We start from the raw sequence: 57,671 nt of genomic DNA on the forward strand, positions 1-57,671 counted from the left end.
GCCATGCGGTGGAGGCACGGCTCTATGCCGAGGACCCGGCCCATGACTTCCTGCCGTCCATCGGCACCATCCTGCACGTGCAGGAACCAACGGGCGAGCACGTGCGTGTGGATAGCTCGCTGCGCAACGGCCTGGAAATTTCCGCCCACTACGATCCGATGCTCGCCAAGGTCATCACCTGGGGCGCCGACCGCGCCGAGGCCCTCACCCGACTGGACCGGGCCCTGTCCCAAACCGTGGTGCTGGGCGTGCTGACCAACATCGAATACCTGCGGCTGCTCATCAATGACCAGGACGTTGCGGCGGGCAAGCTGGACACCAACCTGATCGGGCGCAAGATGGCGCAGATGCACTTCCGTTCCGTGGACGACAGCGATCTGGCGCTGGCAGCGCACCTGGCGCTGGGCACCAGGGAACACACTGGTGGCACCTGGCACCGGGGAGACGGGTGGCGCCTGGGCACGCCTGTCGACTCCGCCCTATATATGGAGATCGACGGTCACGTCGTTTCCTTGCGGGCCCGCTCCACCGGTGCCGAAACCACCGTCCTGGTTGACGGCAACGAATTCACGGTGCTGCCCAGCACCTCCGGTGCCATATCCGTCAACGGGGTGATCCGGCCAGTGGGCATCTCGATTGCCCCCGACGGCACCATCTGGCTCTCCCGCGACGGCTGGGCCACCGCCATCCACCCCTTGAGCCGCCGGGAACATCTGGCCCGCGAGCTCGCTGCCATGGACCGCGACGCAGGAACTCTGTCCCCCGAGGTGCGCTCCCCCATGCCCGGAACGGTCATTGCCGTCCAGATAAGCGACGGACAGAAAGTTGTGGCCGGACAGGTCCTGGCATCGATTGAGGCCATGAAGATGGAACACCAAATGCTCTCGCCCAGCGACGGAATCGTCCACATGAGCCACCTCAAGGTCGGCGATCTGGTCAAGGCCAACCAGATCATTGCCACGGTGAAAATCGTGGAAGCCGAAGCCAACGACACCGAAATCCCCCAAATCGAATTGGAGCACAGCGCATGAGCACCCAGACCCCCGAGCGCGTGGAGCAACGTGGGTTCTACCTGGACGAGTTGCGCGAGGGTGTGGTGTACGCGCACCGTCCCGGGCGCACCCTGACCGAGACCGACAACGTGCTCTTCACCTCGCTGACCATGAACAACCAGGGCCTGCACCTGGACGCTGCCTGGAGTGCCACCCAGCCCTTCGGGCAGCGGCTCATGAATTCCCTCTTCACCCTGGGAACCATGATCGGGCAGTCGGTTCCGCAAATGACGGAGGGGACCATCATCGGCCAGCTCGGGATCGACGCGGTGAAATTCCCGCATCCGATGTTCCACGGCGACACGCTCTACACCGAAACAGAAGTCACCGGCATCCGGCTCTCCAAGTCCCGTCCGGGACAGGGAATTGTCACGATGAAACACACCGGCAGGAACCAGGACGGCGTGGTCGTGGCCACCGCCACTCGCACCTGCATGATGTGGACCAGGGACGCCCACACGACATCCATGAACACCGCGGGAATGGACTAGGCATGAAAAACTTCACCATGGGACCGGCAATCCTGTTTTGCCCCGCGGACCGGTCGGACCGATATGCCAAGGCACTGGAACGCGCAGATGCGGTGATCCTGGACCTCGAGGACGCCGTCGCGGCGGAAAACCGCGCCGGGGCGCGTCGCATGCTCATCGATAACCCCCTGGATCCGGAACGCACCATCGTGCGGATCAATCCGGTCGGCACCCTGGACTTCGCCGCGGACGTGGCCGCGGTCCAGCGGACCGCCTACCGCACCATCATGCTCGCCAAAACCGAAACCCTTGGCGACTTGGCCACCGTCGCCGATTTCAACGTCGTGGCCCTGTGCGAGACCGCGCTGGGGATCATCAATGCCCCGCAAATTGCTGCCGCCCGCCACGTCGTGGGCTTGATGTGGGGCGCGGAGGACCTGGTTGCGTCCCTCGGCGGATCTTCCTCCCGCCAGGAATCCGGCACGTACCGGGACGTGGCACGGCACGCCCGGTCCCAGGTGCTGCTGGCCGCCGGCGCTTTCGGCAAGGTAGCCATCGACTCGGTCTACATCAACATTCCCGACCATCAGGGCTTGCTGGCCGAATCCATTGACGCCCAGGCCTCGGGATTCGGGGCCAAGGCCTCCATCCATCCCGGGCAAATGGCCGTCATTCGCAAGGCCTTCATGCCGACACCGGAACAGGTCGACCGGGCCGCGCGCCTACTCGCCGCTGCCGAAGACGCTAACGGCGTCTTTACCTTTGAGGGGCAGATGGTCGACGAGCCGATCCTGCGCCACGCGCGGGCCATCCTGGACAGGAGGGCAATTCCCGACGACGGCCAGGACCAAGATTCAGACCGAACATCTGAAGACAGGCCCAAGGGTTCCCCTGTCCACCTCAACTGATAGCAGCATCAATACGCCCCCTGGGGCCGGTCGGGACAAGAAAACGGCGCAATCCATATCATGGGTCCCGAAAAAAGATCCATGTCAGCGAAAGTAGTAGTTGACGCTGCCCAGTCTCTGACCTTGAAAATGCGAGACGGGGTGATCATCACTGTCTGAGGTTTCGGGCTCAGCGGGATCCCCAGCCGTTTTATCGGCGCCCTGCGCGATTCGGACGCCATCGGATGACCATTGTCTCGAACAACATGGTCGTGAAGGGTAAGGGCTTGGCGTCCTCTAGAAAAACAACCCAAGTACAGGCCTCCTGCGTGGAAGAGAATAAACTCTTGGCCCAGCAGTTTTGAACAATGGACTCGAATTCGAGTTCCTACGTGGAGGCCCAGTCAAACTATCCTCAAGCTCAATTAGGGCTGCGGAGGTTCGCTCTGTCTTCCGGTGAATTAAGAGCGGACCAGACAATTTTGTGCCAAGACGAGGACTACAAGAAAGCCACCGCACGAATCGTTTCAGGCTTCCTAGCTAACATGCGCGAAACCCCCATCCAACGCTTCCCACCTGACAGCTAGCTAGAGGTTTCTTTCCTCTGGTTGTGTGATTCCACAGTGTGAAGCGCGGCAGTCTTCTAAGTCCTCCAGTGACCGGCGCCTTACGAACAGGAGAAGATAGTGAGGTAGATCACCGAGGCGTTGCCTCAGACGACACGAAGGACTTCCGGAGATGGCCACAGCAACAGGAATTTTTCCCGACGATGCCGGGATCCCGCCTCTGCAGGGGATCCGGGTGCTTGATCTGACCCGTTACCTTTCCGGCCCGTATTGCACGATGCTTTTGGCGGACGGCGGAGCTGAGGTCATTAAGGTCGAACCGGCCCGGGGGGAGGTCAATCGTGAACTTCCACAGATGATGGACTTGCAGGACGGCGAATCAATCAGCACGTACTTTCTGCGCCATAACCGCGGAAAGAAGTCTGTGACGTTGGATATTCGTTCCCCGGAACAGCGGCCTCTCTTTGAAGCCCTCATCCGATCCGCCGACGTTTTGGTGGAGAATTTCAGGCCCGGTGCCATGGATGCCTGGGGCTTGGGATGGAATGAGCTGCAACGCATCAATCCTCGGTTAATCTACGCTTCGATCAGTGGATTCGGCCACACCGAAAGCGAGTATCGTTCCTGGCCGGCCTTCAACCTGGTGGCAGAATCCATGGCTGGTGTAGTCAGCCAATTGCCGATGGAAGGCTCCCGTCCCCGTGCCGTGGGCTTGCCGTTCGGCGATAGCATCACTTCCGTCTACGCGGCAGCGGGAATAGCTATGGCCCTGGTCCGTCGGGCTACCACCGGGGCCGGGTCACGGGTGGACACGGCCATGTACGATGCCATGCTTTCGATGAACGAGTGGAGTATTGCCCTCAAGTCGGGAGCCGATATGAACCTTGACCTCGGCGCCGACCACCATGGCTGGTTCGCGCCCTACGGGTTCTTCGAAGCCTCCGACGGCTGGCTTTGCATTTGCGTCATCAGCGATGACCAGTGGCACGCCCTGTGCAAAGTCGCAGGATTGGACGACCTCGCCGCTGACCCCCGCCTGGAGCACGGCACCGGACGCACAAAACATTTGAAAGACGTGATCGAGCCCAGATTGACCCAGTGGCTCGCAACAAGGACACGGGTGGAAACATCTAAGATGCTTGCCGAGACCGGGGTTCCTTCCTCGCCGCTGCAACGCGCAGAGGAACTGCTCGACTCGGAACAGGCAAACCTGCGGGAAATGATTGTCGACATGAAAATCAGCGGGTCCTCCTCCATCAAACTGGCCGGAAACCCGATCCGCATCGAACCGCGAAACATGTCCCACGCCGAAGGCTTCGCCAGCGTTGGCCAACATAACGAAGAAATCCTGTCTCCACTATTAGCAAGCAAGGAGTAAACAGATGGATATTGCCGCAACGCCGGGGCAAACCACCGCCGCCCCCGAGTCTGAGCCGGGCGTCACCAAACAACAGAAACGTCTTCTGCGGGGGGCGGCAGTAGGACAGTTCGTCGAATGGTACGACTTCCTCGTCTATGCCTCATTGGCTCCGGTCCTGGCCGCAAATTTCTTCCCGGCCACCAATTCCACCGCAGCTGTATTGAGCATTTTTGCTGTGTACGGAGCCGGGTTCCTCATGCGCCCAGTGGGAGGCATCGTGTGCGGAGTATTGGGTGACCGCTTGGGGCGCCGAAACATTCTTTCGGGAACCATCCTCCTTATGGGTGGGGCAACATTGATTTGCGGCCTACTGCCGACATATGCCTCCATTGGCCTTGCGGCTCCCGCCCTGTTGCTTCTCTGCCGATTGACTCAGGGATTTGCAGCTGGAGGCGAAGCGTCCAGCATGGGTCCCCTTGTCATTGAGTCCGCACCTCCGTCTAAACGAGGTATGTGGATCGGCGTCGCGTTTGCAGCAAGCTTCCTGCCGTCAGCCTTCGCAGGCTTCTTTATCCTTGGCCTTAATGGGGTTTTCGGCGTCGAAGCTTACAACGCCGGAATATGGCGAGTTCCGTTCCTTCTCGGCGGTGTCTTGGCTGTCATCGGACTTATAATCCGTCTAAAGGTGGAGGAGTCGGATGAGTTCCGGATCCTCGCTGAAGAGGGAGCGCTCTCTGAAAAACCCATCAGGGAGGCAACAACCACCCATAGGAAAGCCATAGTGTACGTCTGCCTTGTCATCAGCGTTCTGGCGGTAAGTGCCTACACCGTACACAGCTATATGTTCACGTTCCTCGTCACTACAATCAAAATGGCGACCATTCCAGCCATGTTGAGCACATCCATATCAGTGCTCGGTGTTGTTTTCCTCCTTCCGCTATGCGGCAAACTGGCCGACAAATACGGGCGCCGCCCGCTCATGGGCATCGGGACAATATACTTGGCTGTTGCGGCCTTGCCCGCTTATCTCCTGTGTACTACGGGGACATTCCTAGGGGCCCTGGCAGCGCAACTCTTCCTGGCCGTCGGGATCTCTATCTTCGGCGGAGGCGGTTATGTCGCCCTATACGAGCTTTTCCCCACCAGTGTGCGGTCGACCGGCATCGGACTCTCCTACAATCTCGGATACGCGATCTTTGGTGGCACCATGCCGTTCATCAGTCAGCTACTAGTAGAAAGTACGGGCTCGCCATTGTCCCCAGCTTTTTATCTCATCGCCGTCTGCCTGGCAGCCATAGTCGTTGTCAAGAAAATCCCGGAAACGGCAGGTAATGACTTGAACAACTCAGCATTTTCAATCCCGCAGGAGCGGACCAATGGACACTGAACTTCTGGACAACGTAACCATCTCTATCGACGCAGGTATTATTCGACTCCGCCTGAATCGGCCTGACAAACTGAATGCATTGAATATAGAGGTCGGGCGCGAGGTTTCTTATGCCGTGAAAAAGTATGCCTACCGGAACGATGCGAAGGTCATGATCCTTAGCGGCGAGGGATCGTCATTTTGCGCCGGGCATGATCTGAACGCACCCTGGAAGGCAGAATCGGCGCGGGATCGGCTGTTGGAATATTCGGACTTTCAGCAGATGTTCGTGGATATTGAAAGAGCCCCCGTAGTCAAGATCGCCCAAGTCCAGGGGCATGCTGTGGGCGGGGGGCTGGTTCTTCCAACCTTATGTGAACTCAGATATGCCTCCACTGATGCCTCACTCCGCGTATCGGAGCTGGACTTGGGGGTGCCACTTTCAATGGGCGGTTTCCCGCGCCTTGCCCGCCTGATCGGCTTAACGCGTACCGCCGACTTAGTTCTCACCGGGCGCAAGATGCTCGCAGCTGAGGGGCACGAGTGCGGATATTTCACCGATGTTTTCGAGCCGGCTGATCTCGAGAGTCGTGTCTCCAAAGTAGCGTCGGCTCTGACTAACCGTTCGTCTTTCGTTCTGATGGAAACGGCGAAACGGGTTCGGGAAGCGGCCGAAGAGATGTTGTCCGGTCACCGCGACGATTTGCCTTCCCTCATGGCAGCCAACCGCGATCCAGAGTCCCGAACAAGCGGCGAGGAATATGCCGCCAGGTTCAAGCGGCCCGCAGCAATTATTTAGGGAACCGGACGAAATGCAGAATGCGAGTGGGCGGTTCCAATCGGAACCGCCCACTCTGCGCCCGATCATTCATGCTCCTTTTCAACGCCACAGCCGTGATCCTCTCCACTGAGTGGTGAATATTGGCCCTGGTGGGCTCCACTTGTGGTGCGGGTGAGCTCCACCGCCCGGTAGCGCGATTGGCGTGTTTGAGCACCACCGCTGGTGTGTTTGAGCACCACCTGCAAGGCTCCTTCCACCATGTGATGGCCACATGGTGGAAGGAGTACCGGCAATGGTACGGAAGATCAAAGCGAAGCTGGTATTGCAGCTGCGTAACCAGAGCCTGTCGCGGCGAGCGATCGAGTCTGCCCATAAGATATCCCGGCACAGCATCCAGGCGGTCCTCGATGCGGCGGAGCTGGCGGGACTTGGTTGGGATGACGTCGCCGAGATGTCCGAGGCCGAGGTGTATGCGGCGTTGTTTCCCGGCCGCGGGGTCCGGGAGAGCGTATTCGCGCAACCGGACTGGGCCCGGGTGCACACCGAGCTGGCGCGGGTCGGGGTGACGTTGAAGCTTTTGCACCAGGAATATGTCGACACGACCTCCCGCGCAGGGCAGCCGGTCATGAGCTACGACCGGTTCTGCCGCCTCTATGGCGAGCACGCCGCCGTGACCGGGGCATCGTCCCGGGTCGGGCACAAGGCCGGCCGCAGCATCGAGGTGGACTGGTCCGGTCCCACGATGCAGCTGCTGGATCCGACCATGGGTGAGATCTCGAAGGTGTATTTGTTCGTCGCCTGCCTGCCGTTCAGCCGTTATGCGTTCGTGGAAGCCACCTTGGACATGAAGCAGGACAGCTGGTTGCGTGCCCACGCGGCGATGTTCGCCTTCTTCGGCGGCAGCGTTCCACGCCTGGTGCCCGACAACCTGAAGACCGGGGTGATCTCCCACCCACGCGAGGGAGAGGTCGTTCTCAACGACGCCTACCGGGAAATGGCGGCGCACTATTCGGCCGCGGTGTTGCCGGGCAGGGTTCGGGCTCCAAAGGATAAAGCGAGCGTTGAAAACACCGTCTCACATGTGGCGACATGGGTCATCGCGGGGCTCAGGCATGAGCAGTTCACCTCGTTGGCGCAGTTGCGCACCCGGACCCGGGAACAGATCGATGCCTATAACCGGCAACCGTTCCAGAAACGCGCCGGCTCCCGGCTGAGCGTGTTCACCACCGAGGAGCTGCCGCTGATGCAACCGCTGCCGGCAGCCGCGTTCGAGATCAGCACGTGGGCCTACAGGCGCAAAGTGAACAAGAACGCCCACGTGGTCTGGGCTCGGAACTTCTACTCCGTGCCCTTTGGCCACATCGGCGCCCACGTTGACCTTCGGGTGACGGATACGATGCTGGAGGTCTATCGGGGTGATGAGCGACTGACCAGCCACCTGCTGCTGCCGGCAAGCACGGTGAACCAGTATCAGACCAACGACGCGGACATGCCAGAGGGGCGCAGTTGGCAGGCTTGGGACCGGGGCCGGATCGAGGACTGGGCAGCCCGGATGGGCCCGGCCACGACGAGCGTGATCGGCAAGATCTTCGAGGCAGCCTCCATCGAGGAGGCCGGCTTCGATCCGGCCTTGGCGGTGCTGCGCCTCTCCCGCCGGTTCTCCCCGGCGCGGGTCGAGGCGGCCTGCGAGCTGGCGCTGCGCGGACCGATCCGTTCTCCCCGATATGCGCACCTGCGCCCGATCCTCGACACCGGGCAAGACAAGACGGGGCGCGTCCCCGACGAGCCCGAGGCGGAAGAGGGCGGATACGTCCGCGGCAGCGCCTACTACGCCGGTGGCACCCGATGAGCCGGTTGGACGGGGAGACCAAACGCAAGCTCCGCGAAATGAATGCCGGAGAACTCCTGGATGCGATCGACAGCCAGGATGAGACGCTCAGCCTCGGCATGCCCTTCGAAGAGCGGGTGCGGCTGGTCGTCGATGACGCCTATTCCACCTTTGCGCATTCCAAGGTCGAGGGCCTGATCCGGCGGGCCGGGCTTCGTTACCCGAGCGCCGACCTGCGCCGCATCGACCTTCTCGAGGAGCGCAGCCTCAACCGGGAGCTGCTGGCCCAGCTCGGCACCTGCTCCTTCGTCACCCGGCAGCAGAACGTTGTCTTCCAGGGATTCACCGGCTCGGGGAAATCATACCTGGGGTGCGCCATCGCCAAGCGTGCCTGCGAACACCGCATCAGGGCCCACTACGTCCGCATGCCCGACCTCGAGGAAGCCTGGGTCGCCGCGCAAGACAGCCCGGGAGGGTCCGCGAAGTTCCTGCGCAAGTACGCCGCGTTCACGCTGCTCGTTATTGACGAGTGGCTATTGGACCGACCGACGGAATCGATGCGCGGCATGTTGCTGGAGCTGATGGAGCGCCGCTACGGCGAAACGTCAACGGTGTTCTGCACCCAGTATTCGCAGAAGGACTGGCATCAGCGGCTCGGCTCCGGTGTCCACGCGGACGCGATCATGGACCGTATCATCCACAACACGATCTGGGTCGAGACCGGCACCTACAACATGAGGGAGCATGCCGCGCTGGCCAGCGCATAATCCATGGCGGAGGGCACCAGTGGTTCCCAGCCACACCACCACTGGTGCTCTCTCGCACGAACGGTGGTGCTGAACCGCACGATTGGGTGGTGCCCAACGCGTCAAATACTCAGTGGAGCGTGGAGCCTCGGGCCATAACGACCTATACGTGGTCTGGAGCTAACGGTTATCGACGAGTCAGCGCTGCTCTCGTTCCTATTACGTGAATACTGTCCTGAGGCGTTCAGCGGCAGAGCCTTCTCAATACAGATGGACGGTGGTTATGCAGTCATTGCCGGCAGTATTGTCCTGATTCCTTTCCTTGCATGCGCCACCATATCGACCAGGCAGTACTTGCCCTAATGGCATGCCTCTGTACCAAGCATCGTCTTCCTACAGTTGCTTAGAAGTCGCGCAACCACGCGGAAGCACGCCGCAAATATAAATGCGAACAACCGCCTCCTTGCTCTATCAGCAACAAAAACACCAATTGCCTTTCGAAGAAGACTCGACGTTCTGCCACCACCCACCACCCACACTCCCAGTACAGCCGCGCATCTGAACCTTGGGAATGCAGTTAGACATCGAAAACGAGCCGCTCCTCACTCTGGCATTTAGTGATAGGTTCCGAAATCCTTGCAGGCCAGCAGGAACTGGATATCAGCCAACAGGTTCAGGCTGCGAAGATCCAAGTCGCAAAATTCCCGGACGGCGGCGATTCGATAGTAAATGGTGTTTGTATGCACATGAAGTTTCTGCGCTGCCTGGGCCACATTCCCCTGCGACTTCGTCAACGCCCGTGCAGTTTCAACCCATTCATGGTTCATTTTGACGTCTTGGGCTAAAAAAGCTTCAATCTTCGGTGGGACGTCGCCCGGCTGCAGATCCGCTTGCAGTGCAGCAATCTGCACTAGGGACAATGAATCGAAATCCACTACCCGCTCAGCACCCCCGGCTCCGAGGAGCGCCAGCGTAGCCTGGCGTAGGGGGGTATCAAGACTAAAGGTTGCTGGCGATGGCCTGCTGATGCCAACGTTCATGGCTTGACTAAGGCGGTCCGGCAGCTGTTTGAGGCTCTCGCGACTGTGCATGTCATCCGGCAGACAGACAATCAGCATTCCTCGAAAGACTGTCCAAGGCAGCCGCCTGCGGTGCGCCTGCAGGTCGCGCAGGACCGGCTCCAGGACAAACGGTGATTCTGCCAGATTCGCCGGGTTCTGTCCGGTAAACGAGCAGGCAGCAAGAAAAATCCTGTCCGAACGGATACCGAGCGCATGAAGCGTTTTGGAAGTTTGATCCGGTGAACGACCCTCCAGAAGTGCGTCCATAGCGGAACGCCGGGATACAAGTTCTCCGGCCTTCAGCTCGCTCTGTGCTTCGAAGAAGGCATCCGTAACCGCACCGACATAGCGTTCGGAAAGATCCAGGAAATCGTTCCACAAGACGAGACCATCGCCCCGCGCATCGAAGTCCACCGGGCACTGCGTCGTCAACCAGTTCCACATCCCGCGATTGACCACCCGCCATGATTGAGTCATGGCTCCACCGTCAAAGCCTTGATGTGCACGTCGCCGGGCATTAGCGATGAGCTCAGGATTCAGGTCCTTGCGGGTTCCTTGGGCATGCTGCAGGAAAGTGTCAATAACAATTGATATCGTCCCTTGCAGCTCGCCTTCAAAACCTGCATAGGCAGGAATGGTCCCGACAGTAGTTTTAGTGATCTCTCGCGATATCTCAGTGACATTATCGGCGATTGCCCCCAAAAGTTGGTGACGGGAGACCATGTTCATTTGGGTATCTCCCCATAGCTTGGTTCCAACAGCCATTCCTTCTTTTCTTTTAAATGCTGGATTCGACAAGGCTGTATTCCATCGACTAATCGTATGGCATACCTCACCGCTCGGACCTAATAAGGGGGCATTGTGGAATTTCACAGCCTTGCTCCCTCAGATTGGGAACGATCGCCAAAGACAATCATGATCGTAACCAACAGACTTGGTAGTAATTCAAGGCCAACCCATCAGACGGCCTATACGCGATAAACCGACTCGAACCGACGCGTCTTCTCATCAGCAAATGAACATGGACGTGTTACCCACCCAACTGCCGATTTGGGTCCTTCACGTGAATCCCGATTCGGCTGTATATAGATGCGAGGAACCCAGTGACCATTACTAATGACATCGACCCTACCGCTCTCGAACAAACAATTGATGCCGTCAGGAGCAACCCTCGTTTGGGCCAAGTGACTTTCTCCGTATCCGGCGAATGGACAGGGGGATTCCGCCTCCAATCAAGCACCGGTCCCCTGCGCCAAGGAGACACACTTGACGAGTCACGAACCGGTCGGTTCTCAATGTCCAGCGACGAACCGACAGCATTGTTGGGCACAGACAGCGCGGTGTCACCGGGCGAATACATCGCTCAGGCACTCGCTGGGTGTTACGCCGTTACTCTGGCCGCCAGCGCCACCGCATTAGGTATCAATCTCCGGGCCATGGCCATGGACATCGAAATCGACTTCGATCTCCGAGCCTTCCTTGGCATAGAAACCACAACACCCGCGGGCGCACGAACAATTCGGGCTCAGGTCAAGCTCGACGCCCCGGACAGCAGTCCCGAACAATTGAAGAAGCTGATGGGCCTCCTGGAACAGCGTTCACCAATCCGGGACACCCTCACGCGGGCCGTCGAAGTGATCACGACGCTGGAAAGCCTCTAAATGAATGATTTCTAGTCCGACGTGAGCACAGAACAGGCCTTCGGCCATCGTTCCCGGAGATCTGCGTGGCTTCAACTCCGACTGTTCCCTGGGCGTCTCTGCATCTCGAAGTTGTTCGAAAGTCATGCTCGCACATGCGGCACACCCGGAAACTCATCGCATAAGCCGATCCCCCACCGCGACACCCGATGTCCAAAAATTTGACAGTTAAATACGTTGAAAATTCAAGGAAGTCATATTCGCGTATACCCAGCCCGCATTAATGCCCGGTGAAGGTAACCTAAACGCTACACTTGAGGCATGTCGCCGCATCTGGTCGGGTACGCCCGCGTCTCCACCAACCAACAAGACCTCGCCTCCCAGCAGGCAGGATTGAAATCCCTCGGCGTGCCCGAGGATTTGGTCTACGTCGACCACGGGCTCACCGGCCGGAACCGCGAACGCCCCGGACTGAACCAGGCTCTGGCCGCCTGCCGGGCCGGGGACACCCTGGTGGTCACCAAGCTCGACCGTCTCGCCCGCTCCCTGCCCGACGCCCGCGACATCGTCGAGGACCTCACCAAGCGCAACATCAAGCTGAGCCTCGGCGGCAACGTTCACGACCCCACCGACCCGGTCGGCCGGCTGCTGTTCAACGTACTGGCCATGGTGGCGGAGTTCGAGTCCGACCTCATCCGCGCCCGCACCCGCGAAGGCATGCAGATCGCCAAAGCCAAGGGCCGGCTCCGCGGCAAGCAACCCAAGCTCTCCCCCGCCCAGGAAAAACACCTCGTGGCCCTCCACCACGGCGGCAAGCACACCAGCGCCGAAATCGCCGAACTCTTCGGGGTCGCCCGCAGCACGGTGTACCGAATTGTTAATCGCACTTTGTAAAGTGCTACCTCTATGATCGACGCGGAAGTCTAAACCTTGCAGGAACTTCGAGGGTAATCGATAATTCGCGTTTAGTTTTTGTCGCAGACTGGAGCGTAGAGAAAATAACACGGTTTGCTGTCGCAATCGGGTTAAGTCTCCCGACCTCAAATTTGCGCAGGCAGCCTGGGAGTGTTCCTCACCTCTATGGTTGGAAAATGACGGCGTCACATCACCGCCGAAATTTCCGGCTTCTCAGCATCACGCGCGACTCGGTGAACAGAATCAATTATCAGGCCCCGGCCGCAATACGAGCCTTGGACCTCTTGCAATAAATATGTATTCATTCGGATAGGAAGCAACGACAATAATGCCGCGGAAGACTGATCGCATCCAGCTCTCTCTTATCAGATGCACAAGATGCGGGACTATGCGGGTCCTGACGCAACCGTGCGCAGACTGTGGCGCCAAACCCCGTCCGAATGAGGTAAATCCAGCGTTGGCCGCTCGGCGACAGGTTCGCCTCCAAATAGATGCCTCCGTTGCATCCATTGAGGGGGCGGCACCAACGCTGTTAAGGCACTCTGAGCTCCTGCAGCAAGGCCCTGCGTTGGTTCTTAACCAGCTCAGTGAGGCACTGGAATCATGGGATCACAGTATCCAACAAGTTATAGTTCCCCGACCGAAAACAAAGGAGATCGATCAGCTAGCCCGAGTGATAATCCGGTTACGAGCACTCAAGAAGCAATTAAACGAACTGTCCCCCCTGCGCCCCTACGTTTCTCAACTAAGGTTATGGAGAAAAATAGCTGCGGATCTAAACGCGATATCAGACTCAACGTTAGAAGCGCTGACCAGCCCGGACATCGCCCATATCCAGGAAACGCTTAAAACAAATCAACAACGGCTGGATCGTCTAACCGAGCAACTGGGCACAGCCACCTTGTATCAACAGGCAGCAGAGCTACTCGAGCGAGGCGACAACTGGGAGAACGGCTTCGATAATCTGCTTGCGGCGCTCCAACTCCGATATCCCTCAAAAGGACTCGTCGAGCTCGACGAGATCGGTGCTCTCGCAGCAAGCCAGGTGACAAAAGCACATATCGCCCCCGGACAGGGGATTCAATACCTGTCACTCACCGTCCTAGCAGACGTCCACCTTGATCCGGAGAACTTCCGCCGAACTATCAAGGGCACGACCCAACTGTTCGGCCAGAACGCTCACCGTCTCTCTCTGCTGATGACAAACGGTCAAGCGGTAGCGGATCTGGCTCGTGCTAAGGAGAACATCCTAGATGTCCACCTAAATCTTGAGGCCGTGCTCGGACGTCCACTAACCGATGAACAGGCCCTCCGACAGCTCATGAAGCTGTATCACACGCTGTACGAAGAGGGAGGGCTTCCGATTTTTGCCTGGCTTCTGTTGGTGTCAGGACAAAAGACAGCAGCCTATTCTTCCCTGCTCCTCAAAGGGGCAACAACACTCGGTGATTCGATCGTCAAACACGAAGAGTTGTCAAAGCTCTTCAGCGGGGTCAATAAGGACCTGCGAACGGCAGCAAGCCACGGGCTCAGCTATATATTGACAGAAGAAGGCATTGCATTTAGGAACCTAAAGACGGCGAACGGCATCCTTCCATTAGCAGACTTTGCAGACACTCTCTTTGCGTTCATCGAAAGCCTGTTGGCCGTCATGTGGGCCCTTGACAACCAACTCGAACTCAGCGGCGCAACTGACCACAGGCAGGATGCATTCGTCATGGGACTTAATCCAACAAAATTGGCCCAAGTCGCGCTGAGCCCACTTGGTGTAGAGATACTTGATACGGAGATCTCCGAAAACACATGGATCCTAGATGTCGGAACAACACCGCAGCCATTAACTATTCTGGCTTGTTCCGTGGCCCTAAATGCTCTGCCCGGTGTTGAGAACATACTGGTGAGGAGGTATCTCCAGAATGCACAACCCAGAGAAGTGCTTGTCCCTGCACTGGCAGCGACCGAGAGAATTACTAGACATGGGCAGGGCTCGGCGGAAGACAAATATCTAGATGTCCTACGTTTCCTCAACGAGATCAGAATCGACGGCAAATCAGCGCTAACGATGAGCCACTTGAAGTTCGTCGCCGGGCGCATCGGACTTGGGCTTGATGGAGACCGTTCGATCGGAAGGATCTCCGATCTCAGATGGCTGCTATCTCTATCGGCCTCTAAGGTTGATCAAGAATTCGAACCAATAATCCGTAAGCTCATGCGAGTAATGCGCATTCCAGCTGAGCAACTCAATCCTAAATTGAAGACAATTCTGGGACTTTGGGCCGATCTACCGCCCGTCCAATACGACCTGGTTTAGGGGTGACGGCGCGGCCGGAATTCGAAACGGAGAGGTCACCGATAAGTTTGCACGTCTTTTCGAGTGTTGCAGCCGGGAAGGGTGGGTGTTTTACTACTGACACGGCCTAGCCATTCGCGGCAACTGGGTCATGCGTGACTCGCTCATGAATTTGCGAGGGGAGGACACCCCGAGCGTTGAATGTTTCGGCAACGTGCTGGCGTAGTTCCTGCAAGGTTCGATTCGTACTCCTGGCGAGCAGTTCCTCCCATGCCGAGCTGACATCGGACGCGACCTCGACCATGGTCGATGGCGTGATCAGGTGGACATGAGACTCCGCGCCTTTGATTCCGTCATCGTGAATGCTCGGCTTGGGGGAGATGACAATCGTTGCGCTGTCGGCAGGTGCGGCATCCACACCTCTGTCGGCCGCAAGCAGTCTCAGCTGATCGTTGGCTTGTCGGATATCCTTATGCGGGACGACTCCTGTCGGCTCGTGGTCGCTCTTCGCTTCCAGAGCAAGCCAAAGTTCGTTCCCCCAGCACCAAGTCGAATCGCATCGCCCCGTGCCCGGCGGCTTAGATGCTGTCGCACCGACAAGTTTCCCAAGTTCTGTCAACGCCGGCTCGTATTTGGCGGGATCTCGTTGGTCGAGCCCGGAGCGCATCTCAGCAATACGCCGGTGGATTGTTCCTTGATTGACTCCAGCGTCCAACATGGTGGCTACCGTGCTGACGGCGTGTGCATCTACGGCACATAGGGCGGAACGCTGCATTGCGGGGAACGGCGCCATCTGTCGAACCCACGATCCGAGACCCATGACCTGCTCTGCAAGTCGGATCAGCCGCTGCGCCGCGGCGCGACCAGCATCATCACCCGCTTGCTCTGCGGCTATGTCTGCCCATGCCGCTTCGAGATAGATCCAGAATGCGCGGTAACCGGCGGTGTCTGCGCCTCCCGTGCCCGCGAGGCGTGCAACCTCATGAGCATGTCGCGACGCGTCAGCCCAGTTTCCGATAGTGGCCGCAGCCCATGCCTGAATCTCTTCATCGACGCATGAAGACAAAGCGGTTGTGCCCTCCGGCATTCGCTGCGGCATCTCTCGGCGATAATCGGTGAGAGCTGGTTCTGCTTGAGTGCGCCAGCTCTCGTCTGTGTGCTGGTGGAGGAAGGCCCGAACGTTGCCGAGTACGTTGATGTCCGAGGTGCTCTGGGAGTTCTCCCGTCCGAATCGGATTTCTGCTTGTAGCTCTGAATCGAGAGCAGCTACTACCTCGGGACGGGTGAGGTACCTGGAAAGGTCTGAGCTGAGAACAAGCACGACTGCCGTATCTCCCGGGCCTCGCGTGCACCGTCCTGCCCCCTGGATGACCCGGGTTCGTACGCGCGCCGCCAAAGCGGCGCCGGCTCGTGCGCGTGACTGCAGGAACCGTTCTTGAAGGTTGTCTTGATCTGGGACTCCATCCAGCGCGACAAGACGGCACGCATCTCCCGGAAGGTCGAGCCCATCATATCGTGCAGCTAAGCCACACACTCCGTGCTCAAGCATTGCGAAAGCGTCAATGCCGGAGGCAACCTGATCGACGCCCCAAACCGGCCACCCCGGTTGAGCCAGGGCGGTGGCACCGGCCATCGCGGTCTCCGTGCGGGGTGACAGAACGAGCGCTTTTCCTGCCTCGGCAACGATCGAACGGCTCAGCTCAGCCGCGTCCCCTCCCTCTACGAACTCCGGGAAGACGAAGAACCGTCGGCCGTAACGCGGTGCTGTGCTCTCGTCAGGCTGCTCTAGACGGAGAATCCCTGCACGACCGAAGGCCCGTTCGAGTTCCCCTCCCTCTCCCAATGTGGCCGACAGGTAGACCCGTTGTCGGGCCCCCGTGAAGAGGCGGTTCTGATGGGTCGGAGGAAGATAGGGGCGAACCAAAATCCCCGAGTATGCGACATACACCAAGCACGATGCCAGGCCAGTCCGAATCATCGAGTATCTGTAGCTATGAGGGGACGAGAAGGAGCTCAGTTTGGTATCGAGTTCGCTGACCATCCCTGGTTGCCGAAGGGGTACAACCATCCGTACATCGGCGCCGATCCCGGGATCCGGTTGGTCACTTCGGAGACGGTCAAGAAAGACGCCGTCGAGTGCCGGAGCGATAGCGTCAAGGGCGGTGATGTACTCAGTGGGAGACTTCCAACGGCCCAGATCCACACTGTATGCCTCGCCGACGTATTGCTCTCCTGCATGTGCGTCATCGAACAGTATCAAATCGGCTTCGGCTAGGTGAGGATTGCTATTGAAAATGCTGCTGTAGGTTGTGACAGCAATCGCATCGGCGGCTTCATACGCTGCATGCGCGGAAGCCGGCCAGTCAGTGTGCCGGCCAATCAAAACAGCCACCTCGATACCCTCGCGGAAGGCAGCAGCGGCGACCTGACGTGCCAGCTGTTGTGTGGGGCACGCATAGATCACACGCGAGCGACGACTACGTCGTGTCCACTCCGCAATGAGTAGACCAGTCAGGGTCTTGCCGGTCCCCGTCGGTAGCTCTAGAGCAACATCAGCCTTGTTCGAATGAGAGGTGAAGGTCTTAAGCATCTCCGACTGGTGGGCCCACAGGCCGGGAACTGCACCTGGACGCCGCGGCAAGTCCCTGTACAGTTCGCCAGGAGATATGTAACTCGCCCCATCTGACTTCGTGCGAATGAACGCCATGTTTCCTCCTCATGATGCCGGTAGCACGCTTCCTACACTGGTACCGCAAGTGTCTCCCATCAGAGAAGGATCACGTCAATATATGAACGTAGCTGGCGTGCCGAGCGGGAAGATGAGGTTGGTAATGAGCTTGAGTGGTGGAGCTACGTGAAATGGTCCACACAACCCATACCAGCATGTATGGAAGATCGATGAGATTGACCGGGAGACACGGACCCTTCCGACGCCAACTCGCGCCCGACATGCCTCACCGCACAGCCTCGATGTCGGGCATCCCGGGCGTCCATGGCGGCAGCACGAAGAAGACCAAGCCACCTAATGGCACCAAAGAGGAAACCCCACCTTGCTTTTTCACAAGCCACCCCGGCTAGGAACGAACGCGCCCGACCCAGGCCCGGTGCTTTGGGGCGACGTGGAGGCCGAGTCGGGTTCGCCCCCGCAGGACCCCGACGCGAGTTCGCCCCTCCACCACTTGCAGACCTTCAAGCTGGGGGTTGACCAGGGCTTGGTCGATGAGGATCGGCCAACTCTTCCAGGTCCCGTGCAAGTCCCACATCTCACGGACACCAACGTGGCAACCCTGACTGCGGATGTTGACCCAATGCTCGGGTTCCTTGGCGTAGTAGTCGATGAGGTCGCTCTCCGAGGCACCCGTGGGCATCGTGATTAGCGCTTCCAAGGGGACGATCTCGACGCGCCAGGCAATGGTCGTCAGGTCAATATGTCCGTAGTCGTCGAGGAACGCGTGGTGATCAGCATGGTCATAGAGCCACTGCCCAGCGACGTCATCGGGCCAGTGGTGCAAACCTACGGTGTCCCTGTAGCCGAGGAAGGTGGCTAGACCTGCAGAACTGTCTCGGGCGGTCCGAGCGGCCTCAATGAGGTCGGGGAGATAGATCGGACGATGCCTCTTCTCAGGCATGGCTTTGCTCGACAGTCACGGTGTCCCACAGGCCGATCTGCTCGTGCTGGTGACGGCGTTCGCGCTCCTCGTCGGTGAGGGCGTAGTCGAGACTGGAGGACTCGAAGCGCTTGAACTGGTAGATGGCGTGGTTCATGTGCTGGGCATTGAACAGGCCGAGGTTGTTGAGCGTCTTGAAATCGGACACTGACAGGCCGGTGACGCGTTCGAACAGCTCCGAGTCGAGCGACTCGATAACGTGTTTAAGGGATTCCTCGCGGTAGTCGGTGGTGTACATAAACACTGGGATCTTGGCCAGGAACTTCTGGAGCTTCTCGCGGATCTCGGCTCGTCTCTTGGCGGTCTCGGACTGCTGGTTCTTCTGGTCGGGGGTAAGTTTGCCGCCCTGGTCGCGTTTGGCTTTCTTGAGGTCCTTGGTGTTGGTGATGACCTGCTGGGCGTTGTCGACCAGCGCGCGGAAGTCCTCGACGTTCTCCAGAGCCTCCATCAGGGCCGGCTGGGCCAGGACTGCGGAGAGGGTGTGCTCGTTGACATCGACGAGCAAAGGGGAGTTCCAGCGACGAGCCAGCGCAGCAGCCCCGACTCCAGCGCTGGCCCAGTCCAGCACCGCGGTAACGTCGAGCTGGGTCATCGCTCCCCCAGTGAAACCGAATATCGGGAGGTAATTGATCAGCTCGCCGATAGCCTGCGACGGGGTGGTGTCGCCGGTGGTGGCGAGCTTGGAGCCGTACTCGGCGACCAACGACAGGGCGCGGTTGGGGTCGAACTCGAAGACGAAGCAGACCGGCTTACGCAAGTCGAAGTTGCCCTCGGCGTCGCGGTAGGCCCACGGGGACTGGACGCGGAACGCGGCCTGGAAGTAAGACTCAGGGCTCTTCAGCGACCGGAGCATGAAGATCGCACCCCATTCGCGGACGGTGACGCCGGTCATCAGCTTGCCGACCGACAAGGTAATCGAGCCGACCGCGTCGCCCTTCTTGACGTCCTCGATGGCGCGCTCGACGGGCGGCAGGGCGGCTATGCCTTGGCCGGCCTTGTTGCCGGCGGCGACCACAATCTCGAACTGGGAGAAGAACGGGTGCTGCTCCAGCATCTCGGCCATCGCGAAGCAGGCGGCGACGTTGTTCATGTACCAAACCGAGTGCTTGACGGCAGATTTGAACCGGACGGCCTCGTAGGGGAACGGCGGCTTGTCCTGGGTGAGCACCTGGAGCTTCATCTGGTCCGAGAGCTTGCCGCGGAACATCTCCAGGAACTCGGCCACCTCGTCGGGGCGCTCGAACTCGAAGCCGTCGTTGGTCTTGGTGGCCTTGAAGAACTCGTTGAGGCTGAAGCCGTTGAACTCACCGTCCTCGGCGTAGCTCTCGGCGTTCTTGCCCATGTCGTAGGAGTACATCTGCATCTGGGGCAGCGCGATGTATGGGTTGGGACCCTTGGCGTTGTCCCATTCGAACTTCTCGCGCTGCTCGTCGACGTAGGTCCAGTTGAAGATCGCGTCCTCGGTGAACTCGCCGTCGGTGATCGCGCGGAACGGGGTGCCCGACAAGTACAGGTAGTGGCTAGCCTTGACCGCCAGTTCCTCGGCAAGTCCCTCGACTGTCACCTGCTCGTCGGGCTCCTCCAGTTCGGCCTCGGTCTTGTCAGCGGGGTCGTAGAGGGCCCGTGCTGAGTCACGCCAGGCTCCGAAGTGGTACTCGTCAAGGACGATGGCGTCCCAGTCGATCAGGTGGATGGACTCGTTCTTGGCCTTGATGTTGCCGTCGGCATCGCGGCCCCCGAGGTCCTGCAAGGAAGCAAACCAAACCACCGGGCCGTTGTAGTCGGCTGCGTCGTCGCGTTCTACTTCGCTGGCCTCCTTGTCGATGTAGCGCCAGCCGTCGAAGTCGACGTGGGAGACCAGGTCGTCGTGCCAGGCGGTGGCCACCGCGGGCTTGAAAGTCAGCACGAGTATTCGCTGCCAGTCCATCTCCTTGGCGAGCTGGTAGGTGGAGAAGGTCTTGCCGAAACGCATCTTTGCGTTCCACAGGAATTTCGGCGCCTTGTTGCCTGCGTGACTGCGGAAGTAGGCCGCAGTGGTCTCGACGGCGGCGCGTTGCTCAGGGCGCATATCGAAGGACTGGGTCCGCTTGGGCTGGTAGGCGATGCCGGAGCGCACTGTCTGGATTGCGGCCTTGACCTCGTCAAGGGTCGCCTCGAACCACTCACCGCCGGTGCGGTTGATACCGGCCGCGACCAGGGCGGCGTGCACGTCGTGGTCAGAGAAGGCCTCGCCGTTGACATTGGTCGCGGGTTCGTCCAGGAGGATGGTCACGCCTTTGAGGCCGGGGTAGGCGGTGTTGAGCTGCTGCTTGATGCGAGCCCGGGCCGTGGCTTTGGTTGTCTGCCCTACCTTCAGCAGACCGGCGCCGATTACCAGTCTGGAGCCTTCGGTGCGTTCCCAGGGCTCGGTATCCTTGCCGACGACGGTGTAGACGTAAATACGCTTGGTCACTTGTCGGTCTCCGGGGCTTCGGCTCCTGCACCAGGTCGGTACTTCGAACCGCCGGACAGGTGACTGGCCGGGATGGGCGAGTCGAGAGAGAGGTTCACCGAACGCGGCTTGATGGTCAAGTTGATGTAGTCGCGCTCTTCCGGGGTGAGCTGGAAGTGGTCATACAGCTCCTCGTCTGTCCAGCTACGAGTCATATCGAGCATGGGAGCAAACCGGAACCGATCCGGCGTGATGTCCTGCGTGACCTTTCGTTGCAGCACTAGGAAGCGGACGAACTTGGTGGCGAGGTAGTTGGCGTAGTTCTCCGTCTCGGCGGCGGAGTGGAAGACGCCTGCGACGAAGTATGTCTGGGTACACGCAGAACCGGGGGCGAGTGCGATCGGCGCACCGGTGACCACGTCAATGATATTGCCCTCGCCGTCGAGCGGGGTGTCACCGCTGCTTGCCTTCGGGAGCAATACTTTCCACCGGTCTACCCAGGCATGGTTTCGTTCAAGCTGGTCGTCCCGGACGTAACCGACGCGCGTCCCGTAGATGAGGGGGATGGAGTTGGGGAAGGGTGATTCCAAGGATCCGGCGAAGTTGGTCCTCAACCCGAATGGGACCTGGGGGCCGAAGGTTTCTTCGACCGATGGGTAGCCGAGCTGTGCGACCCGCTCGATGATCACTGCGGCGCGGTTATCACGGACAAGGACGCCTTCACCCTTGCGCAAGTCCCTTCGCACGGTTGATCGGATAGTTCCGTCGATCCTCGTGGAGAACTCGGTATCGTCATGGTGCTCCCGGTCCCAGAGGAAATAGCTCACACCCCCGCGGATCTTCACTCCGGGAAAACAGTCAAAGATCTTGGGGTTGTCGACAAGCTTGGCCAGGCGGCGGTCTGCGATCATCCGCGTGCGGAAGTCGTCTAGGCCTAGACCGCCAGCGAACCAGCGCGACGGTGTGATCATCAGGACGTAACGGGGGTCGAGGGCGATGGCCTGGTCCACGAACTTCTGGTAGATCGGCATGGTTCGGGTGTTGCCGTCAGAGTCAATCTGGTAGGGCGGGTTACCGACAATGACGTCGAACTTCATGTTGGCCATCTCCTGCGTGGGGTAGGTGCCGTGGATAAACGAATAGGCGTAGTTTTCGCGACCCTCGCCGCGTTCGAGTTCCTCGGGAGCGTTGCACAGACTGCAACGGCCGTTGGCCTGGAAGTCGTGCGCTGCGGGGATGAACGGGAGATTGCCCTGCGGCTCGGCGAACCGGACGATGCTGTGCGGCCCGGAGGCGTTCGCGGAGCAATAGAGGCTGCGACGCGAGATGATCCCTGTCATCTCGGTAATCGAGGCACCGTGGAGCATGCTGCGCAGGATATGCTCGCGACGTACAGCGAAGTCTGGCTCCCAGTCGGCCAGGCCTTCGAACAACCTGGTGGCGATCTCGCGGAGAAATACACCGGACTTGCTGAACGGATCGAGCCACACGAAGTCGGGCCTACGCCACACATCGTCGGGGAGCAGGTCAAGCATCGCTCGAGCGAGCTTGGGCGGGGTGGGCACCTCGTCGTTGGAGAGCTGTGCAAGGCAGTCGAGAATATCGGGAACATGCTGCCCAAAACGCGTCGTGGTCATGATCGGGCCTTCTTGGTGGCCATCACGGGCTCGGGGTTGTCGGCCAGCAGGGAATAGTGGATCGGCACGTCGTCGGCCTTCGGCACCGAGAACAGGTCAAGCTGATCGGCCTCGCCTGCCATCGACCACTCACGCTGGAAGGTTCCGTTACGGCTGGCGCGGTAGTCGACCCACTCAATGGAGTGCAGGTCGGTCAGCGTGTTGGCTAGGACAATATTTGTTTCCAAGATAGCTTCGACTGCGCTGGCGAAGCCGGGGGTCGGCACCTTGGTGTTGAGGTCGTTGTCCAGGTGGGACTGCATCACGTGTTTCATCCGCTCCTTTGACTCGTCGACGTTCTCGGAGTCGATGTCTACGGCATAGATCGAGGCAAGCCCACGCAGCAGCCTGTGCTCGTACAAAACGGTGGAGCGGTAATGGTCAGCAGTCACGAAGGCGAGCTTCCGGCGGAGGATCTCCTCGAGGAAGTTGCCCGAGCCTGCTGCCGGCTCGAAGAACTTGCGGTCGGTGTTGCTGGGGTCCTCCACGGTGGGAAACATGTCGGGAACCAAATCAAGCATGGCCGTCACCTCGCGGGTGTGAGTGTAGACCTCAGCGAGGTCACGCACCCGCTGGCGCGTCTTAATCTGCATGTTTCTCCTCAGGTCACAGGGGGTTCACTAGTCCATTGTGTCAGCCAAGTACGATGCACCGGATCACCGACGCAGAGCCACCAGGCCTGTGCGTAAGCCGACCGGCATACGGGTTCCGGTCAGCCTGGTTCAAGCAGGTTTTGGCGCCTATGGAATCCATCTGACAAAGTGCTCATATGAAACATCAACTGATCCGCCTGGCAAGGACTGTCGCCCAGCACTGGAGCGCTGAGTGCAAGAACGAAAAACGATTCCACGTCCACTACAACTACTGGAGGGGCAAGGGATGGGAATGTGCCGGCGAGTGGAACACCGCCACAGAGGCGGATCGCCTGAAGAAATTCTGGGAAAAACGTACCGATACGATATTGCTGGACGCGAACAAAGCGCTCGGGTAGCTGGCCGTGCGAGCATAAGTCCTGAGCTTTACTCCAGGAGTAATCATCCTCATGCGATACCCATACAGACATCTTGATGGGATGGTTGTCCCTGCTGTCCAGCCGTCGTTTGCGCAAGAAATATCCCTTGGCCCGCATTGAGTCTGGATCTCATATAAAGGGCACTCCCTCCATATTCATTCCTTCTCAGACTTCTTCGTTAGCTTCCCGGACTTGAGTCCCCTATAGATTTGGTCGGCGGTGCGATACTTGGAAGCCACAAAATCACCCTCTACGAGATCACGCATGTAATTGAATTTGGTCCTCTCCCAGAGCGTGACTACCTTCTCATAGCCGAATGAAGGTAACGAAAATTCTTCGTCGGTGTCAGCAAGTGGACTAGCAGTACCACCCAGCGTTTTAAGTAAGCCGGTCAAGTTGCGGACTTCATGCTCGGCCTGTTTGAGTCGTCGTACGGCCCGCTCAGCGTCCTTATGCTTCGCGGGATCCGCGGTTTTGACTTTTTCCAAGAATGCATCCATTTGCCGTAGTGCAGCTGACTCGGGAATAGTACGTACTGCCTCCATGATGCCCAGGTGCTCATCAAGCCCTGGTTCCCACCCAAAGGTTCCGAAACGAACATCTAGGGCAAACTCACTCGTCAATTCCGCGTGATGCTCCGTCGCGCTCCTGAGCTGGCGCCCAACAGTCAATAGCCTGATTGCATCCCATCCGCTTTCACCATAGGTGGCCTCAACAACCAGCCCCATGGGTGGCATAACGGCCGGACCATTTTTGGCAAGGTCTTCCTCCATCAAGCCTCTGCTCTCACTCCACTGGGCGGGGCCGTCAAGGCCAGCCACCCAATCGACAATGTCGATAGTCCGCGGGCGCAGGATTTCATCGTCCACGTTTTCGTTGGGTGAAGATGTTGGCGCCATTGGCCTGGTCACGTCGAATAATATGGCCACGGGCGGTACTCGCAACACCCTGGAAATGGAGAGTAACTCGGAAACGGTAATGTCATCCCGACGCCCATTTTCTATGTTTGCGATCACGGATCGTGACATGCCCGCATCAAGAGCCAGCTCCTGTGCCGATAGGCCTTCCCGCTTCCGAAAATCTGCGATTCTTCTGCCGAGTCCCAGAGTATTTTGTGTCATGAAGACACAGTATATCAATGGGTGTCGCTTTCAAACACAAGATGCTAGAATTCTTGAAGATAAGAACAGCGGAGCGAACAGTGAACTTCTCCACGCCTTGCAGAGAGGGGACCATGGACTTCAAAGGGGCCGACCTCTGTCATCCAGTGGATATCGGTAAATTACCGATAGGCTCCCGGAGCACAGGCCAATCATGCGCACCGCGAAGCAAGGCCCATCGTCTCTTTTCACTAGCATGATGGGCTATTTGAGCTGAGGGAATTGCCTTTCTTCCCAGCCACGCGGCCAAATCACCCAGATTGGTGAAGCAAGAGTCGATTCCGTCCGAAGGATCGAGTCGCGGGTTAAAGAAATAACCCCGGTCGCTTCATGGCTCTAGGCCAGAGAGGCGAATCCGGGGACTTCCTCACCAGTATATCCGAGAAAGCAGGAAAAGCCACGATGAGCGCTGTCTCCCACGTGTGGTCAAACGGGGCTCATAGCCGCGCACTAGACAAGGCGATTACCCCGATGCGGATGTCGACGTATCTGGTCAACGCCAGCCATGACCCGGTCTATGCCCGTAGCCTCTATGTTTGGGACCGCGATGTCTCATCGGCGCTGCTTGCCGATATCGCGATCCTGGAAGTGGCACTGCGCAATGCGCTGAACGACCAGCTCACCACCGCCTATGGCCCGCAATGGTTCCACCTGGACATCGGGTTGGACGGACGGTCGCGCGATGACCTGGCCCGAGCCTGGAAGGACCTGCCCCAAGGCAAAAAGACGCCCGGGCATCTGGTCTCGCGGCTCATGTTCGGATTCTGGCGCGACCTGCTCAGCGCCGGCGGATACGTGGGACGCGAACCCCAGCGTTTCCCCACCAACTACGAGACCCTGTGGCGCACGGTGCTGCACAAGGCATTTCCAGGAGGCAAGGCACTGGCCGCGACCCAGGGCGCCCAATTCACCAGGACGTGGACCCTGGAGACCGTGACGATTGTCCACGCGGTACGCAACCGCGCCGCCCACCATGAACCATTCATCTCTGGTTTCCCACTGCCGGGGCAACGCACCCGGCTGACCGCTCAGCAGGCCCATGAGGCTTCGCAGAAGCTGGCGGGACTTTTAGATCGCGACCTGGCCTCTTGGATAGGTACGAATTCTTCGGTACCCGCCCTGCTCGCGGCCAAACCGCCTAACAGCTAACCACCGACCCCAATAACAACATTAGGAGCAGCTTGTTATGGCAAGCGGACCAAAGAACTACACGGTAGGCACAGAAAAAGCTCTTTTCCGCCTTGCCAAAGGGACTTGCTACTTTCCAGACTGTCTAAAGCCGATCATAGAAACGGTTGATGGTGAACCTGTAGTAGCTGTGGAAACCGCTCATGTCAGTGGAGCCAAACCAGGATCTGCGCGATATGTAGAGTCAATGACAGATAAGCAGCGGGCCGCATTCGACAACCTCATTTTGCTCTGCGTTCCGCATCACAAGATTGTTGATCGTTTACGACCGAATGACTACCCCATCGAGACTCTAATGAACTGGAAGCGGGCCAATGAGCCGGATGAAGGAATCGAGATTTTAAGAGCTCTCACAGAGTCAAACCTGGAAGAATCGCTAGCGAAGGTAATGAAGGACGCCGGTCCTTATCGTGAGGTCAATTTGAACGTTACCGCAGGCGTCCTGCTCGCAGGTAATGAACTACTCACCATCCCATTCGAGTCCCTATCAACTTTTCTTGCTCATAACCCTCATTTCAGGCAGTATCCTCTGGTCGTTTGCGTGGACATTCGGAACACCGGCACTGCAGCGGTGTCACTTGCTGGGGTCACTATCCACTATGCGATTGGCCCATTGGATGCACAAGGATCCCCGGCAAAATTCACATACATGGGTAGGAACGACTTTTACCAGATCAACCCCAAACTTCCACACCGTTTACTGGATGGAGCATCCGTGCAGTGGCTAATGAAATATGAATCACTACAAGAAGTTGGTGAGGACATGGCGAAAAGTACCGTAAACATCACCATTTCCGCTATTTACGCAACCGTGCGTTTGGGTTCAGGCGAGAGTATGGATTCACCCCAAATTCCTTGGTCCCAAACAAAACTAGAGAACTCATCTATCTAGACTCGGTGGGTCCCTTTGGACCGCGCGGAAACCGTTCTACACGCAGCCACCGCCGCGGTGACGACCTTCGCGCTGGTCTTCGAATTCTGCCCCGCAGAGGGTGCACCGGTACCGCCATTCCCCGGACACCAGCGTGTATTGGGGGTTGGTGCGGATGGCTTCTTTCTCGGCTTCCCGTGTTGCCTGGGCGGCCCGACGCTGGAGGATCTCCTTCGGGGGTGTCGTCTCGTCCTATAAAGGCAGCACGGATGTTGCTGGGGTGGCCGGCGGCCGAGGCGGGGCCGGGCGTTTCGCCGCGGCCGGCTGGACGGCAGTTCTTGGAGCGCGTGGACGGTCGGGCAGGTCGGCGGGTGTCCCCTGCCGTGGAGGCACAACGCCCAGGACGCTTGCGCGGGACCATCGGGGTTCGGGGATGCTTGCAATGAGATCCTGCGGGATCCGGTGGTGGCATTCCGGGCAGAGAAAGCGTAGCTGCCGGTGCCGAGCGCTGTGCACCAGACGGGCTTCGGTGTGCGCGGTTCCCGTCAGCCACCGCCCGATGGCGTCTTTCGCCCACGGGGTCCGCTCCGCCCGGTACATGGTGAGCTCCTCGGACACGTGGAAGGCCCCGTCCTTCCCGCACGTCCATACAACGGATCGTTCATTGCACCTCGGACAGGCGACGCTGGCACCCCAGATGTTTCCGGCCGCGGGAACCGGGGGTGCCTCGATGGAGACGACCGTATCGACGAATCGGCGGAACCTTGCCTCATGCGCGGCTCGCGCGGCGACTTTCTGTGCTTCGAGCGCGGCCCGTTGACGCTCGTGCTCCCGGCGTACTGCTTCTTCCTGCTGGGCGCGGGCCCGATCTTCCGCAGCATGGCGCGCCCGTTGCTCCGCAGGGGAGCCGTCCGTCCATACCTGCCTGGCCAGGAGAAGATCCTGGAGACGGTACCCGAGGGACCGCTCCCGACGCTCGAACGGATGCCACACCCTTTCTCGAAGCAGGTCTGTCGGGTCGGCGGGGAGGGCCGACTCCTTGGTGATGCCGGTATGGACCATGGGCAGCCTGATGCGCTCGTACCGATCGGTATGCGGGGTCACCCAGACCGGAAGGATTCCGTCGTCGAAATACGCTTGCGTGCGTTCCTCCCATGCCTGCGTCGACTGTGTGGAGAGCTGGATCTCGAAGGCGATGCGCTGGCCGGCAGGTCCGATCGCCAGGACGTCGGCGACCCACCTCCGGTCCGGCCCGGGATGTTCAAGGACCGCCCGCCACCCGGGGGTTTCCCCCACGAGGAAGTACACGGCGGCCTTCAGGGCGCGGTGCTGCCTCGACTCCGGCTTGTGGATGGTCGTGCACCCGGAGGTGGAGTGGTGGGCGAAGAACCGGGTCCCGAGCGACGAGCTCTTGGCGATGGCGCGCACGCCGCAGCCCGGCATGGTCAGTTCCTTCCCGCGCAAGGCTGCCCACCGGATCTCGTCGAGGTCCAACGAGACGATTCTTTCGGCACCTAGCATCGCGACAAACGGCATGACGCTCATCCCCCCTTTTTGGCAGGGTAGCGCGTCAATCCGACGGTTTGGCATTCGCAGCACCCGCAGATCGAGGGGAGCTTGCCCGCCGCAGACTGCGATTCCTTGTGGCCGGTGAAACCCACGTTCGCGCGCTTCGACACACCATGACGTGGTAGCCGACAGGTTTGGTTGACTGTGGGCCTGCCAGTGGCGAGGTTGCATCGATTGGCACTGTTGACGGTGGTTGGTGCAGGATTCCTCAGGATTCCCGCAGCGGGTAATCCCTGGTGAGATCCCTGAACCAGCGCATCTGTGCGGCGTCGCTGTCCCGGTCCAGGGCCTCGAGCTGCTGCACCAGCGCGCGGTGCCGGGGTGTACCTGGAGGCGTGGAGGCGATCTGCCGTTTGAGTTCAAGGCGCAGCCCGTGGATCTCTTGCTCCCGGGCGCGCGAGAGTTCTTCCATACCCATGGGCCCATCCTCCACGGCAAGGCCGCCTTCCACAACGGCAAGTGCTCCTGCCGACAGCGCGTCCCTCCCCCGCGGCATTCCAATGAGCCGGTGATCGCTGTGTCCACCCCGAGGTGATCTGACATCACCATGCAAACCTCCCACACCACCCCGAAGACACAACGGTGCACGTTTCCGCGGAAGCACTCTCCTGCTTCCCCTCCAGCGGGCGCCGCCGACGGCACGCAGGCCCTGGTCGTGGGCTGCCCGGCCGGGGGCAGCCCCGCAGGCTAGGCCTTGCCTTCTTCTCGCGGCGTGACGCCGGGGCGTTCCCGGGCCGGTTCCTCCCGGGCCTGGGCCAGTTCCTCGCGGAGCTGGTCGACCTGCCGGCCGAAGGTCTCGCGCAGGTCCTTGACGCGTTGTTCCCCGTGCTCACGCTCCCGGTCGACATCGGTCCTGGCGGCGTCCCGCTCGGCAGTCAGGGCCGCCACGCGGCTGCGCATCTCTCCGGCAGCCTCGCGGGCAGCGTCATACTCAGCCCGGAGACTTTCCAGCTGCGTACGGGCTTCGGCGGCCGCGGCTTCCTCCCGGTCTGCACGCACTGCTTCCAGCTCCGCCCGCTGCGCCGCCCCCGTGGCCCGTTGGTCGGCTTCGTTCCGCGCGTTTTCCTCGGACTCGACCCGGGTCAGTGCCTCATCCCGGTCCTGCTCGGCCCGCTCGAGCTGTACCCGGACGGATTCGAGCTCGGCCTGCAGCCCGGCGTTCTCTGCCTGCGCCCGGTCCCGCTCGGCGGCCGCAGCAACCTGGGTGTCAGCCAGTTCCGCGGCAAGCTGTTCTGCCCTGGCCCGGCCGGCGTCCAGTTCCTCTCGGACCCCGGAGAGTTCCTGTGCAGTCTGCTCGCCGGCACGGGTGGCTTCCTCGGCCGCCGCGTCGGCTTCCTCCTTTTGGGCCTCGGCCCGGCGCTGGGCCTGCTCCGCCCGGGTGGCGCGCGCATTCGCGGCGGCGACCTGTTCGGCCGCCTCGCTGGAGACCGACTCGATCTGCGCCTCCGCCGCCTCGGGGTCCCCCACGGTGCGCAGCTCCTCCAGCAGCACGGTGAGCTGCTGTCCCAGGTGCTCGATCATGCCGCTAACCTGGCCGGTGATCTCGCTGGCCCGCTGGCGGGCCGAGTCGACCGGCCGCGCCTCGGCCGCCCGGGTGGCCGCATCATTGACCTGCTGGCGGGCCCTCCAGGCGGAGGCGCGGTTGTGGGTGGGGTCGTCGCAGTATTCCGGTGGCCGGCCGGTGCTGGCTTCCGGTGCCTCCGGCGGGCGTTGGCAGCCCGGGAACCGGCAGGTGCGTTTTTCGACGGTGGCAGGGTTTTCGCTCATGGGTCAAGTCTAAAACGTTTCGTTTGAAAACGGAAGACGTAACGGAACAAAAGACGAAAGACATAAGACGAAGGATAATCTGGAAGGCCTCCTTGTCGTCGACAAACGGTTAGGTGCCCCGACCAGCGGGCAGATGACAGCCCAGTGCTGCACCAAGGATTCAACGGAGATGGGCTCAGCTGGCGTACACGGTCAGCAGCTCGTCCCAGTGGGTGGTGTAGCGCGGTGACATCATTTCCCGGCGCATCGTCCATTCGGGGCCGGTCTTCATGCCCGCCAGGCCGAGCCCGACAGCGTTCACTCCGTGGTGCTGTTTGATCTTCTGGATCAGCGGACCGATGTCCCTGGCCTCGTGCCGGTTCACGAATGGTTCGAAGGTCTCTTGGGCGCCGGTCGGGCGGACGTCGGTCACCACGATTCCGGCTCGGGCGTACTTCACCCCGTCCAGGATCTTGGGCAGCAGCGCCTTGGCAGCCCGGGTCAGCAGCAGCGGGTCCGCGGTCGGCCCGGGAAGGGCGACGGTCACGGCGGGCTGGTGGTTGTCCTGGGTGTTGTAGTAACTGGTCATGGCCCAGGCAGAAAGCACCTTGGCCTGCCGCTGGTGCTTGTGCAGGCGGGCGGAGGCCTGTTGGGCGTAGATCCCCAGGACCTGCTCCATGCCGTGGGCGTCGGTGATGGGTGTGGAGAAGGAGCGGCTGAAGATCAGCTGGTCCTTGATTTCGTATTCTTCCTCCAGGGGGATGCAGGGGGTTCCGCGCAGCTCCAGGACGGTGCGCATCATGACGATGGAGAAGCGGTTGCGCAGCATCACCGCGTCGGCGTCGCGCAGGTCTTTCATGGTCCGGATCCCCAGGCCCATCAGCCGCTTGGCCAGGCGGGGGCCGATGCCCCAGATTTCCACCGTGGGCAGCCGGCCCAGGAGTTGTTCGCGGTCTTCCTCGGTGACGGCTTCCCATACGCAGACCCCGCCCAGGTGGGGGTTCTTCTTGGCGGCCTTGTTGGCCAGCTTGGCCAGGGTTTTTGTCTTGGCGATCCCCACGCAGACCGGCAGTCCGAGGTGGTCCATCACGTCCTGCTTCATGCGCCGGGCCAGGGCCTGGAGTTCAGGCAGCGTCCCGCGGACGCCCAGGAATGCCTCGTCGATGCTGTAGACCTCGACCCAGGCCGAGTGCCGGCCCAGCAGTTGCATGGTTCGGGCCGAGAGATCCCCGTAGAGCTCGTAGTTGCTGGATTTGGCGACCAGCCCCATCCGTTCTGCGGTGGGGGCGAGCTTGAACCAGGGGGCGCCCATGTCGATTCCCAGGGCCTTGGCTTCGTCCGACCGGGCGACGGCGCAGCCGTCGTTGTTGGACAGGACGATCACCGGCCGGCCGATCAGCCTCGGGTCAAAGGCCCGCTCGCAACTGACGTAGAAGCTGTTCACATCCACATGGGCGATGTACTCCTCCGGGGAGGGTTCCCGTGGAGGGCAAAGGTTCAGGCCAGAAGCTGGTGCAGACATGTTTCGGCAACTCCCCACACGGTGAGGGATGCCAGCTCCCCCACCACCAGATCCGGATACTGAGGGTTTTCCGCCTGCAGGACCACGCCCCGCGGGGTCAGGCGCAGTCGCTTGACGGTCATTTCCCCGTCCAGGACCGCCACCACGATCGAGCCGTCCACCGGCTTCCGGGCACGGTTGACGATCAGCTCGTCCCCGTCCGAGATGCCGGCACCCTCCATGGAACAGCCCGAGACCCGCACGATGAAGGTGCTCGTGGTGTCGTGGATCAAATGCTCACTGAGGTTGATCGTGCCGTCGAAGTAGTCCTGTGCCGGCGAGGGATACCCCGCCGCGACCGCGGTTTGGGCCACCAGAAGCGGGACCGAAGTGCCGCCCACTTCGAGAGAACGTATGTACTGAATAGTCACTTTACGACCTAAATTTATGGAACACATATTCACCTCAAGGATACGCCCGCCACCCACAGTTTGATCCTTTCCACTCCTGTGGGGTTCAACCCAGGGGAATGATCGATGCTCCGCGATGAGCGATCATTGCGCGGGCCTGCATGGGGTGCGATGAGGTGACACCGGGCCAGATACGTGAGAGGACGCCCACCAGGGGCGTCCTCTCACTTTCATAACTAGCCGTGCACGCGTGAGGCTAATACTCGTCGGCTTGCCGCGCTTCTACGATGTCGCGGTCAATCTTTTCGTGCCATCGGCTGTGCTTGCCCTTGTCGTTTTGCAGTGTCTGCGCTCCACATGTTGAGCAGCCAACAGTGTCGGCCATGGGTTCCCCTATCTTGCGTGAGCGCGCAGAAGCCCGCCGAGGCCGATCGCCTCGGTTTCGCTGGTCGCTCCCTGCCCAATGTCCCCTACCGGCTTGCAGGAAGCTATCCCCACCCTGCTCGCTGGGAGTGCCCCTCTTGCCACCCACAAGCCAGGGGTGAAGATCCTCTCAGGTTCTATCGGTCCACTCTTGTGCCGGGTTGCACGTGTGCAAAGACCCCGGCTCCGGCTTCTAGGATGGTGTCTATTTCTCCGGGCGAGGGCGTGCGTTGGCACTCCGACTCAATATCGGAGACGCACGGATTGAGTGTGTCAACGCGCAGCACTCTGCCGTCCCGGATCCAGACCACATCGAGCGGGATCTGCACACCAAACATCCACACTTCGGTGTTCTGCGGCTCCCCCAGCTCAAAGAGCATGCCTTGGTCCGCCAGGAGGTCCACACGGCCGCTTAGACCTTTTTGCTGTCGCTCAGGGGTATTGGCCAGCTCGGCGGAAACTGTGATCCCGTCAATGCTCACGTCCGTTCGCGCCGGAGCGCACGAAGTCAGCAAGCCGATAGCAACGAGTGCTGTCAGCGTTGCCCTCGATTTCCGCCGTATGGCCACGCTTACTCCAACGGGCGGCCGAGCCGGCCGGTTCGTGGTGCTGCGCCCTGGAACGGCTTGCCGTCATTGTATTTGGCTTCCAACCGCTCAATCTCACGCATGACCACAGCTGCGTGGAAGTCGCTGAACGTCTGGTACCCCTCCAGATGTCCTACCTGCTGGAAGCCGCCGCGAACACGCTCTGCGTCTTCCGCGTCCTGGTAATACGCGACCTTCGTTTTGGCGGCCTTCTTCTTGAACACAGGCACCGAAGCTGGCTTGCTGGCCGTGGTTCGCGCGGGAGCCGTGGCCTCTGCAGGTGTTTCGGCCGGCTTCGCTGGCGCAGCTGTCACTGGAGAGCTTCCTGCGAGGGAAGATTTCAGGGGCGCGGGGCGCTTGACCATTGCTAGTTTCCTTTCGGGAGGGTGCGAATATATCCCGCGTAGATTGCGGCGAGGTCATCGGCGTCGCCTCCCCATTCATCGAGTCCCAGGGCTGCCTCCATAGAGTCACTGATGGGTGCTCGCTTGGGTACTGGGGGTTCAAGCACCGGAACACCGCGTGCCTCGGCTGCTTCCCCGATTTGTCCGGCCCAGTGGGCGCCGCCGAGAGTACGGGCCTCGTGCTGGTTGACCATGAATCCGGCGATCTTCAAGCCGGCGTTGTAGTGGGCGCGTACCAGGTCAATGGTGGAGAGTAGCTTGCTGATTCCGTTGGCACTGAAAAGCTTCGAATGCGTGATGATCACTACGCTGTCAGCGGCCGTCAGGCTGTTGATCGTCAGCTGGTCGAGCGAGGGTGCACAATCGATCAGAATCAGGTCGTAATCCTCGCGCACGGCCTCGAGCGCGTTCTTTAGCCGAGATTCGCGTCCTGCTCCCGCTAAAACGAGTTCATCACGGACCACTCCGAGGGTTTCCCCCGTGGTCGGGACAACGTTCAGGCCATCCCAGATCCCGTTCACGCTCACCTCTTCGAGGGTCGCGGTTGAGCGGTCGCTCAGTGCGTCCGCGAGTCCCGCCTGATCCTCATCGACTCCCCCGCCCAGAACCGTAGTGACGTTGCCCTGGGGGTCGGCGTCAACGACAAGCACTCTCATCCCGGCGAGCACCGCAGCGCGCGCCAAGTGAAAGGTGGTCGTCGTCTTGCCGACGCCGCCCTTCTGGTTGCATAGGGCAAAAATTGTTGCGGTCACGATGGCCTCCGTCTGTTATGCCAATTCTATAATACTTCTATTATCCCCAATGGAACTATTGGGTATTGATGGGGCAGGATCTTCCCGCACCCTCAATGTCAGTCACTCTGCTTCCGCAACACCACAGCCGGTCTTGCTCTCGGTGGCACGCTGGCCCCGCAGTCTCACCGCAATTTCCCCTGCCCGCACCTCGCGCTGAATGCGCGACTCCCAGCTCACGGTCGTTCACAATGACACTTGCGAGCATTAGGTTCAGGTGTCGTTCTCTCGGCGCTTTGGGCTGCCAGCCCGGTTTCCTACTCGACTAATGTAGCTCACTCTTCACGCCCTGTGTCCCTAATGGGGCCAATAGTACTAATGGGGATAAAGATTTTAGTCCTCGTCGGTGCACATGATCGTGATGACCGGTTCCGCTTGGTCTCCCCGGCCAATGACCAGGTGGAGCGTGAACAGTTCATCATCACACCAGGCACTCGGACACTCGGTGTTTGGTATGCGGTAGATGTCGAATGGCACCCGGCGAAAGACGCCGGCGCGGCCAGCGGCGACCCCGGCCAAATAGAGCACGTCCCACAGTCGACCCGCCTCATCCTGCAGTTCGGGATTCGCGTCATTCCATGCGACGGCATACGCCCAGGCACTGCGCGTAAGGGCGACACTGACAGGGAGCCTGGCGCCTCTGGCCGTTTCCGTTACATCGATAAGCAGGCCATCTTCAAGTGCCTCTGCTCGGGTGTAGGCGTGAATTGCACTGTCAGGCATTCCTGGCTCCTTTCAGCGAGGCCATTATCACTAATAGTACTATTAGGGATAATGGCGGGATGTTGTTCTATTGGGCGGAATTGTCGGCGTCGCACCTCCGGAACCACTGCCTATGATTCGCGTCGAGGCGGGCCCCGAAGGTACGGATACCTTCTGCCAGGTCGATTCTCTTGTCCGTGGCGGCCTTGTTGATCTGGTCGAGTGCCAGGCCGATGGGGAGCCAGGTGAAGCCGTAAGAAAAATGGACGTCAACACTGCCGTCCTCGTTGGCAATTGAACCGACGCCCTCCCCGTTCACCACGGCACCATTGCCTCGGTCTACGGCAATGAGCATTTGGGGGAGTGGGCCATGTGAAAGCTGCCCGGCATCTGCGTCCGGGTGCAGCGCGGTGAACACTTCGCGAGCAGCTGTCAGCAGGATTTCCTTATCAAGCTTGATTCCGATGGCTCCGGTGGGGCGTGCTGTGCGGTGCATGTCATCTCCTTCGTTTCGTCATTAGTACTATTGTATCTAATAGTACTATTTGATACAAGGTCTAGACCCTTTTTGCCAACTCGGAAATCATGTCAGGGCGGAATCCTGACCAGTGGTTCTGATCATCCACGACCACGACGGGGGCCTGGCCATAACCCAGTTCATCAGTGACATATTCGAGTGCCGCGGGAACCTGGGTGAGGTCAACGACTCGATAGGGGATCTTGGCACTGTCCAGTGCCCGATAGGTGGCTGTGCATTGGACGCAACTGGGCTTGCTGTAAACGGTGATCTCTCCCATGGGTCTCAGTACTCCTCAAGTTCTTGGAGGCGGCGCCAGAATCGGGACTCGCAATTCTCGAGAATCAGGCTGGACGTTCGAACCGTGTAGTCGCCGTCCTCTGGGCTATCGCCCGGAAGGATCGTCTCAGCCTCAAAGAACCGATGTTCTGGTGGATTTACTGGAGCATCCAGGGAAGCCGCCATATAGGCAATGGCTCGCATCTCGAAATCTGTGTGAAATTCCGGAGGTACAAACTGATCCAAAATAGCCTTCAACTGCTCTTCGGAAACCATAGCTACTTCCTCCTGCTGGTAAGGGGATTCGCGACACCTGAACCATACCGGCCATCCTGCCCATCCCTATTAGTACCAATATATCTAATAGTACTATTAGTGTCAAGAGGTTTGCCGCAAGATTCCGTAGTTTCTTGGGGCCTTTTTACTGCCGCGTTCGGGAAATGAGACTGATGCCCGGGAACCTGGCCTGCCACGACGCGGATCACGGTTATGCCATCTTGAAAACTACCCACGCGATTATGCTGAACCATCGCGCCCGAACCTCGGACCCGGCGCACACTCGTTGTCAATGCTGAAAAAACCCAACACCCAAAACAGGTGGGCCGGGTCGGGTGCCTTAGACCATGGGGAACTAGGGGTGGCTTACTCAGACCCGCGTCTCAATGGCTACAACTCCTGTGAGGAACTCATACATGCAGCCCGGCGTCGTGCATATTCAAAAGGATGCCAATCGCCTAGCATCAACGCATGACGATCAAGCCGAATGCCCAGAGCAATCAGTATTCAATGCTGGACTGCCCACACTGCGACAAAGCGGGGCCCCATTTCTTTATACACGAGCGGCGCAAAACCGGAATCGTGTTCCAGTGTGAGCAGTGTTTAGCCATGTTTACAGACCCATCGATGGCCTGACGATTGACGGGCTGGATATCGGACGGACACCAGCCCGGCGGGGGGATACGGCGGTGAGGACCATCGGTACAGTGGTTGGCGCTGTGCGCGTGAATATGGTTCTCACTGCCGGCTTCAATTGAACAAACGTACTGCCGCAATGCAGCTCCGCTGGAGACCATTTACCATTCAATGTCTGCCAAGGCTGCCAGTGGCTTCCTTTCGGCGATGTCCCGCACTGCTATCAGTTCGGCGGCTTGTTTGACGGGCTCGGGGAAGTGAAGCAGTGTGCGTTCCTCGAGCTCGTCCATGGTGATTTGGTAGACCCGGAACTCGTCCAGGGCCAGGAGTGCCCGCAGATGGTCAAGGTCCTGGGTCAGCAGAAACGCGCGCGCTTTCAAGACGCCTTGTTCGTGGAAGACGAGTAGTTTCCAGTATTCGGAGGGTAAGGCGACGCCGCGGTATTTGCGGTCGTCGGGGTGGAAGACGGGACCGCCGAAGACGCTGGCTCGCAGGTTCTGGACGTCGACGTCTTCGTAGAGGGCGTTTTCGAGGCGGCCCCAGATCCCGTTTTGTTTGCTTTGGTTGAAGTCGTCCATTTGTGGGGTGATGTTGGTGTAGTGGAAGGAGTCTTGGTTGGCTTGTTGTGCTTCTGGGAGGGTTCCCCAGGTGAGGTCGGCGCGGCGGGCGATGTGGCCGCGGTCCAGTCGGTTGTCGCTGTACAGTTCGTTGCCGATCTGGGAGTCGGCCGCAAGTCGTGGGTCTTTGGTGAAGTTGAGGTTGGTGCGGCTGAGTAGTTTGATGCTGGTCCCGTCGATGTTCCAGGCGACCCAGCGGGCAAAGCGCCAGGTTTTGCTCAGTGACAAGGAGAAATGCGTGTAGGGAATGATCTCGGTTTCTTCCCACAAGACTGCGTCGTCTTGGATGCTCGCATCCAAGATTGGGACATCGGTGCGGGTGCCAAGAAAATCGGGGTCATACCCGGAAGGAGAGGCTTTTCCGGAGGAGTCGCGTGTATCGGTGGTCATCCTGGTCGCCGCTTTCATCGATAGCAATGGTTGTACCGTTTGTCATGCTGATGCACTCACCGTAGGCCCTGCCACTGGATTCTCGTAGTATCGCTGTTCCACTTTTCTGCCGACTTCGAAAAGGTACTTGGGTCCGGGAACCTGGCCGGCCACCACGGAGATCACGGTAATGCCATCGTGAAAACTTCCTCTGGGTTTAAGCCGAGCCATCATGCGCGAACCTCGGGCCCCGTGGACTGGTTGTCAATGCTGAAAAAATCCAAGATCTCATGCAGGTGGGCCGGGTCGGGGAGTCTTGGACCATGGGGAACTGAGCCGAAAGACGCCAGAAAATTACAGGCCACAGGGACATTGAGAAAACTAAGCGTCGGATATTTGACGAATTCACAAGCCACACCTATTTCTGTCGAAGTGCCCGGATTTGGGCCAGGGCCACGATTTTGGCGGGGGAGTCTTGGCCAACGCGGGTGGCGCGTTCTGCTCGTTCCTGGAGCAGTCGTGCGGTGTTTCGGGCGGCTTGGGCGCGGCGTTCGAGTGCCTGGGCGTCGGAGCGTTGGTCGCGGGAGCGTAGGGGTTCTCCGGTGTGGGTGCGCCACGCCGCTAGGCGTGTGCGCATCCAGCCTCGTAGGCGTGGTGCGTAGTCGCTTGAGGGGATTCCGGAGTAGGCCCAGGGAGATCCGTTGGGTTGGAAGTCCAGGGCGTGGTGTAGGTCTGCGACGGTCCAGCCTGCTATGAGGAAATCGCGAACTGAGGATGCGACGTCTTTGGTGCTCATGGGTCGTAAGAGGAAGATTCGGCGACGTAGTTCCGAAGCTGCGGCAAGACGCTGCTTTTTCGATGCTGTCGTTTTGTGGGTGGGCCAGTTTAGTTCTGGACGATAGGGGGTTTGGTGGGCAGATGCGGCGGAGCCGCCTAATGTGTTTTCAGCCGGCGTAGCCGGTCCTTCAAGGTTTGTTTCTCGCGCGCGTGTATGGGTTTCTTTTAAGTTCTTAAGGTGAGAACCGCCTACGGCGGGAGGGGTGCCAAATTCATCCACATTACCGGAGCCGGCTGTTTCGACTATGGCAAGGGGGGAGGGTGTGCAGAGTACGTAGACGGCTGCTTCGTTGGTGCGTTCTCCGTCTGGGCCTTTGGCGGCGTATTGGGCGCTGCGGCCGCTGGCTACGATGCCGAGTAGCCCCCAGTCTTGGAAGGACTTGAGGGCTCGGGCGATGGTTCTGCGGCTGACGCCTGCGATTTGGGCGAGGTAGTCCCATCCGGGGCGGGTGGTCATGGTTTCGTAGTCTGCGCGTTGGATGAGGGTGCGCATGACGTTGTGGAGTGTTCGTTGTGCGGAGGCGTAGCGGCGGGCGTATTCGGGGTGTTCGAGGAGGGCGCGCATGACGTGGTTGCCGTGTGCGGCTCGTACGGCGCCTGGGGGGACGGATCGTAGGACTACGTCGCGGTGGGTTTCTTTGTGTCGAGAGACACGGCGTGTGCGACGTGTGAGAGGTGTTGGTTCTTGGGCAAGACTGTGTAAAATAGCAGACACAAGGCTCCTGTAAAAGGGTGTGTTTGTGAGAGCTATTCACCCGAGACCCGCCAAGATCATGTGGGTAAATAGCTAGATAACTTGAGTGAAGGCCCGTCTAGTACGGGCCTTCTTCAATTTAAGAAGCGCGGATTATCGGCAGCTCCTCTTGGGTCTTAAGTAGGTTGAGATCAACTGTGGACAAATGAGCGGTGATTATCTCCGCAACATAGTCGCTGACTGTCTGTCCGCTGGCCTCGGCCACAATTTCTAGTTGACTAGCCGTATCGACAGGCATGCGAGAGCCGACGAGCTTGCGATCGCCTTTACTCTTCCTGCCGCCTCGACGGGCATTCGTAATAGCCATGGCTCCATTCAATCGGTAACAGATACCGATTGAATGCAAGCCCGCCGCGTGTCGCAATATATTTTTCCTTGTCTCTGTCCAAGTCAGTGGATTCTTAGGGCGGACTGTCTGATTCGAGAAGTATCGTACTTTCGCAGTGCCATCCAGGCCGAGACAAGGCCAGCGATAACCAAGAGGGCCGCGATTCCGCTGAGGATCTGGCCAAAGTCATACAGTCCGTCGATGGCCAGGCCGGCAACCATGAGCACGGCCCGAACGATTGCCAAACCGAACCCGGCAGCGAGGAGGGCCGAGGCTACTTGCCTGAGCCTCTGCGGGGGAGTGCGTGCGTCCCTGAGCAGCGGGCCGATGAGCAAGGCCCCCAGGTAGCCGACGTAGGCCACGATCACGGTGTTGTAGGCCAACACCAACGGGTCATCGATATAGGCACCCAGGCCCGGTGAGGGCTCCGGACTGTCCGTGAAGGCGAACAGAATCAAGGCGAGCACGAAGGTCAGAACCAGGATGGTCTTGCCGGAAATCCCTGCCGTGAGTCGCAGGACGCGAGGGTTTCGCAGGGCCCTCGCGATTTCACAGACGAGGATGTTGATGGCCAGAAGCAGAGCGAGTTTTGCGAACAGGTCAGTGAAATTCGTGCGCAGGAACAAGCCGTCCACGAATTCATAGACCGCTGGGAGCATCAGGCCGAAGGCTACGGCGGCACAAAGACCGCTGAGGAAGATCGATTGGTTGATACTGCGAGCCAGCCCTCCAATTCTTGTCAGGCTAAGCGTCGCGCTTACGAGGACAACTACAAAAAACAGTATTTCCATTAACCTAGGGTCTCCAAATAATTGACTGCGGCGCTTTCGTCATCGACTTTCTTCTTGGTCTCGCGTCGCAAGAACTCCAAGCGGGAAGAAACCAGGTCGATGAGTTCAACATCCCCCAACTCGGAAAGGGCATTCTCTCGTCCGTACATCGGCCAGCCGGCCTCTTGCTCCGTCACCAGTCCCGAAACCAGCAGGCCGCTGGCACTGGAGACACCGGCAAAACGGGAGGCGATGATGGCCAGTTCGGGATCCAGCCGATTTTCTGCGAGCTGTGCCGATAGGTTGCTGGGCGCGATACCGCCGTGTTCGGAAACATGTTGACGGATGCCTCCTGGATCTATCGCATCCAGCCAGTTCCTCACCGATCCGGCGAAAGGGATCGCTTCCATGGGGACAACACCCAGTGCCTGGGCGAAGTCCGCGCGGATTCGCGACATCAGGTGCACGAGAGCATCAACATATGAGACCTGGCTTAGCAGCTCTGCGTCCGTGACAGGCTTCCGTTCCTGTCCCAGGGCGGCATAGGGCTCAAAGGACCCCAGCACATCCAGGGGATTCAGGCGTGCAGCTCGGGAGGCGGCGATCACCGTAGGCACGGCAATACGCCCCCTGATTCGCTGGTTGTGCAGGGTGGTCCGTTTCATGCCAAGCAATTTGCTTAGCTGGGAGGCTCCATCGGGCAGGCCTGCGGTGGCAAGCCAATCGCTGAAGGAGCGGGCTGAGATAGACACGGGCGGTCCTTAATCGAGTGTGGTGTTCCTTCCCATTGTCGCTCATCGGGCACAACCAAGTGTGTCACAATAAAATAAATAATGACAAAATGTTAGGGTTGGGTCATACGGTGGGAGCGTAGGTCGTTCCCTTGTCGATGGTTGACCGGAGGCTATTCGCCATGCAAGTACTTGAGCAACAGCTTCGCAGCGACCGAGAGTTGCGTCCGATTGATTCGATAAAGGACGCGAACGCCTTGCCGCTCCTCCGTGGCGTCGGATTCAACCACGCCATGGCTTTCGAGCATCACAAGGTGCCTGGCGACCGTGCGGTAGTTGGCCGACAGCGCCCTGCCCACATCCCCGGAGGTAACCCCTTCTTCGCACATCGACAGGTGACGAAGAATCTCCGCACGCAACGGCGTCATGCCAAAAAGTTCGATCACCTCAGATGCCTCTTGTGAAGGCTCGGGTTTGGCTTGAACGTATTTGGGCATTCCCCAATTCTGCCAAAAATTCACGACACTCCCTCCACTGTACTATTAAATGATACAGTGACCATAGTTCTCAAGACCCACGCAGACCTCGGAGAAACCTCATGGAAAACTCGAAAGTTGCCGGAACAGCAGCCGCTGTTCTTGCTCTTTTCATGGTCCCCGTAGTGGTTGTGATGCTCCTGCTCATGGGCGGCAATACTGCCGCTTCTGCCGACAACGGAAGCTGCGGGGAAGATGCCGAGGCGCCCGTCGCCGAACAGGCAGAAAGCAAGTCGATTGCAGGATTCTCCGGGGCCCAGCTCAAGAATGCAGCGCAGATCATGACTGCCGCCTCCGACCTCAAATTGTCCCTGGCAGCCCAAATCCTGGGCGTACAGACCGCCATCGGGGAATCCACCCTCAAGGTCATCGACTTCGGTGACGGAGCCGGCCCGGACTCACGCGGACTCTTCCAACAGCGCGATAACGGCGCATGGGGATCATACGAAGACCGCATGAACCCACACACCAGCGCGACCAACTTTTTCAAGGCACTGCAGAAGGTCGAGGGCTGGCAGGACCTAGAGCCAAGCCAAGCGATTCACCGGGTCCAACGCAATGCGGACCCCAACCACTACACCCCGTTCCGTTCCCCGGCCGTTCAAATCGTCAAAGCCCTCTCGGTCGGCACGCTGGGCGAGGACCTGGATGAAAAGTTTGAAGACATCACCCCCAACGGCGACTGCCCCGATACCTCACCTGACGCAAAACAAATAGGCGATCTGGGATCAGGGGAATGGTCCAGTCCACTGCCTGGCTTCACAGCGATGACCAGCCCGTTTGGTCCACGTAAATGCCCTGCAGGGGCATCGTGCAATTCCAGCGTTTTGGACCACAAGGGCATTGATCTTTCCAAGAAGGGCGGGGCCTCCGTGCTGGCTCCCACGGACATGAAAATCACCGTGGCAGAGCAGGGCCAGGGTTGGAAATCCGCCTACGGAACCTACATCATCGCCAAGCAGGTTGAAAAGCCCGGTCTGGTCTTCGAGTTCCACCACCTGGTCCACGGCAGCTTGAAAGTGAAAGCCGGGGACACCGTGGCCGCTGGAACTCCCTTGGGGATCGAGGGAACCACGGGCAACTCCACGGGTGTTCACCTGCATTTCCAGATTGCCCCACCAGGAACCCCGGCCAATGCACCGACCTACCGAACCGTTGTTGATCCAGCACCAATCCTGAAGTCCAAGGGAGTCTTCTCATGAACACCACCCAGGCCCCCCAAGGGCTGAATCTCTGGCAGATGGCCGGACTGGGCGTGTGCGCCCTGTCGTTGTCAGGGTGCGGCCTTTTCACCGGGCCAGCCAACGATGCGACACCACCAACGCCAACCCTTTCCTCTCCCGCTCCCAGCACTGTGGCCTCTGTGGAGGCACCGAAGGATGTGGCCATCAAGGTCATGGACCTTTTCGCCCGGCCCAATACCCCGGAGCGACGGTGGTTCATTGACTTGCTGCCGTACCTGACCGAGGAATACGCCGAGGAAGCCCAATACATTGATCCGGCACGCGTGCCCATGACCAAGGTCAACGCGAATCCCACCACCAGCCAAGACGAGCACATGCCCCAAATGGTCATCGTGCGATTCAGCACGAATGACGGTCCCTGGCAAGTTGTCTTGGTCCAAGACCATGACGGGCAACCTTGGCTGGTTCAGGCCATTGAACCTGACAAGCCAGCTCCCACCTTCACCCCCTAACGATCCGCCCCGACGACCAAAGAGGTATTCACATGGCCATTGACCAGTCCCTGATCCAGAGCACCCCGGTCATCAGCGCGATCATCAACGCCGATAACACCGGAGTCCTGTCCGTTGATGGAACCGAAGAGCAATTCACCGCCGAGGACTCCTCGAGGTTGCGCGCGCTACTGATGTCCAGGGTCTTCGAGATTGCCCTGGATCATAGGCGCCCGGTACGGGTGAGCACGATGGATGAAAGCGGCTTGACCGGTCTGCGGGTATCGCCCGACCGCCAGGTTGAAGCCGAAGACACCGCAGAAGCCCAAACCCAGAAAATCCAAGCCACGGAGCCAGTTGAGACTGGGCACAAGGCAGTGCAGAAAGACTCCTCAACCAAGACCAACGCACCTGCCGACGCGGCATCCAAGGCAGTTTCCGAAGCTCCGGTGCCCATGAAAGAGACGCCAGTGAAGGAAACCACGGTGGAACCGACAGTGGAGCTGGTGGAGGAGTCTCAGCAGCTCGCTCCCGTCACCCGGCGAACTCTGCGGGATGCCGAATCGTTTCTCTCACCCCACGGGGCGGCGCGACCCGCGACCCAAGGAATCCGCGGATGGCTCTCCAACCTGGGCATCAACGTTCCTGCCTCGGAGAAGGAACTGGCCGAACGAGCCGACATTGAACAGGTCTCCAAGCACTGGGCCGGCACCCGCACCATCATGGTGGCCAACCGCAAGGGCGGGGCGAACAAGACGCCCACGGTGAAGAACCTGGCCGCGATCTTTGCCCTCCACGGCGGGGGAGGGGTGCTGGCCTATGACGGGAATCCCGAGGTCGGCACCCTGGGCTGGCGCACCGAAAAAGGGGATCACCACTCCACGGTGTTGGACGTGCTGGAAAACAGCGAACGGCTGCTCTCTGCCTCAGCCGTCTCCGGGGACATGGCCGGGTACGTTCACCACCAGAGCGCAGACCGATTCGATGTGCTGCGCTCCGATGACAGCTTGGTCGGCACGCACGTCATGACCGGGAAAGCTGTGGATACCATTCACGCGGTCGCGGCAAAGTACTACCGCCTCCTGGTCATGGATTCGGGCAACGTGGACCGGGGTTCGGATTGGGCACGGATGATCGCCCACACCAACCAACTCGTGGTTCCCACCACCACCATGGAGGACCGCGCCGAAGCGGCCCTGCTGACCCTCAAGGCACTGCATGAACGCGATGAGCACGCCGCACGCCTGGCCGAGAACGCGGTGGTCATCATCTCCCAGTGGCAACCAGGAGAAAAGGCTGTCGCCGACCGGATTGCCGAGGGATTCCGGCCTTTCGTCCGCGAGGTTCTTACGGTTCCTTTTGATCCGGCGTTGAAGTCCGGCCGCATCGTCCACAGCGCTTTGTCCCCGGCTTCGCGCCGGGCATGGCTGCGTGCGACTGCAGCGGTGGCACAAGGGCTGTGAGCGCCGTGGAACAGCACATGGAAACCAGCCAGGATGCCAATCCGTGGCTGGAGGCTGCGCGCTCCGTCCCAGCCCCGCCGGTTCCCGAGGTCAACCGATCGGCTCCCGACTCCCCGGTGCAGGGTAGCCCTCTGCAGGATGCTCCCGCCGTTGAAGTGGCGTCCGAACAGACTCGTGCTGTCCTGGTCGCTGCCCATGGTGGGGCCGGGACCACCACGTGGTCCCACATCCTGGGTGCAGTGGATGGCGGCAACGTGGAGAGCTGGGTTTCCGAACGCGAACCAGGTGATATCCCTGCAGTGCTGGCCTTGCGGGCCAGCGTCGAGGGGATCAACACCACCAAAAGCCTCCTGGCCCAATACGGGGTCGATGCCTTTGCAGCTGCCCTGGTTATCCCTGCTGCACCGGGGAAGCTTCCCCGCAGGATCGCTTCTGAATTAAGGATCCTGGGCGGGGCCATAAGCGTCATCCACGCCCCCTGGGTTCCGGCCCTGCTCTTGAAACGTGCGGCTCATGCTGCATCTTCTGATCTTTCCCCCAAGGAACTGACCAAACTCACCACGATGCTCGCCAACCAGGGCATTCAAACCCAAGGAGAAACAACATGAACACGCTCAACCTGCTCGCTGGCCGCACCATCAACATCTTGGCTGAACCTAAGCCCCTTCCCGCCGAAGTCACCGATGCCATCGATACCGTCAAGCTCTGGGTCCAGGGCATCGGCGGCGGCGTGGCCGTCATCGGATTGCTGATCCTGGCGATCAGCTTGTTCTTTGCCAATCGGCACGGACAGGGCCAGGAGTTCATGGGCAAGGTCGGCTGGTGGATCGCCGGGGCCGTGTTGTTCGGTCTCGCTGGCGTGATTGCCCCGATCTTCCTCGGATTCTAGAAAGGTACGGTCCCCGACATGTCGGATATGAAGAACGAGCGGGTGGCGAACCCGCAATGGAAAAAAGCTACGTTGTGGGCTTCAGCTGTCGTGTTGGTTCTCATCCTCGGCATGGCCTTACTTGTCATCTTTACCCCCAAGAAAGATGAAACCAGCCCCGCTGCCGGCCCCTCGGCACCGGCCAGCACCGTGCCCAGCAACCCCGCCACACAGGACGGGTGCAACGTACCGGCAGGCGATACTTCCGCGACTCCGAAGATGCCCGATGATCTGCGCTGGGAAGCGAAGAACGGGTGGACGTGGCCGGTCTCGGACACCTACGGACCCACAGCGCGCAAAGGCGACTTTGGCGTCTGCTTTGCCCGTTCACCCTTGGGAGCGGCATTGATGGCGGTCACGCTGAACACAGCCATTAGTACCTCCGACTTCAAGCAGGCGGTCGAACTTTACGTGCCTGACTCACCGGGCAAGGACTACGTGTTGGCCGAACCAGCGTCGGAGCGCGGGGAGCCGATTTCGTACTCCGGTTTCATCGTGGATTCCTTCACCCCGGATAACGCCCAGGTGACCATGGTCTTTTCCACTCCCGATACCCCGACCGGGTTTACCGGCCTTCCCCTGTCCTTCCGCTGGATTGACGGGGATTGGAAGCAAGTGGTCTTGGATGACGGGTCCATGTTCCGTGGCCAGCCCATCGCCCCGCAGCGCGGGAGCTTCGTGGAATGGAAAGCCACACCATGAGTGGATGCAGCTTTGGGAAAGGCTATGCGGGGTGCAAGCTCGGTGAAGCTGCGGCAGATGCCTTCACCAAAATGGCAGAGATGATGGTCGGCAGCTGGGATTCGATGATGAAGGAATTCCTGACGTCCTGGCTGAACGTCGGCCTGTTGGTTGACCTGGAAGCAGGTTCCATTCAGTGGCTCACCGCCCAGCTGCAAGTCATCAGTATTTTTCTCACCATCCTGGGCATCATGTTCGCCGCCATCTGGACGATGATCCATTACCGGGGCGATAAGGCCATCAAACTGGCCCAAACCATGGCCAAGGTCGTGGTGGTCACCACGCTGGGCGCCGCTGCGGTGCAGGTCATCATTGCCGGTGGCGATGCGTTCTCCACATGGATTCTGGACAGTGCCGGGATCACCACCGATGCCCGGCAAATCCCTCTCACCATTGCCGCTGCCAATCCGGGCATAGCGATTCTGGGTGGGATTTTCGGCATCATCGCCACCATCATCCAGTGGGGCATCATGCTGGTGCGTTCCGCGTTGCTGCCGTTGCTGATCGGCGTGTGGCCGGTTGCTGCCGCTGCCTCCATGATCGGCGGGGCAGACCAAGCATTTTCCAAGATCACCAACTGGATCATTGCCTTTGCCCTCTACAAGCCCGTGGCCGCAATCATCTATGCCTACGCCTGGAAAACGAAGTCCGGGGATGAGGGCCTGGGCGGGGTGATCAATGGGCTGGTCCTCATTGCCTTGGCCGTGGTCGCGTTGCCAGCGATGATGCGCCTGATTGCTCCAGGCACTTCTGCCCTTGGTGGTGCCAGCGGCGGTGGCATGGCCCTGGCCGGTGGTGCCGCGCTTGTCGGTGCCGGTGTCGCCGCTGGTGCTGCAGTGCTTTCCGGTGGCGGCACTGCCGCTGCCGGTGCTGCCGGTGGGGCAGCCAAGATGGCTGGTGGTGCCGGTGCTGCCGGTTCCGTTGGCACTGCAGGTGGTTCCTCGGTAACCGCCGGCGGCGCAGGCGCTGCGGGAGCAGGCGGAGGCGCCGACCCCACCGGTGGAGGCAGTGGCGGGGGTGGGACTGGTGGTTCGGGTTCAGGCCCTGGTGGCGGAGCTGGTGCCGCTGGTGGTTCCGCCGACACAGCGTCCGGGGCGCTCGGCGGGGATGCTGACGGTGGAGATCCTGCCTCCGGTGGAACTGCAGGAGACACCATGGGAGCCGAAGGTGCCGGACAAGGTTCTGCCTCAGGCACTGGTGCAGCATCCGGGGCTGGCGGCGGGCAGGCCGCTGGCGGACCGACTGCTCCTGCCGGTGCCCAACCCGGTTCCGCAGATGGTCCGGCTGGGGCCGATACCTCGGCCACCGGGACCAGTGAACCAACAAGCTCCCAGGGCGGGACTGCTGGTTCTGCTGCCGGAACCAGTGCACCTACGGGCTCTTCTGAAGCTTCTGCCCCGGTTGCTGGATCTAGCAATGCTTCGCCCAAGACCAGGCCGGCAACAAATGCCGCAGCCCAGTCGATGACTCAAGCCGTCGCCGATGGGGCCAAGGACGCTGATGGAAAGGACGTGATCGGCGAATGAGCAACAACGTCGCACAAGACAAATTCGGGAACTGGCTCAAGCCCACCGCCCCTGGACTCTTTGGGTTGAGCCTCGGTGCACTGGCCGTATCGGGCACCGGAGTGGTCCTGGTTCTCCTGGCCTTGGTCCAGGAAGCATGGATGCTGGCGCTGGCGGTCTTGCTGATCACGTTCGTGGTGGTGTTCTTTGGCCTGGTGCGCTTTGGCGGCACCACGATCCTGAGCAAGCTCACCGACCGGATCTCTCTGGCACACCGGAACCAACGCGGTGAATCGTTCTACGTCACCGGTCCGCTCTCGGCGTTGCCTCGGGAAGCTGCCCAGCGGTTACCCGGCGCCCTTCTCAATGTGGACACACTGTCCGGTGTTGATGGGTTGAACCGGGAGTATTCGTTGCTGCACCACAAGTCCGTGGGAAAGATCGCGGCCGTTTTCGGTTGCACCCCGGACGGGGCAGCCATGCAGGAACAATCGGTGGTCAACAACCAGGTCTCCCACTTTGGCTCCTGGATTTCCTCACTCAGTGTGGATGCCGGCCTCTCCGGGGCCACCATCGTGGTGGACTCGGCCTCCGAGTCCTCCGCCGGCACCTGCCAAGCCGTGCGGGAGGACGTTGCGCCCAATGCCCCGGCCTTCGCCAAGCAGGTCTTGGATGAAGCGGTGGGCACCTTGCCGGCCAGGTCCTCGGTGCTGAACGTGTATTCCACCCTGGTGTGGGACGCCAAGGCGCTCGGTGCCACCGATAAAGACATTTCCCCGGCGGTGGCCGAGGTCGCGTCCCGGCTTCCCGTCCAATCCCAAATGCTCACCCGCGCCGGGGCCGGGGCACCCAGGCCCTTGGTGGAGAGCGAGTTGGCCGAGATCGCGCACCTGGCCTACCAACCGGCACGGGACCAGGAATTGGCCCTCGATGCCCTGACGGGTTTGCGTGCCAATCGTTCCTGGGACCAAGCCGGCCCGGAGTTCTTCGATGATTCCCGGGGCCGGGTCGTCTTCCATGACGGGGTGGCCTCGATGACGCTGATGATGACTGTTCCTCCCGAATCCCAGATCACCGCCCGGTCCTTTGACCAGCTCTTTGGCCCGAATGCGAAGTTCCTGCGCAAGCGGGTGGCGATCATGTATCGCCCGGTGGACCCGGGTACCGCAGCCAAGACCGTGAACCGGTTGGTGCGCAACGCTGATTGGAAGATCAGTACCCGCAAGGGCAGAGCCACCTCGTTCGATACCAAGAACAAGGCCGTGGCTGAAAAGACCGAATTGGAATTGGCACAAGGTGCCCGCCTGTCGATGTTCTCCCTGATGGTCACCGTGACCTTTGAGGCCAACCAGGATGCCTATCGGGATGCGCTGAACCAGATCAAGTCCCTGATGGGTCAGCTGTTGATGCCATACCGGTTTGTGGAGCACGCAGGATCGGCCGCGTTCCACACCACGCTGCCTTTCGGGGTCTTGCCGTGGACGTACAACACCACTCCGTTGTGGCTTGAAGGAGTCCTGTCATGAAACCCGCAATGCACATGCGCACCTCCCGTGGTTTGGCCGGGTTTGGCGGTGGTCGGTGGGGGAAGGTGCCCCAGCCGCCGCAGTGGTATTCGACCTCGGCGCAGTTGCCGGGGGTCTACCCCTTTGCGGCGGGCACCTCGAGGCCCAACATTGGAGCACCGCTTGGCAGGGACATGCATGTGGGCACGGCCGTGTGTGGGGACCCGCAGACCTGGTACCGCTCGGGCCTGATTTCCTCCGCCTCCATGATGCTCTTCGGACTCAACGGCAACGGCAAATCCTCCCTGGGTGGACGGTTCATGTACTCGATGGCCGCGCGCGGCATTGCCCCGGCTGTCTTTGACCCGATCAAGAATGAGCACGGGGACGCTGTGGCGGCGATGGGCGGCAACGTGATTCGTGTCGGCCCGGACAGCACCGACAAGATCAACCTCCTCGACCTTGGTGCCCTCGGGGATGCTGCCAAGAAAATCGGCGGACGGCTGGGAGACGAGATGCACCGGCAAGCCGTCGGCAAGGCCGTCGATGCCGTCTCCCTGGTCGTGCAGATCAGCCGCGGCACGCCATTATCCGACAGCGAGGATGCGGCGCTGGCAGAGCTGATCCGCTCAGTTCTCGCCCGCAACGACCACCCCTGGATGGGGGACTTGCTGACCGCGTTCATGGATCCACCACCGGAAGTGCTTTCGGCCACCGTGTGCAAGGACGCCGACCAGTTCACCGACGAATACCGCCAGCTGCACCTCTCATTGCGTGCGGTGATGTCCGGGCAAATGGGTTCCCTGGTCGGGGGTCGCGAAAGCGTTCGCCTGGAAGTGGGCAACCCCGGCGGGTTCTGCTTCGATACCTCCTCCATCCCGGAGTCGAACACCAAGCTGCTCTCGGCGGCGATGTTGGCGACCTGGAGCATCGGTTTCTCCTCCATCGATGCCCACTACGAGCTTTCCCGCCATGACCCCTCCATCCACTGGGGCGGGTACTTCGCGATGCAGGACGAGTTTTGGTATCCGATGCGTGCCTGCGAGGGGATCATTGACCGGGTGGACCGCATTGGCCGCACCAACCGCGGCAAGGGTGTCTCGGAGCTGAAGATCACCCACTCACCCAAGGATTTTTTGTCCCTGCCCAATGCCAAGGACCGGGCCACGGCCAAGGGCTTCACCGAACGTTCCGGGGTTTTGGGCATCATGGCCCTGAGCCGCGAGGACCTCAACGATCTGAGCGAGGTCCAGCCGCTCAACGAACGCGAAATAGACACCGTGGCCGGCTTCAATGCGCCACCGTCGTGGAAACAGGAACGATCCGCAGACGGCCGGCCGGCGCCGCCTCCGGGGGCGGGAAAATTCATGTTGAAGATCCCCGGGCGCATTGGCATCGCCGTGCAGATGACTCTCACCGAGACCGAACGGGTCAAGCACATCACCGATGAACGAAGCATCAGCCACAACCACCTGGGAAACAGCAAACTGAGGAAAGGTCGTGTGGGCTAAATGAGTGCACCAAATCGCAAGGGCACCAGCGGCATGAACGGGCAAACCGTCCTGCCGTTCGTCTTGGTGGGCATCGTCGTCGCCGTCCTCGGTGGAGGCTGGTTGTCCCTCCAACTCGGTGCCCAGCTGGCCGGGAACCCGGCACCACCGACTGGACTATCCGTCCTGCTCGAAGGCTTGCTGCGCGGCACCATCCAGTGGCCGGCCCAGGCCACCCTGGTCGCCATTGCCTTGGCCCTAATCCTGGTTGCCCTGGCCGTGACAATTAGCCTGCTGGCTGGACGGCGCGGCCTGGGAGGCAAGAAACCCCGGGTGGACAAAGCCGCCGCGCACATGGGCAAGGGCAAGGACATTGCCGCCTACACCCACCAGGGGGCCACCAAGACAGCCAAGCGCCTCGGGGTCGAAGGAACGCCCGGGGTGTTCGTGGGAAATCTCGTGTCCACCAACCAGCCGTTCTACCAGTCCTGGGAAGACCTCTCCCTGGATATCTGGGGCCCACGCGTCGGCAAGTCTGCCTCGCGGGTGATCCCGGCGATCCTCGATGCCCCAGGGGCCGTGGTTTCCACCTCGAACAAGCGCGATGTCGTTGACGCCACCAGGGGTCCCCGTTCGGCCCAGGGACCCGTCTGGATCTTTGATCCGCAACAGATCGCCCAGGAAGAACCCACCTGGTGGTGGAATCCACTGTCCTACGTGCGTGATGAGGACAAGGCAGCAAAACTCACCCACCACTTCGCGGTGGCCTCCCGCACTCCCGGGGCGAAGTCCGATTCCTACTTCGACCCGAAGGCCGAAGACCTCATCGCCTCCCTGTTCCTCGCCGCTGCGCTGGGCGAACATCCGATCACCGATGCATACTTGTGGATCACCAGCCAGGATTGCGGGCTGGCCGTGGACCTGTTGAAGGATCATGACTACGCGTTGCAGGCCGCTGGCCTGGCCTCGACCATGAACCTGGCCGACAAGCAGAAGGACGGCATCTTCGGCACCGCCGAAAAAATGGTCCAATGCCTCAAAAACAAAAACACCCTGCGCTGGGTCGCACCGGCCAGGGGCGGAACGGTCCTGAATGACCGGCGCCCACAGTTCGACCCCACAGTCTTTGCCGCCTCCACACAAACCCTCTATGTCCTGTCCATGGAGGGCGTAGGAACAGCCGCACCGCTGACCACCGCGTTGACGGTCGCAGTGGCCGAAGCCCTCGAGGAGCGCGGGGCACGCATGGGAGGCCGGCTGGAAGTCCCCGCCGTGTTTGCCCTGGATGAGTTGGCGAACGTGGTCCGCTGGGCGGCACTGCCTGACCTGTTCAGCCACTACGGTTCCCGCGGAATCATCGTCATGGCGATTCTGCAGTCCTGGTCCCAGGGCGTGGAGCTGTGGGGCGAGCCGGGCATGCGGAAAATCTGGTCTGCAGCCAACGTGGTGGTCTACGGGGGAGGGGTGAAGGAAGATGCCTTCCTGCGCACCCTCTCGGACTTGATTGGCGATTATTCCTACAGCAGTGTCTCACAGTCCAACGGGCGCGGTGGTGCCAGCAGCTCGCACCAAGAGGGCAAAGAACGAATCTTGGACGTTTCCGACCTGACGGAAATGGAACGCGGCCGCGCTGTGGTCTTTGCCTCCGGTGCCCGCGCCACCCTGGTCAAGACCCGGCCCTGGTGGAAGACGCCACACGAGGACGCAGTGAACGAGTCCATCTCCAGGTACGCGTCCAAGAGCGAACCGGCGATGGCGTCTGCACCGGCGTCCGCACCGGAGAACCCATGGATCACCGCAGCAAGGGAGTCTGGAAATGGATGAACTGGACATGTTGGCCGAGATGAGCCCCATCGAGGCGGGAGAGCGATCTGCTGGGGAAACAGCACCAGCAGCATCCCTGATCAACGCCCAGCAGCGGTTGGACGCCGCACACCAGGCACTGGCCAGGGCCGAGGGTGTGGTGCGTGAGGCAGCGGAAAAGAACGAAGAAACCCTTTCCGGGTGGTTGCGTGCCGCCGCCGCCGAAACACTGGCGCAGGCAGAACGCACCCGGGATCGGGCAGCGGCCGACGTGGAAAAAATCGCGGGGGAAGTCGAAGCGGCCAAGACCAACGCGGCCCAAGAAGACAATGGCAACAAAGAAGCCCGGCCAGATCCTGGTGAAGCACCTGCAGCTCAGGAGGAATCCCCGCTGGTCTACCAGTCAGCCGAGGAGTTCCTGCACGAGCATCTGCTTCCGCTGTATAACCGGATCATCGATTCACGGAACGGGAAATGGTGCAGGCAGTGGTTTCTTCACCCCGAAGCGGTCAGCCGGGTGGAAGCATTGTGGCGGGCCTGGGAGTACTTCCGTCTTGATCCGGCCACAGGGATGAGCGTGTGGTGGCGTGACCACGCCGATCCACATATGGCGGTTTTGCTGAGCCAGAAAGGGCCATTCCATCCCTGCAACAACGGCCGTCACCACACGCCCGAACCGTTTGAGTGCGATTACGCACCCGAAGGATGGTTCCCAAAGGCCGGGGATATTCCACCCGAGTAGCGGAATACGAAATGGGGGGTGCACATCGGTTTTCCGATGTGCACCCTCCATTGACCGTGCGTTTGCTATCGCGTAGGGCCATCCTGGCCTTTGTCCCTGCCCTTGCCAGCGATAGCCGTGGCTTTGCGCGCCGTGGGTGTCTTCTCGGGAGCTTTTACTGCCTTGAAGGGGTGGATGGCCTGACCCCTGGCCGCGGCCACTCGACCCTTCACCTCTGCTTGCGTTGCTTTGCCTTCCAACGACGATTTAAAGCCCTCATATTGTTCGTTGGAGCCGTAGACCGGAACCGTCGGTTCCTTGTCTTTCTCGGAGAGTACTGGCGTCTTCAGGTTGGGATCATTGAGCACGTTGTCCTGGATTTCTCGGCCTAGGGGTGCGATCCACGCAAACAATTCCTTCTCCGCATTTTCATACCGAGCCTCAAGCCCGGTATTCCCCTGATCCACGAAACCTCCCTCGGCCAAGGTCTTTGCCTCGTGCCAGTCACGCGCGGTGGCTACGAATTCAGCGTCTGCGAACAATGAATCTTCGGCACCCGAGTAGTTCTGTCCAATCTCCTTGCGCAGATCATCAATGCTTGGTCCGTTGATCCCGTCCTGGTCAATCAGGTGCATACGTTCAGCCACGGCCAGGTCCGCATCCGGTGCAGAATCGGTTCCAGCGGCATTCTTTGATGCATGGAGTGCGGCCACCATATCTTCGCTGGCAAGATACTCAGAGGGCACCTTGTGCCGTTCCAACTCGTCCTTCAGCTCTGCGGCGTAGCGCTTGATGTGCTCTGTCTGTGCGGCTTCGACAAGGGCCATGGTATCGGCATGTTCCTTGGCTACTTTCAGGGCAGTGGCCCTATGCTGCTCATTTGCGATGAGCAGGTCAGGAAATTTCTCAGAGATAGCCCGATCTACGTCATCGTCTTTTCCAAGCAACCCTTGGATGATCCCTGTCTGGGCCCAGCCTCGGGCCTGCTCTTCTTTTGCTGTGCCCTCGACGAATTCTAAAGCGGCTTCCTTTGTTACTTCACGGGGCTTACTTGGTCTGCTTGTGAAGTCGGGGGTATAGAACTTCTGCGAGTCCAGGTTGGGCGGTATCGGCTGAATCTGCAAAGTTCCGTCGTTAAGCTGTTGCACAGCAATGGTGTTTCGCATGTATGCGGCATCATTCTGCACGATTACGGTATCGATCCCATACCGTTCCTGTACTTCATTGCTGATCTTCTCGGCTGCCGCCAGCGCCACAGGATCGTGGTCCTTCCACGCCTCGGCCAGAAGATGTGCCTGGGTGATCTGTTCCGGCCGGGCTGTTTCCCACCAATCATCCCGGGTAGCGGGAATGATGACGGATTGCATCACCGCACGGTCGGCGGCGAAGGCGCGCTGTGCTTCCACTGCGGCCTGCTCGCTGCGCTGCTCGACGTTGCGCATGTACTGCTGCCGGGCACGAACCACTTGATCTGCCAGCTGTGAGCCGGCGACTAGGGACTGGCGCAGCATTCCTTCAACAACGTCTTCAACGTGCTCTTCGCTCATGGGACTCACTTGCTCCTTTTAGGTGGGGTCGGGCGCTGGCTCTTAACGTCCGTGTTCTTGCTGGGGTCCTGGCTTGGTTGGTTGGTAGATGCGTGTTGGTTCGGTCTTGGACGGCACGACGCTGCCTGTCCGTGGCGCGGGTAGCTGCGTGGAGGCTGGAGCGGGGAAATTCAACCGTGCCAACCTGGAGGACGCATGCTCCGGTTCACTGGCCTTGGAGATAGCCTGCACAGGACGTGGCATCTGCTGTCCGAACGAATGCAGGTCGTTCGCCAGTACCGTGCGCAGGTTGCGGGCATGCCGGTAACGCTGCGACTGGTTGTGCATTTCAAAGATCGCTTTGGAGGTCCGCATGAGTTGGATCAATAGCGCAGTATGCGCGGCGGTCTTGCTCTTGGACCCGGCAGCAAGAAGCAGCATGGTGGAACCAGCCAGCGACGGCATGGGGACCGGCTTCTCGTGCCGGCGATAGTCACGCAATTGCGCGGTCTTGGCCAGCTCCGCGGCGGTGGATGCCAACGGCCCGGGCGTGGATTCAAGCTTCTCCGACCAAGCGGCAAACACTCCGGAAGTCTCGCGTGCCGCCCGCGCCCACGACGCGTGGTCATTCAGCGGCAGGGACCGCAAACGGTCGGCAATTTCTTGGGCCTGCGCGGTGTACTGATCCCACAGTTGCGCATCCGTCAGCTGTGGCTTGGTGTACCGTGCCTGTGGCTTGGCTTGTCTGCGGTTTCGGGCTGCTGCATTCCATTCGGCGACGGCGTCCATGGACCCTTGGGCAGTGTCGGGCCACTTGGTCCGCAGCTGCCCCAGGCCAAGGTCGCGGGCGATCTTGCCGCCACCAAACCACACAGGACGCTCACCCTTGGCCGGGCGCTCGGCCACCGAATAACCGACCACCACATCGGTGGTGTTCTTCGCATAGCGCGGGCGCATGAGCAGGCCCAGGTCCCGGCCCTGGCGGACGAACTCTGCCTCGGTTGAAGCTGCGGTTGAAGCGGCACGAACCTTGCGTTCCAACGAGGTCCGGTGCATCTCCCGGCCCTGGCGGATCGCGGTCTGCTTTTCGGCAGGGTCATAGCCCCTTGAGGCATGGACGGTGGAGAGCTCTTCCAGCCCGTACTTCTTCTCCAACGCACGGCACGTGTCCTGTGCCCGCGAGCGGTCATTGTGCACCGACGCCTTGGTGCCGTCCTCGCGCACCAGCGACAGCGCAATGTGGATGTGCTGGTTCCCGCCGGCACTGGCTCCATGGTCTACGGCAGCCCAGCGACACTGCGCCTTGCCGCTGGCCTCCGAGAAACCCATCGCGTCAACAAAATCATTGGCGATGTCCCCCCATTCCTGGTCAGTGATGTTCCGCTCTCCCACGGCAACACTCAGTGAGCAATGCCAGACATCCGCCTTGACCAACTGCGGCTTCCCATCCAGGCCTAAAGGAGCGTCCTTGCGGTCATCACGCCGCATGACCTCCACACCGAACTTGCGATGCGGTTCGTCCAGGTACGCAGCGATCCTGGAGGCATCATCCTGGTCAAGGATTCCATCATCGAACCACGCCATCACCGCCGCATCCCCCGCCACCAGATGCGGGTCATGGTGCACGTTCGACGTCTTCGCCGGATCAACCGAGACAAGGTATGACAGCAGTCCCTGCATCCGTCCGCCACGGGTAACGTTCGGCATCATGTCGGAATCCCGTCAACGACTTCCCGAATGCGGACAGCAAGTTTCTTCACGTACGCCAGGGTGGCCGCCGCCTCGGCCGGGAACTCATCACCGGAGTTGGCGTGACGCGCCAACTGGTTCACGTTGTTCGATACTCGCGCCAGCAGCGTGTGGACGGCGAACAATTCTGCGATGGCTTGCTTACGTTCCGTGGGGGTCTCCGATGCTTCGGAACTCAGCGCGGACTCAACCAGCAAACGCGGGATCGTCACGCCCTGCTTCTCGGCCAACTGCAACAACTGGGCCTCCTCTTCCGGAGACACCTTCACCTTGTGAAAGTGCTGCCGCCCTCCCTCGACGTTGGCACGCCGACGACGAGAAAACATCCGACCTGTCGGAGTCTGCTCACTCATCATTACGTCCTGTCCTTGGCCCAGCGCAGCGACCCCGAAACCTCGGGGACCACACCACAAGTGTGCCGGACACAGAGCGCAGCGTCTAGTCCGACAAGCCATTTAGGGGACCTAAATGTATAGCTTGCTGCGTTTCAGTTCAGTATCGGTCCTATCTGGCCGTTGGGCACGGGATCGGGTTAAGCTGGTGTCATGGACACCATCGAACGCACCCAGCAGCAGGCACGCGAACTGCTGAACTCACGCATCGACTCGGTCACCGACCTGGTCAAGGCACGCCAGCACGTGGCCGACCTGGAAGCCAAGCTCGTCGAAGCGAAAAAGGAAAACAAGAAGGCCTACGTGCGCGCCATCAAGGACGGGTGGAGTGCAGAGGAACTCAAGAAGCTCGGTCTCGACCAGGCCACCACCACGCGTCGCCGGCAGGCAACAAAAAAGCCGACTGAATCCCAGTCGGCTCC

Annotated in this window: 54 protein-coding genes (1 of these 54 running past the window's edge); 26 read left to right on the top strand and 28 right to left on the bottom strand. The window is 60.3% G+C overall.

The genetic code is table 11. The features are described from left to right. From JOF46_RS21695 to JOF46_RS21730, 8 genes are all read left to right on the top strand, one after another. Window positions 1-1,031 (top strand): biotin/lipoyl-containing protein (locus JOF46_RS21695; protein WP_209912152.1); only part of this gene is annotated, 1,031 nt, incomplete at its 5' end. Beyond that, a complete protein-coding gene (locus JOF46_RS21700) occupies window positions 1,028-1,543 on the top strand; it encodes a MaoC family dehydratase (protein ID WP_209912154.1) in 516 nt (171 codons plus the stop codon). The genes JOF46_RS21695 and JOF46_RS21700, both read left to right, overlap by 4 nt. 2 nt (window positions 1,544-1,545) lie before the next feature. Continuing rightward, entirely contained in the window at window positions 1,546-2,430 is an 885-nt protein-coding gene (locus JOF46_RS21705; RefSeq protein ID WP_209912157.1) for an HpcH/HpaI aldolase/citrate lyase family protein, read from the top strand. Window positions 2,431-3,147: 717 nt separating this feature from the next. After that, window positions 3,148-4,353: a CaiB/BaiF CoA transferase family protein gene (locus tag JOF46_RS21710; RefSeq protein WP_209912159.1), complete on the top strand. Its 1,206-nt coding sequence runs from the start codon at window positions 3,148-3,150 to the stop codon at window positions 4,351-4,353. 4 nt (window positions 4,354-4,357) lie between these two features. Beyond that, complete coding sequence (locus JOF46_RS21715) at window positions 4,358-5,722, top strand: MFS transporter (protein ID WP_209912161.1); 1,365 nt, start codon at window positions 4,358-4,360, stop codon at window positions 5,720-5,722. After that, on the top strand, window positions 5,712-6,500 hold the full coding sequence (locus JOF46_RS21720) for an enoyl-CoA hydratase/isomerase family protein (protein WP_209912163.1): 789 nt from the start codon (window positions 5,712-5,714) through the stop codon (window positions 6,498-6,500). The genes JOF46_RS21715 and JOF46_RS21720 overlap by 11 nt, the downstream gene beginning before the upstream one ends. Window positions 6,501-6,774: 274 nt before the next feature. Next, window positions 6,775-8,331: an IS21 family transposase gene (istA, locus tag JOF46_RS21725; protein WP_209912165.1), complete on the top strand. Its 1,557-nt coding sequence runs from the start codon at window positions 6,775-6,777 to the stop codon at window positions 8,329-8,331. Then, window positions 8,328-9,077: an ATP-binding protein gene (locus JOF46_RS21730; RefSeq protein WP_209912167.1), complete on the top strand. Its 750-nt coding sequence runs from the start codon at window positions 8,328-8,330 to the stop codon at window positions 9,075-9,077. Before istA ends, JOF46_RS21730 begins: the two co-directional genes overlap by 4 nt. A gap of 593 nt (window positions 9,078-9,670) precedes the next feature. Here the strand turns inward: JOF46_RS21730 and JOF46_RS22795 are convergent. Next, a complete protein-coding gene (locus tag JOF46_RS22795; protein WP_209912169.1) occupies window positions 9,671-10,990 on the bottom strand; it encodes a PucR family transcriptional regulator in 1,320 nt (439 codons plus the stop codon). A gap of 422 nt (window positions 10,991-11,412) precedes the next feature. On the opposite strand from JOF46_RS22795, the gene JOF46_RS21740 reads away from it, so the two are divergent. The 3 genes from JOF46_RS21740 (at window position 11,413) to JOF46_RS21750 (ending at window position 14,983) form a co-directional block, all read left to right on the top strand. Continuing rightward, on the top strand, window positions 11,413-11,778 hold the full coding sequence (locus tag JOF46_RS21740) for an OsmC family protein (protein WP_209912171.1): 366 nt from the start codon (window positions 11,413-11,415) through the stop codon (window positions 11,776-11,778). 300 nt (window positions 11,779-12,078) lie between these two features. After that, entirely contained in the window at window positions 12,079-12,651 is a 573-nt protein-coding gene (locus JOF46_RS21745) for a recombinase family protein (RefSeq protein ID WP_209912173.1), read from the top strand. 589 nt (window positions 12,652-13,240) lie between these two features. After that, window positions 13,241-14,983, top strand: coding sequence for a hypothetical protein (locus tag JOF46_RS21750; RefSeq protein WP_209912174.1), 1,743 nt, complete (start codon window positions 13,241-13,243; stop codon window positions 14,981-14,983). Window positions 14,984-15,089: 106 nt separating this feature from the next. Here JOF46_RS21750 and JOF46_RS21755 read toward each other — a convergent pair whose 3' ends face one another. The 5 genes from JOF46_RS21755 to JOF46_RS21775 form a co-directional block, all read right to left on the bottom strand. Then, window positions 15,090-17,669, bottom strand: coding sequence for a DEAD/DEAH box helicase (locus JOF46_RS21755; protein WP_342592573.1), 2,580 nt, complete (start codon window positions 17,667-17,669; stop codon window positions 15,090-15,092). Window positions 17,670-18,036: 367 nt separating this feature from the next. Next, window positions 18,037-18,591 carry a hypothetical protein gene (locus JOF46_RS21760; RefSeq protein WP_209912178.1) on the bottom strand — a complete coding sequence of 185 codons (555 nt, stop codon included), beginning with the start codon at window positions 18,589-18,591 and terminating at the stop codon, window positions 18,037-18,039. Beyond that, the gene (locus tag JOF46_RS21765; protein WP_209912180.1) at window positions 18,584-21,082 is read right to left on the bottom strand and encodes a DEAD/DEAH box helicase; all 2,499 of its coding nucleotides are present in this window, start codon (window positions 21,080-21,082) and stop codon (window positions 18,584-18,586) included. Before JOF46_RS21765 ends, JOF46_RS21760 begins: the two co-directional genes overlap by 8 nt. Next, window positions 21,079-22,698 (bottom strand): Eco57I restriction-modification methylase domain-containing protein, encoded by a 1,620-nt coding sequence (locus JOF46_RS21770; RefSeq protein WP_209912182.1) that lies wholly within the window; start codon window positions 22,696-22,698, stop codon window positions 21,079-21,081. Before JOF46_RS21770 ends, JOF46_RS21765 begins: the two co-directional genes overlap by 4 nt. Continuing rightward, window positions 22,695-23,330 carry a hypothetical protein gene (locus tag JOF46_RS21775; protein ID WP_209912183.1) on the bottom strand — a complete coding sequence of 212 codons (636 nt, stop codon included), beginning with the start codon at window positions 23,328-23,330 and terminating at the stop codon, window positions 22,695-22,697. The genes JOF46_RS21770 and JOF46_RS21775 overlap by 4 nt, the downstream gene beginning before the upstream one ends. Before the next feature lie 176 nt (window positions 23,331-23,506). Here JOF46_RS21775 and JOF46_RS21780 point away from each other — a divergent pair, with 176 nt between their 5' ends. Next, a complete protein-coding gene (locus JOF46_RS21780) occupies window positions 23,507-23,728 on the top strand; it encodes a hypothetical protein (protein ID WP_209912185.1) in 222 nt (73 codons plus the stop codon). Between the two features lie 176 nt (window positions 23,729-23,904). Here JOF46_RS21780 and JOF46_RS21785 read toward each other — a convergent pair whose 3' ends face one another. After that, entirely contained in the window at window positions 23,905-24,870 is a 966-nt protein-coding gene (locus tag JOF46_RS21785; RefSeq protein ID WP_209912187.1) for a helix-turn-helix domain-containing protein, read from the bottom strand. 441 nt (window positions 24,871-25,311) lie between these two features. Here JOF46_RS21785 and JOF46_RS21790 point away from each other — a divergent pair, with 441 nt between their 5' ends. Together JOF46_RS21790 and JOF46_RS21795 are read left to right on the top strand one after the other, a co-directional pair. Next, window positions 25,312-26,058, top strand: coding sequence for a hypothetical protein (locus tag JOF46_RS21790; RefSeq protein ID WP_209912189.1), 747 nt, complete (start codon window positions 25,312-25,314; stop codon window positions 26,056-26,058). A gap of 37 nt (window positions 26,059-26,095) precedes the next feature. Beyond that, entirely contained in the window at window positions 26,096-26,989 is an 894-nt protein-coding gene (locus JOF46_RS21795; protein WP_209912191.1) for a hypothetical protein, read from the top strand. A 231-nt stretch (window positions 26,990-27,220) separates the two neighbouring features. Here the strand turns inward: JOF46_RS21795 and JOF46_RS21800 are convergent, their stop codons facing one another. The 18 genes from JOF46_RS21800 to JOF46_RS22455 all read right to left on the bottom strand — a co-directional run bounded on the left by JOF46_RS21800 (window position 27,221) and on the right by JOF46_RS22455 (window position 41,736). After that, window positions 27,221-28,513 (bottom strand): competence protein CoiA family protein, encoded by a 1,293-nt coding sequence (locus tag JOF46_RS21800; protein ID WP_209912192.1) that lies wholly within the window; start codon window positions 28,511-28,513, stop codon window positions 27,221-27,223. Between the two features lie 232 nt (window positions 28,514-28,745). Beyond that, window positions 28,746-28,955 (bottom strand): hypothetical protein, encoded by a 210-nt coding sequence (locus JOF46_RS21805; protein ID WP_209912194.1) that lies wholly within the window; start codon window positions 28,953-28,955, stop codon window positions 28,746-28,748. Window positions 28,956-29,224: 269 nt separating this feature from the next. Continuing rightward, window positions 29,225-30,304, bottom strand: coding sequence for a coiled-coil domain-containing protein (locus JOF46_RS21810; RefSeq protein ID WP_209912196.1), 1,080 nt, complete (start codon window positions 30,302-30,304; stop codon window positions 29,225-29,227). Window positions 30,305-30,479: 175 nt separating this feature from the next. Then, window positions 30,480-31,805, bottom strand: a complete 1,326-nt coding sequence (locus JOF46_RS21815) for a Y-family DNA polymerase (protein ID WP_209912197.1) — start codon at window positions 31,803-31,805, stop codon at window positions 30,480-30,482. Then, window positions 31,781-32,209 carry a LexA family protein gene (locus JOF46_RS21820; RefSeq protein ID WP_425355090.1) on the bottom strand — a complete coding sequence of 143 codons (429 nt, stop codon included), beginning with the start codon at window positions 32,207-32,209 and terminating at the stop codon, window positions 31,781-31,783. The genes JOF46_RS21815 and JOF46_RS21820 overlap by 25 nt, the downstream gene beginning before the upstream one ends. A gap of 545 nt (window positions 32,210-32,754) precedes the next feature. Then, window positions 32,755-33,099, bottom strand: coding sequence for a DUF192 domain-containing protein (locus tag JOF46_RS21825; RefSeq protein ID WP_209912199.1), 345 nt, complete (start codon window positions 33,097-33,099; stop codon window positions 32,755-32,757). 89 nt (window positions 33,100-33,188) lie between these two features. Further along, the gene (locus JOF46_RS21830; RefSeq protein WP_209912201.1) at window positions 33,189-33,569 is read right to left on the bottom strand and encodes a ParB family protein; all 381 of its coding nucleotides are present in this window, start codon (window positions 33,567-33,569) and stop codon (window positions 33,189-33,191) included. 2 nt (window positions 33,570-33,571) lie between these two features. Beyond that, window positions 33,572-34,360: a ParA family protein gene (locus JOF46_RS21835; RefSeq protein WP_209912202.1), complete on the bottom strand. Its 789-nt coding sequence runs from the start codon at window positions 34,358-34,360 to the stop codon at window positions 33,572-33,574. A gap of 372 nt (window positions 34,361-34,732) precedes the next feature. After that, window positions 34,733-35,122, bottom strand: coding sequence for a DUF6573 family protein (locus JOF46_RS21840; RefSeq protein WP_209912203.1), 390 nt, complete (start codon window positions 35,120-35,122; stop codon window positions 34,733-34,735). Between the two features lie 67 nt (window positions 35,123-35,189). After that, window positions 35,190-35,597 (bottom strand): hypothetical protein, encoded by a 408-nt coding sequence (locus tag JOF46_RS21845; protein ID WP_209912206.1) that lies wholly within the window; start codon window positions 35,595-35,597, stop codon window positions 35,190-35,192. Between the two features lie 61 nt (window positions 35,598-35,658). Next, on the bottom strand, window positions 35,659-35,898 hold the full coding sequence (gene nrdH, locus JOF46_RS21850; RefSeq protein WP_209912208.1) for a glutaredoxin-like protein NrdH: 240 nt from the start codon (window positions 35,896-35,898) through the stop codon (window positions 35,659-35,661). Between the two features lie 5 nt (window positions 35,899-35,903). Then, a complete protein-coding gene (locus JOF46_RS21855; RefSeq protein WP_209912209.1) occupies window positions 35,904-36,173 on the bottom strand; it encodes a hypothetical protein in 270 nt (89 codons plus the stop codon). A gap of 797 nt (window positions 36,174-36,970) precedes the next feature. After that, window positions 36,971-37,816, bottom strand: a complete 846-nt coding sequence (locus JOF46_RS21860) for a DNA/RNA non-specific endonuclease (RefSeq protein ID WP_245348769.1) — start codon at window positions 37,814-37,816, stop codon at window positions 36,971-36,973. 397 nt (window positions 37,817-38,213) lie between these two features. Continuing rightward, complete coding sequence (locus JOF46_RS21865; protein ID WP_209912213.1) at window positions 38,214-38,591, bottom strand: hypothetical protein; 378 nt, start codon at window positions 38,589-38,591, stop codon at window positions 38,214-38,216. A gap of 874 nt (window positions 38,592-39,465) precedes the next feature. After that, on the bottom strand, window positions 39,466-39,693 hold the full coding sequence (locus JOF46_RS21870; protein ID WP_209912278.1) for a hypothetical protein: 228 nt from the start codon (window positions 39,691-39,693) through the stop codon (window positions 39,466-39,468). A gap of 83 nt (window positions 39,694-39,776) precedes the next feature. Continuing rightward, window positions 39,777-40,505 (bottom strand): hypothetical protein, encoded by a 729-nt coding sequence (locus tag JOF46_RS21875; protein WP_209912214.1) that lies wholly within the window; start codon window positions 40,503-40,505, stop codon window positions 39,777-39,779. Next, window positions 40,505-41,236, bottom strand: coding sequence for a hypothetical protein (locus JOF46_RS21880; protein WP_209912216.1), 732 nt, complete (start codon window positions 41,234-41,236; stop codon window positions 40,505-40,507). Before JOF46_RS21880 ends, JOF46_RS21875 begins: the two co-directional genes overlap by 1 nt. A 152-nt stretch (window positions 41,237-41,388) precedes the next feature. Next, window positions 41,389-41,736, bottom strand: a complete 348-nt coding sequence (locus tag JOF46_RS22455) for an ArsR/SmtB family transcription factor (RefSeq protein WP_209912218.1) — start codon at window positions 41,734-41,736, stop codon at window positions 41,389-41,391. Window positions 41,737-41,813: 77 nt separating this feature from the next. On the opposite strand from JOF46_RS22455, the gene JOF46_RS21890 reads away from it, so the two are divergent. From JOF46_RS21890 to JOF46_RS22800, 11 genes are read left to right on the top strand one after another with little or no spacing between them, the layout of a single operon-like run. Continuing rightward, complete coding sequence (locus JOF46_RS21890; protein WP_209912220.1) at window positions 41,814-42,953, top strand: M23 family metallopeptidase; 1,140 nt, start codon at window positions 41,814-41,816, stop codon at window positions 42,951-42,953. Further along, window positions 42,950-43,447, top strand: coding sequence for a hypothetical protein (locus JOF46_RS21895; protein WP_245348770.1), 498 nt, complete (start codon window positions 42,950-42,952; stop codon window positions 43,445-43,447). The genes JOF46_RS21890 and JOF46_RS21895 overlap by 4 nt, the downstream gene beginning before the upstream one ends. 32 nt (window positions 43,448-43,479) lie before the next feature. Next, the gene (locus JOF46_RS21900) at window positions 43,480-44,889 is read left to right on the top strand and encodes a P-loop NTPase family protein (protein WP_209912221.1); all 1,410 of its coding nucleotides are present in this window, start codon (window positions 43,480-43,482) and stop codon (window positions 44,887-44,889) included. A 17-nt stretch (window positions 44,890-44,906) separates the two neighbouring features. After that, on the top strand, window positions 44,907-45,497 hold the full coding sequence (locus tag JOF46_RS21905) for a hypothetical protein (RefSeq protein ID WP_209912223.1): 591 nt from the start codon (window positions 44,907-44,909) through the stop codon (window positions 45,495-45,497). Next, window positions 45,494-45,778, top strand: coding sequence for a TrbC/VirB2 family protein (locus tag JOF46_RS21910; RefSeq protein WP_113764684.1), 285 nt, complete (start codon window positions 45,494-45,496; stop codon window positions 45,776-45,778). The genes JOF46_RS21905 and JOF46_RS21910 overlap by 4 nt, the downstream gene beginning before the upstream one ends. Before the next feature lie 18 nt (window positions 45,779-45,796). Continuing rightward, window positions 45,797-46,519, top strand: coding sequence for a DUF8175 domain-containg protein (locus tag JOF46_RS21915; RefSeq protein ID WP_209912225.1), 723 nt, complete (start codon window positions 45,797-45,799; stop codon window positions 46,517-46,519). After that, a complete protein-coding gene (locus tag JOF46_RS21920; RefSeq protein WP_209912227.1) occupies window positions 46,501-48,084 on the top strand; it encodes a hypothetical protein in 1,584 nt (527 codons plus the stop codon). The genes JOF46_RS21915 and JOF46_RS21920 overlap by 19 nt, the downstream gene beginning before the upstream one ends. After that, the gene (locus JOF46_RS21925; protein ID WP_209912229.1) at window positions 48,081-49,589 is read left to right on the top strand and encodes an SCO6880 family protein; all 1,509 of its coding nucleotides are present in this window, start codon (window positions 48,081-48,083) and stop codon (window positions 49,587-49,589) included. The genes JOF46_RS21920 and JOF46_RS21925 overlap by 4 nt, the downstream gene beginning before the upstream one ends. Next, a complete protein-coding gene (locus tag JOF46_RS21930) occupies window positions 49,586-51,079 on the top strand; it encodes an ATP-binding protein (protein WP_209912231.1) in 1,494 nt (497 codons plus the stop codon). Before JOF46_RS21925 ends, JOF46_RS21930 begins: the two co-directional genes overlap by 4 nt. Next, window positions 51,080-52,882, top strand: a complete 1,803-nt coding sequence (locus JOF46_RS21935) for a type IV secretory system conjugative DNA transfer family protein (RefSeq protein WP_209912232.1) — start codon at window positions 51,080-51,082, stop codon at window positions 52,880-52,882. Then, on the top strand, window positions 52,875-53,603 hold the full coding sequence (locus tag JOF46_RS22800; RefSeq protein WP_342592577.1) for a DUF4913 domain-containing protein: 729 nt from the start codon (window positions 52,875-52,877) through the stop codon (window positions 53,601-53,603). Before JOF46_RS21935 ends, JOF46_RS22800 begins: the two co-directional genes overlap by 8 nt. A 65-nt stretch (window positions 53,604-53,668) precedes the next feature. Here JOF46_RS22800 and JOF46_RS21945 read toward each other — a convergent pair whose 3' ends face one another. Genes JOF46_RS21945 through JOF46_RS21955 form a run of 3 tightly spaced genes read right to left on the bottom strand, consistent with a single transcriptional unit; the run spans window position 53,669 to window position 57,210 of the window. Beyond that, a complete protein-coding gene (locus JOF46_RS21945; RefSeq protein ID WP_209912234.1) occupies window positions 53,669-55,129 on the bottom strand; it encodes a hypothetical protein in 1,461 nt (486 codons plus the stop codon). 42 nt (window positions 55,130-55,171) lie between these two features. Continuing rightward, entirely contained in the window at window positions 55,172-56,818 is a 1,647-nt protein-coding gene (locus JOF46_RS21950; protein WP_209912236.1) for a relaxase/mobilization nuclease domain-containing protein, read from the bottom strand. Beyond that, window positions 56,815-57,210 (bottom strand): MobC family plasmid mobilization relaxosome protein, encoded by a 396-nt coding sequence (locus JOF46_RS21955; protein ID WP_245348771.1) that lies wholly within the window; start codon window positions 57,208-57,210, stop codon window positions 56,815-56,817. Before JOF46_RS21955 ends, JOF46_RS21950 begins: the two co-directional genes overlap by 4 nt. A 192-nt stretch (window positions 57,211-57,402) precedes the next feature. On the opposite strand from JOF46_RS21955, the gene JOF46_RS21960 reads away from it, so the two are divergent. After that, a protein-coding gene (locus JOF46_RS21960; protein WP_209912240.1) for a hypothetical protein crosses the window boundary here: on the top strand, window positions 57,403-57,671 show its 5' portion. Its footprint extends 16 nt past the window's final position; 269 of the gene's 285 nt are visible here — the first part of the coding sequence; the start codon lies at window positions 57,403-57,405; its stop codon lies off the right edge, out of view.

This window comes from Paeniglutamicibacter psychrophenolicus (genome assembly GCF_017876575.1).
Classification (GTDB): Bacteria; Actinomycetota; Actinomycetes; order Actinomycetales; family Micrococcaceae; genus Paeniglutamicibacter; species Paeniglutamicibacter psychrophenolicus.

Excerpts from the sequence above, each read along its gene's own strand:
- JOF46_RS21700 (WP_209912154.1), top strand. The coding sequence starts at position 1,028 with ATGAGCACCCAGACCCCCGAGCGCGTGGAGCAACGTGGGTTCTACCTG.
- JOF46_RS21705 (WP_209912157.1), top strand. The coding sequence starts at position 1,546 with ATGAAAAACTTCACCATGGGACCGGCAATCCTGTTTTGCCCCGCGGAC.
- JOF46_RS21710 (WP_209912159.1), top strand. The coding sequence starts at position 3,148 with ATGGCCACAGCAACAGGAATTTTTCCCGACGATGCCGGGATCCCGCCT.
- JOF46_RS21715 (WP_209912161.1), top strand. The coding sequence starts at position 4,358 with ATGGATATTGCCGCAACGCCGGGGCAAACCACCGCCGCCCCCGAGTCT.
- JOF46_RS21720 (WP_209912163.1), top strand. The coding sequence starts at position 5,712 with ATGGACACTGAACTTCTGGACAACGTAACCATCTCTATCGACGCAGGT.
- istA (WP_209912165.1), top strand. The coding sequence starts at position 6,775 with ATGGTACGGAAGATCAAAGCGAAGCTGGTATTGCAGCTGCGTAACCAG.
- JOF46_RS21730 (WP_209912167.1), top strand. The coding sequence starts at position 8,328 with ATGAGCCGGTTGGACGGGGAGACCAAACGCAAGCTCCGCGAAATGAAT.
- JOF46_RS21740 (WP_209912171.1), top strand. The coding sequence starts at position 11,413 with ATGTCCAGCGACGAACCGACAGCATTGTTGGGCACAGACAGCGCGGTG.
- JOF46_RS21745 (WP_209912173.1), top strand. The coding sequence starts at position 12,079 with ATGTCGCCGCATCTGGTCGGGTACGCCCGCGTCTCCACCAACCAACAA.
- JOF46_RS21755 (WP_342592573.1), bottom strand. The coding sequence starts at position 17,669 with ATGGCGTTCATTCGCACGAAGTCAGATGGGGCGAGTTACATATCTCCT.
- JOF46_RS21760 (WP_209912178.1), bottom strand. The coding sequence starts at position 18,591 with ATGCCTGAGAAGAGGCATCGTCCGATCTATCTCCCCGACCTCATTGAG.
- JOF46_RS21770 (WP_209912182.1), bottom strand. The coding sequence starts at position 22,698 with ATGACCACGACGCGTTTTGGGCAGCATGTTCCCGATATTCTCGACTGC.
- JOF46_RS21775 (WP_209912183.1), bottom strand. The coding sequence starts at position 23,330 with ATGCAGATTAAGACGCGCCAGCGGGTGCGTGACCTCGCTGAGGTCTAC.
- JOF46_RS21780 (WP_209912185.1), top strand. The coding sequence starts at position 23,507 with ATGAAACATCAACTGATCCGCCTGGCAAGGACTGTCGCCCAGCACTGG.
- JOF46_RS21785 (WP_209912187.1), bottom strand. The coding sequence starts at position 24,870 with ATGACACAAAATACTCTGGGACTCGGCAGAAGAATCGCAGATTTTCGG.
- JOF46_RS21790 (WP_209912189.1), top strand. The coding sequence starts at position 25,312 with ATGAGCGCTGTCTCCCACGTGTGGTCAAACGGGGCTCATAGCCGCGCA.
- JOF46_RS21795 (WP_209912191.1), top strand. The coding sequence starts at position 26,096 with ATGGCAAGCGGACCAAAGAACTACACGGTAGGCACAGAAAAAGCTCTT.
- JOF46_RS21800 (WP_209912192.1), bottom strand. The coding sequence starts at position 28,513 with ATGAGCGTCATGCCGTTTGTCGCGATGCTAGGTGCCGAAAGAATCGTC.
- JOF46_RS21805 (WP_209912194.1), bottom strand. The coding sequence starts at position 28,955 with ATGGGTATGGAAGAACTCTCGCGCGCCCGGGAGCAAGAGATCCACGGG.
- JOF46_RS21810 (WP_209912196.1), bottom strand. The coding sequence starts at position 30,304 with ATGAGCGAAAACCCTGCCACCGTCGAAAAACGCACCTGCCGGTTCCCG.
- JOF46_RS21815 (WP_209912197.1), bottom strand. The coding sequence starts at position 31,805 with ATGTCTGCACCAGCTTCTGGCCTGAACCTTTGCCCTCCACGGGAACCC.
- JOF46_RS21830 (WP_209912201.1), bottom strand. The coding sequence starts at position 33,569 with ATGGTCAAGCGCCCCGCGCCCCTGAAATCTTCCCTCGCAGGAAGCTCT.
- JOF46_RS21840 (WP_209912203.1), bottom strand. The coding sequence starts at position 35,122 with ATGCCTGACAGTGCAATTCACGCCTACACCCGAGCAGAGGCACTTGAA.
- JOF46_RS21845 (WP_209912206.1), bottom strand. The coding sequence starts at position 35,597 with ATGCACCGCACAGCACGCCCCACCGGAGCCATCGGAATCAAGCTTGAT.
- nrdH (WP_209912208.1), bottom strand. The coding sequence starts at position 35,898 with ATGGGAGAGATCACCGTTTACAGCAAGCCCAGTTGCGTCCAATGCACA.
- JOF46_RS21855 (WP_209912209.1), bottom strand. The coding sequence starts at position 36,173 with ATGGTTTCCGAAGAGCAGTTGAAGGCTATTTTGGATCAGTTTGTACCT.
- JOF46_RS21860 (WP_245348769.1), bottom strand. The coding sequence starts at position 37,816 with ATGACCACCGATACACGCGACTCCTCCGGAAAAGCCTCTCCTTCCGGG.
- JOF46_RS21865 (WP_209912213.1), bottom strand. The coding sequence starts at position 38,591 with ATGAGCACCAAAGACGTCGCATCCTCAGTTCGCGATTTCCTCATAGCA.
- JOF46_RS21870 (WP_209912278.1), bottom strand. The coding sequence starts at position 39,693 with ATGGCTATTACGAATGCCCGTCGAGGCGGCAGGAAGAGTAAAGGCGAT.
- JOF46_RS21875 (WP_209912214.1), bottom strand. The coding sequence starts at position 40,505 with ATGGAAATACTGTTTTTTGTAGTTGTCCTCGTAAGCGCGACGCTTAGC.
- JOF46_RS21890 (WP_209912220.1), top strand. The coding sequence starts at position 41,814 with ATGGAAAACTCGAAAGTTGCCGGAACAGCAGCCGCTGTTCTTGCTCTT.
- JOF46_RS21895 (WP_245348770.1), top strand. The coding sequence starts at position 42,950 with ATGAACACCACCCAGGCCCCCCAAGGGCTGAATCTCTGGCAGATGGCC.
- JOF46_RS21900 (WP_209912221.1), top strand. The coding sequence starts at position 43,480 with ATGGCCATTGACCAGTCCCTGATCCAGAGCACCCCGGTCATCAGCGCG.
- JOF46_RS21905 (WP_209912223.1), top strand. The coding sequence starts at position 44,907 with ATGGAAACCAGCCAGGATGCCAATCCGTGGCTGGAGGCTGCGCGCTCC.
- JOF46_RS21910 (WP_113764684.1), top strand. The coding sequence starts at position 45,494 with ATGAACACGCTCAACCTGCTCGCTGGCCGCACCATCAACATCTTGGCT.
- JOF46_RS21915 (WP_209912225.1), top strand. The coding sequence starts at position 45,797 with ATGTCGGATATGAAGAACGAGCGGGTGGCGAACCCGCAATGGAAAAAA.
- JOF46_RS21920 (WP_209912227.1), top strand. The coding sequence starts at position 46,501 with ATGGAAAGCCACACCATGAGTGGATGCAGCTTTGGGAAAGGCTATGCG.
- JOF46_RS21925 (WP_209912229.1), top strand. The coding sequence starts at position 48,081 with ATGAGCAACAACGTCGCACAAGACAAATTCGGGAACTGGCTCAAGCCC.
- JOF46_RS21930 (WP_209912231.1), top strand. The coding sequence starts at position 49,586 with ATGAAACCCGCAATGCACATGCGCACCTCCCGTGGTTTGGCCGGGTTT.
- JOF46_RS21935 (WP_209912232.1), top strand. The coding sequence starts at position 51,080 with ATGAGTGCACCAAATCGCAAGGGCACCAGCGGCATGAACGGGCAAACC.
- JOF46_RS22800 (WP_342592577.1), top strand. The coding sequence starts at position 52,875 with ATGGATGAACTGGACATGTTGGCCGAGATGAGCCCCATCGAGGCGGGA.
- JOF46_RS21945 (WP_209912234.1), bottom strand. The coding sequence starts at position 55,129 with ATGAGCGAAGAGCACGTTGAAGACGTTGTTGAAGGAATGCTGCGCCAG.
- JOF46_RS21950 (WP_209912236.1), bottom strand. The coding sequence starts at position 56,818 with ATGATGCCGAACGTTACCCGTGGCGGACGGATGCAGGGACTGCTGTCA.
- JOF46_RS21955 (WP_245348771.1), bottom strand. The coding sequence starts at position 57,210 with ATGAGTGAGCAGACTCCGACAGGTCGGATGTTTTCTCGTCGTCGGCGT.